Consider the following 54596-nt stretch of genomic DNA (forward strand, 5'->3'; position numbering starts at 1 on the left):
CCCCTGACCATCAGGAATTTGGCCGCATGGCCGCCATGCAAACCAAGCAAGTGCTGGCGCAGAAATTGCGAGATCAACAGCGTCGCCTCGTCCAAGAGGAATTCAAAGACCTCGAGGGCACCGTACTCATGGGGCGCGTCCTGCGGTTTGAGCGGCGATCGGTGATTATGGCTGTGCGCAGCGATGCTAGCCAACCGGAAGTGGAGGCCGAACTGCCGAAACGGGAACAACTTCCCAACGACAACTACCGCGCCAACTCCACATTCAAGGTGTATCTCAAGCGCGTCAAAGAGGGACCTCAGCGCGGCCCCCAATTGGAGGTTTCCCGTGCTGATGCTGGCTTGGTGGTCTATCTCTTTGCCAATGAGGTGCCAGAAATTGAGGATGAAGTGGTGCGGATTGTGGCCATTGCTCGCGAAGCCAATCCCCCGAATCATAAAGTCGGCCCCCGCACCAAAATTGCCGTGGATACCTTAGAGCGGGATGTCGATCCGGTGGGTGCCTGTATTGGGGCACGGGGATCCCGCATTCAAGCAGTGGTGAATGAACTGCGGGGGGAAAAAATTGATGTGATCCGCTGGTCGCCGGATCCAGCCACCTATATTGCCAATTCCCTCAGTCCCGCCCCGGTAGAGGATGTGCGGCTAATCAACCCCGAAGCCCGCATTGCCCATGTCCTTGTGGCACCGGATAAGGTCTCCCAAGCCATTGGTAAGGAAGGCCAAAATGTGCGCTTGGCAACTCGCCTAACGGGCTGGAAAATTGAGGTGCGCGATAGCTCCCAATACAACTATGAAGAGGAGGATCGCTTGGCCATGGCCGCCCTCGAAGAACAAGTTGCCAGTTAGGGATGATGGCTGTCCCCCAACGCCGCTGTGTGTCCTGTGGCCGCTTGGCCGATCGCTCGGAGTTTTGGCGAATCGTGCGCTGCTGGCCCGATCAAAAGGTGCAGTTGGATCGGGGGATGGGGCGATCGGCCTATCTGTGTCCCACTGCCGAGTGTCTCAAGGTGGCCAAACAAAAAAAACGCTTGGCGCGATCGCTCCGCTGTCCCATTCCCGAGGATATTTTTACGACCCTTGCTGCTCGCTTAGATGCCCATCGCAACTATGACTGACTCCCCCATTTGGCAGCCCTTTACACAAATGAAAACGGCGGCTCCGCCCCTGAAGGTGGTGCGTGCCCAAGGTGCTCGCCTTGAACTGAGCGATGGCCGTCAGATTATTGATGCCATTTCCAGTTGGTGGGTGACGCTCCATGGCCACAGCCATCCTGTGCTGGCTAAAGCGCTCTATGAGCAGGCACAAACCCTTGAGCACGTCATTTTTGCCGGCTTTACCCATGAGCCAGCGGAGCAGCTTGCCCAACTGCTGTGTGCCCACACGCCAGCGGGGTTACAACGGGTCTTTTTTTCCGACAATGGCTCAACCGCCGTGGAAGTGGCGCTGAAGATGGCCTACCAGTATTGGCAGCGGCGAGATCAACCCCAGCGATCGCGCTTCATTGGCTTTACCGGCGGGTACCATGGCGATACCCTTGGGGCAATGACTGTCGGCCAAAGTTCCCCGTGGTGGCAACCCTTTCAACCGCTGCTCCCCCCCTTAACAATCCTGCCCTACCCAGCAACCTATGCGGGGGATCCAGAGGTGGAGACCAAGGAAGCACAGGCGATCGCTCAACTGGAGGATACCCTGAAGGCAGACCCCGATGCCTATGCCGCTCTCTTCATTGAGCCACTCGTACAGGGGGCAGGGGGAATGCGCATGTGTCGTCCCTCGTTTTTGCAAGCCCTTTCTGCAATTGCCAAGGCCTATGGGGTGTTAGTCGTCTATGACGAGGTGATGACGGGGTTTGGCCGCACAGGTGCCCTCTTTGCCTGTGAGAAAGCGGGGACACAACCCGATCTCCTTTGTCTCTCTAAGGGGTTATCGGGAGGCTGCTTGCCCATTGCCGTCACATTGGCCACTGAGGACATTTACCAAGCCTTTTATGCCGATGATCCGGCGCGCGCCTTTTTCCACAGCCATTCCTATACCGGCAATCCCTTGGCCTGTGCCGCGAGTGTGGCTTCATTTCAATTGCTGCTTGCCAAACCTGAAGCCTACCAAGGTCTAGAGGCGCGCCATTGGCAGTGTTACCAGCAGTATCTTGCCGATGTCAGCAATCTCAAGCAATTTCGCACCTGTGGCACGATCGCGGCCATGGAATTGGCGACGGCGGCCTCCTACTTTAGTGACTTTGTGCCCCAACTGCGCCGCCGCTTTATTGAGTTAGGTGTGCTGCTGCGACCTTTGGGCAATACGCTCTATATCCTGCCCCCCTACTGCATTAGTGATCAAGAACTGGCCGCAGTCTATCGCGCCATCCGCCAAGTGGCGATCGAGGTGGCCGCAGGTTATTTCACCGCAGTCTCTGCTTGAGTGGCCATATAACTCAGGAGCCAATTGACCGCAGTGGCACGGCGCGTACGGCGGGGGTTGAGTTCCTTGATTTCATAGCCAGCAAAGCCCAACTGTTCCTTGAGAAGTTGCTTGTGGGCAGGGGGAATAGAGCGGGTGAGCTTGACGATGGCGGGGCGGCTGCCAATGAAGTCTGGCGGTTGGGGATAGTCTTGTCGCCATTCTGGAGGCACGCGATCGCTCTGCCAAGTTTGGCTGTGGGCGTCATAGCGATAGCCCAAGCAGTGCCACAGGAGCTGATTGACCGTAGCATCATCCAATTCATCATTGAGAATTTGCCACAACGTGGCTTCTGTGAGAGGGGGGAGTGGCGAATCAGAGCTATCCATTCACACTCTTTGTAATCAGTCGGTCTACTGAAACCGGTACCATAAAAAGGGTGGTTTCTCTAAATCTGCCCTTATATGTCTGCTTCGGCAACGAATTCCCCTTCCCGCTGGCGATCGCTACGCAATAATGCCCTCCTGATTGGGGTGGCTGTGCTGATCACGCTACTGATTCGTATTTTTGTGGCGGAGTCGCGCTTTATTCCCTCAGAGTCTATGGAGCCAACGCTTTGGCCGGGCGATCGCATTGTGGTGGAAAAGATCACCTATCGCCAGCGATCGCCTCAACCGGGGGATATTGTTGTCTTCTATACCCCACCCCTCTTGCAGACCCTTGGTTATCGCGCCGATCAAGCCCTCATTAAACGAGTGATTGCCACCGCCGGGGACACGGTTGCCGTGCATGATGGTCAAGTTTGGGTCAACGATCGCCCCCTTGCAGAACCCTACATTGCTGAGCCACCCGTTTATACCCTCTCCCCAGTGACAGTGCCAGAGAATATGCTCTTTGTTATGGGAGATAACCGCAACCACAGCAATGACTCCCATATCTGGGGATTTTTGCCCCTTGAGAATGTCATTGGTCGGGCGATCGCCTGCTATTGGCCCCTCAACCATGCGGGTAAAATTTCGTCCCCGGCTGCCTAATAGGTGACTAGCCGCATCAGTGTGGGGTTAGCATCCTCCACCAGTCCCCATTCAACTGGTAACGGTACCACTTGTCCCACAGGAGTTGTTTGCGTTGCTTGGAGACAATCAGTCTGCAAACTGTAGTTGCCATTGCGCAGGCTTGACGGTTGGGCAGGGCGGCTGACTTGACAGGTTTTAATGACCGTCGCTCCCACCTGTAGCGTGCTATGGGTTTGGCTGTGAGCCAAAGGTGTCCAAGAAAACACGGCTAACACACTCAAGGCGATCGTGGCGACAAGAGACTGCCGCCAAAACTGCATGCTGAACATAATTCCCCCGCCTTCTCTTTATCGAGAAGTCATTGATGAAATCACTTGTAACAGTTCCTTAGATTCCTTCCCCCGCTTTTAGAAACGTGAGGCTTTGAGTCTTGAACAGTGAATACTAAGGTATTAACTGCAAAAAAGTAATAAGAAAATGTGAGGAGCTGTTTAGAGTTGTAGGGGACTCAGTCGCCTTCCCTACACTTCTATTGTAGTCTTTATAGCCAAACCTAGTTACGATCCTGTACAAAAGTTCATGATTGAGTCTTATACCAATTCAATTTGAAGATATAGTCATTTCGAAAGAGAGTGAGATATTTTCAAGAGGGATAGGCTATACTCAAAGCGTCATGAATGTTACTCAAGAATATGAGCTATAGCTTGAACTGACGAGAGCGGGTTGTCTCCTATATCCAGCAAGGTGGCAAAATCAGTGAAGCAACTCAAATCTTTCAGGTGAGCCGCGCCACCATCCATCGCTGGCTGAAGCGAGAGGACTTAGCCCCTACGGTTGTCCCCCGTCGTCCTTGGAAACTGGATTGGGCGGCCTTAGAGACGGGGTTTGACTCTCGAGTGGAGTGTGAGTATGGGTGGTCAGCGCGAGGCCAACGAATTGATGGAGAGTGAGCTTTGTGGGCAGCTGTGGACAAGTCCTTGCTTCAGCCAGTAGAGCATCTGCAAGCGTTCCTGCTGTCGGGCATCGGTTTCATGGTTGCAAAGAGCTGGTATAGGATATCGCTTCTTGTCGCTTGAACTCTGTTCATCCAGCGAACTCAAACAATCTGCCATCTTCTACTGCTCAGCAAATAATGGTATAAACTCCCTTCCCTTCAAGGCAGTGGACTAAATGGGAACGCTAGCAAGGACTATCCTCTTTAGGGGTCAATTTGTGCCTGTGCCACTACTGGCATAGTTCCAACGAAAAACGGCTATTCACCTGTCAGGATCAAAGTATCAGCGTAACGACACCGCCCTTCGCTACGGTTGACGCTTCAAAACGCTGGTTTAGGCCACTTCGCGTTTCAGGTAGGGAAATAGAATGATTTCGTTGGCACGTTTGGGTTGGTCACTTTCAGTTGTATTGGGAGTTGTTACCCTTGGGTTCACCAATGGGCTGGCGATCGCTCAACCGCTCTTGGCACGACAAAATCAATCTCCATTGGTCAATGGCCTGTATCTCCTTGGCGAGTCGCCCCAACCCCAACAGGTGGGTCATAGCTATATTGTCTTTGAAGTCAAAGATCAGAAGGTCTATGGGGCGTTTTACATGCCCAATTCCTCCTTTGATTGTTTTCGGGGTACCGTGGGCGATCGCCAGTTGCAGGTGACGGTTCTACCCACCTATGAGGAGGAACCCTACCAAGCAGAAATTGATTTACCCAGTTTCTATAGTTTGCGTCGTATTAGTGCTAGCGATCGCGCCATTTTGGCCGCCTGCAAAGCCGAGCCGCTGCCCATTGCCACCCAAACCGGAAGCTAGGCAGAGGTGATATCATCAGACGGTACCTTTTGCCGTTAACTTTTGGTTAAGTCTGAATGGTTAAGCTGACCCCGACGCCTGCCTACAGTCTGACGCTGCGATTGAAGACTTCCTTAGATCCAACGGAATTGGGAACCGTTCTCCAGATCATTGGTGGGCAACAGGGGCAAGTGGGTTCCATCACCCTGATCGAGAAAACCGCTAATAAAATCCTACGGGAACTGGTGGTGGTGGCTGCCAGCCGCGATCATGCTGCGGCCATTGTCAATGCTGTGAAATCTGACACCCAAGCCACGGTGCTAGAGGTGAGCGATCGCACCTTTCGGCTCCATGAGGGGGGCAAAATCACCGTTAGAAGCAAGCATCCCCTTCAGGAATACGACGATCTGGCGATGGCCTATACGCCGGGCGTCGGTCGGGTATCCCAAGCGATCGCTGACGATCCTCAATTGGTGCACAAACTGACGATCAAAAGCCATACGGTGGCCATTGTCAGTGATGGCAGTGCGGTCTTGGGATTGGGCAATATCGGCCCAGAGGCTGCTCTACCGGTGATGGAGGGCAAGGCCATGCTCTTTCAGGAATTTGCCGGTCTGGACGCCTTTCCCATCTGCTTGAGCACACAGGAGGTGGATGAAATCGTCGCCACCGTCAAGCGCATCGCCCCCGTCTTTGGTGGCATCAATCTAGAGGATATTAGCGCCCCCCGCTGCTTTGAAATCGAAGCCCGTCTGCAAGCGGAATTGGATATCCCTGTGTTTCACGATGACCAGCACGGCACGGCCATTGTCACCCTTGCCGCCCTTAAAAATGCCCTGCAACTAGTGGCTAAATCCTTAGATACGGTGCGCATTGTCATTAACGGGGCGGGGGCAGCCGGCATCGCCGTGGCCAAGCTCCTGCGCAAAGCCGGCGCCCACCATCTAACCCTCTGCAACCGCCAAGGCATCCTCTCAAAAGACAAAGCACAAACACCAGCACAGCAGGAATTTGCCGTCGCTGAAACAGGAACGCTGGCTGATGCTCTAGAGGGTGCCGATGTCTTTATTGGCTTGAGTGCCCCCGGCGTCCTGACATTGGAAATGGTGCAGCGCATGGCCCCAAAAGCGATTGTTTTTGCAATGGCCAATCCCGTGCCGGAAATCCAACCCGAACTCATTTATGACCATGTGGCGGTGGTGGCCACTGGCCGCAGTGACTATCCCAATCAAATCAACAATGTGCTCGCTTTTCCGGGGGTGTTTAAGGGTACCCTTGCCTGTCGGGCACCCCGCATGACGGAGGAGATGTTCCTCGCGGCAGCAGCAGCGATCGCGGCCTTGGTCAGTCCCTCGGAACTGCACTCAGCCTATATTATCCCCTCAGTGTTTGATCCACGGGTGGCACCGGCAGTGGCCAAGGCTGTCGAGGACTGCGCGCGATCGCTGGGGTTAGCGCGTGCCTAGTCTCTATTGCGAGACAGTAAAGGGTTGAGTCAGGGTCAAGCCCAAATCCGTATTGGCATCAATCACCACTAGTCGCTGCACGGCTGGATCAATCGCACCACCAATGGTGGCACCGGCGGCTGCACCGGTAATCACTTTTTCGGGCGTAATCTTGCGATCGCCAATCACTGCAGAAGCACCCGTGGCCAAAGCAGCACCAATCAGCGTATCGCGAATAATGGAGGTGGCAGGCCGTCCTTGGTTGGTTTCAATCGCTGCCCCCGTCACTGTCCCCGTGAGCACTTTTAGGGGCGTAATCCTGCGGTCTCCCGCCAAGCCAGAAATCCCCGCAGCCACCGCCGAACCAATGGCCGCATTGCGGAAGACATTGCCAATGTTGGGATCACGGGCATCGCGAATCGTACGAATTACTTGGGAATTAGCAGCGATCGGGAGTTGGCGATTATTGATCACCACCGTATTGGCCACAAATTGAGACCCCCCTTGGGCGGGCTGGATCTGGCCAAAAATTTCACTGCCCACGGGAATCACAACACGACCTTGGCTATCGCGGACATCGGCAGCCGTCACCAAGCGGATCGCAACACTTTCATTGGGGCTAAGGACAATCCGCTCTGCATCGGGGAAACGAGCCGGAATTTGCTGACCGGCTGGGAGCGCAATAGGCGAGGTGGTAGCCATACCCGCAATGTACTGCGTCGGCACAAGGGCTTGGGCACCGGGGGCACGGGTCGCCTGACAGAGGAATGCGGCAATATCGGCACGGGTGGCCAGTTGATTTGGCGCAAAGAACTGCACATTGGGATAGTTCACCACCACTTGTTTAGCGGTGGCAGCGGCCACACCCGCACGTCCATAAGCGGGAATTGCTGCCGCATCATTGAACTGGCCTAAGACCCCCTCCACAGAAGGCGGTGTGGGATATTGCAAGCCACTGGCTAGAGCCACGATCGCCTGAACACGCGGAATATTTTGATTGGGCTGAAACACATTGCCGGGGTAGCCACTCAAGAAGCCAGTACGGGTGGCATTTTGAATCGCACTCGCTGCCCAAAATGTGCTGGGGACATCGTTAAACATACTGGGGGCACGCACCACAGGCGCATTGGGAAACGCCTTCCCCAGCATGGCTGCATATTCAGCACGGGTGACGGGGGCAAAGGGGCGAAAGGTGCCATCGGGATAGCCGCTGATAATGTTGCGACTGGCCAAGTGGTCAATACAGGCCTGTGCCCAAATGCCTTGGGTATCGGTAAAACGGGATTGGGCTTGCACCGGAACAGCCGCTAGAAGGGCAAGGGTACCAGAACTCATTAAACCGCAGCTCAAAACGGCCAAGCTGCGCTGTGCGAGGCTCTGCATAGCAAATCTCTCCAAGTAAGAGGGTATTCAAGTTATCTGAGAGGGTTTTGGATTCCCCTCAGCAATTTTGATTGGGAAAACACGTCAATCGTTGACTCTGCTGATGCCTATGGACGCAGTGCCGGAGATTAGGTTCCCTTGGGGGTAGGGGCTTCACTGGGGACAAGAACCGATTCCACTTGGGTATTCATTTGCCAGCCCGAAATTAAGGCCGCCGGTAGGGTGTGGGGTTTGGGGCTGTGGAGCAGGTAAATCAGGCGATCGCCCACTTGCCACTCTTCATTGGCTCGCACCACCCGCAATCCCTCTGGCCGTTCCACAAGCAGGGGAAGCACTTTCCCAGAGCGGATCAAGGCGTCAAGGTGCTGGCGTTGCAATTGCGATCGCTCCTCCTCAATCACCAGTTCCCCTAGACGAACCGCCTCAGTATTGATATATTGATTCCATTTTTTGATCGACAGTTGTGGGGTAAAGGCTGGACTCAACCCCAAGGGACAATCCTCTACCTCAAGGGCGGCCAAGACCCGTGGCGGATGAAATTCTTCGAGGACGCGCTGTGCCAGCACCGCATTCACCTCAGTATTACTAGTCACAGCCAGATAGGTGCCCAATTGAGTAATACCAGCCTCCTGCAAAATATTCAGGTCAAGGGCACTACTGAGATAGACGGGCAGATGTTCACGGCGGGCTTGTTCAACGGCCTCAGGATCGGTGTCAATCATCACCACCTCTTCGCCGCGATCGCGCAAGATCCGCGCCAACAAACGACCCAAGGGCGTACAGCCAGCAATCATCACCCCTGAAGCCCCTTGGGCACGCACATTCAGTTGGGTTGCCACCCAGCGCGCCGTTAGGCCTTGGCCGAAAACCGTCATCAAAATCGTCAGGAACACTTGTCCTTTAATGGCATCCCCCCCACTAATTCCCGCATTGGTGAGGGTAATCGAAAATAGCGAAGCCACTGAAGCCGCAACAATTCCCCGCGGCGCAATCCAACTGAGGAAGGCTTTTTGTTGCCAACTGAGATCACTGCCCCACGTACATAGGACAACGCCGAGGGGACGAATCAGGAACATTAAGCACAACACCGTGAACACCCCCGACCAACCTAGCTCCAATAGACCAGCGATCGAGAGATCCGCAGCCAGCAGGACAAACAAGACCGAGATCGAGAGCGTACTCAGTTGACCCTTGAAACGCCGCAGTAGCCGCCCCCCCGGTACATCCGACCAACGCAGTACCAGCCCCAGAACCACCGCCATCATCAAGCCGGATTCGCTCACCAGTTGATCCGAGAGCCAAAATAGCCCCCACAGCGCTGCCAGCACCAACAGGTTCCGCAAATCTTCCGCCAAAAACCAAGCGCGGTGCAGGAAGCGATTGAGACACCAGCCACCAATACCACCAATCAAGACCCCCACCGCCAAGCGTTGAATAATCCCGAGGGCGATCGCCCCCATGCCGAGGTCTTGATTGAGAACTACGTTCAGCACCATCACCGCCAAAATGGCACCAATGGGGTCAATGAGCACGCCTTCCCCTTCGAGAATGACCGCCAATTTGTGCTCTACACCCACCTGACGCAGCAGCGGCCCTACCACCGTAGGCCCGGTCACCACCACCACAGACGCATAGAGAAAGGCCAGTTGCCACGGAAACTCGCCAATCCAATGGGCGGCCATGGCGCCAGCCACAAACGTCACCAATCCCCCCAGCGTCACTAACTTCCAGAGGCTACCCGTAATATCTTGGTCAGCGCGGCTCAGGTCTAAGCTCAAGCCCCCCTCAAAGAGAATCAAGGCCACACACAGGGGCACTAACACTTCTAGGCCTTCGCCTAAAACTTCCGGATGGACTAGCCCCAAGCCGCTCGGCCCTGAAAGAATACCCGCCAGTAACAACAGGACAATACTCGGCAGCCGTAGCCAATGGGCAGTCACTTGGGCACCAATGCCTAGGACAACGGTGATGACGAACAAGGCGGTGAGTTCGGCACTACTTTCCATCGCAGCCTCCACAGAGGTTTAGGCGTTTAGGGCTAGACTGACGGGCAAGCGTTCCTCCTTGTTCTACGTCAAAGTTCAGTATTGGACTGTTGCATTTGTCACACCCTATTGCGGGGGAACCTGATTACAGGATACTGGAAGTCCTTGAGCACTGCCAATTTCAATCAATCTTGTTAAGCTTTACTTCAAGAGGGCAGCTACAGTGCGCTTTGCGATCGCCACCACAGCCATGCTGCTGCACCACAGAGGGTACAGTTGCCAATGAACGTGAGCAGCGCTTGCAGATCCACCAACCAAGCCAGTGTCACTGCATTATCGAAGTAATGCCACGTACAGGCACACATGGCACTCACCAACGCTGGTAGCATTGCCCACGCCAACCACCGCCATCCCTGCTCCGGACAGCGGCGATCCAGTTGTGCCACAAACCAAATGGCGGCCATCCACTCCAGCACACTGGAAATGTGCACTATCCATGTGGAAATTGACAGGGCGTGCATTCGGCCTCCGGATAGATGAGGATTTTGTAAGTCTCAGGCGTGGGATGTACTGCCTGTTCCACCGCCTCGGCAAGTTTGACCAAGGGATAGCGATCGCTGATCAGGGCTTTGACATCAATGCGGCGGTTAAAGATAATGTCGCAGGCTAAGGACTGTAAGCGGTAGGAGGAACTGTAGCTGCCCATGAGATCAATCTCACGGCGATAGAGAATGTTGGGATTGAGGGGAATCTCCACCTCATCGGGAAACTCGGCAAAGAAGAGAATTTTGCCCCCCTTGCGAGTACACTCTAGGGCTTGGAAAAAGGCCTTCTCACTGGGAACCGCCAAGAGACTGACATCCACCCCCAAGCCATGGGTCAGGGCTTGCACCTTGGCACTGAGATCGGGATCGCGGGCATCAAAGGCGGCAGCAGCGCCCACTTCTTTGGCTTTGGCAATTCGCGAGGGCAGTAAATCGGTGGCGATCGCCCGTGCCCCAAAGAGATTCACCAACATAATAAACATTAGGCCAATAGGCCCTGCCCCAGTGATCAGCACCGTTTGGCCGGGAGCAACACCTGCTTTCTTCACCGCCTTGAGGCAACAGTTGGTGGGTTCAACAAAGCTGGCTTCTTCATCACTAATGTGATCGGGAATGGGAATCAGACCGCCATGCTGCACAATGTGCCCCGGTACTTTCACATACTCAGCAAAACCACCGCCACTGGGAATAAAGCCCGCCGTGGTTGTAACGGTTTTATACACATGGCACATTGAATAGTTTTCATTCAAGCAGTAGGCGCAGTGCATACAGGGAATATGGTGCATGACCACCACCCGCTGACCCACCTGCCAACCCGTCACGGCCTCACCCACCGCCGCAATTTCACCCGCCGTTTCATGGCCAAAAATACGAGGCGGCTCATAGAGGGGATAGCGAATTTTTTTGATGTCCGATTGGCACAAGCCAACGACCTTAACGCGCACAAGGACTTCATCGGCAGCAATCTCAGGGATGGGAATGTCCTCGTAGCTGAGTTGGTTCACCCCTCGGAACACTTGGGCTTTCATTGAGACCTTTGCAAACTCGCCACCCCTAAGATAATTGTCCCTTGCACCGAGAGCAAGTCTGGATGATACCCCTTTGCAACTCAAGCAAAGGAAAACTCTAGTTGTTTTGCTGCTGACAGGCAAATCGTGGGCTGAGGTGATTGGATTTCAAGGGCATTCAATAGATTCACGAGCGATCGCCCCACCGCTGCCGCCAAATTCACGGGCACTGCATTGCCAATCTGCCGATACTGGCTTGAAAGAGAACCACAAAACTGCCAATCATCGGGGAACGTTTGGATACGCGCATATTCGCGCACGGTCAACGGTCGTGTTTCGGTGGGGTGGCAGCGTTCTGTTTGCTTTTGGGCAGGGGAGCAAGTCAATGTCAACGCAGGTTCATCCCATGCCAAGTGCCGTGCCATCCCCGTTTTGCCACCATCAAGACGAAAACTTCCCATCAGATAAGCCTGCTGCAGGTCTGGGGGCAAGTCGCGCCAACACCCCCCTTCGGGAACCTGTTGCAAAATCGCCGCTTTCTGCTCAGGGTAACGCTGACCCGCAGAGGGAGGCACATCGCTTGATTTCTCTTTCAATAAATTCCTCATCACTGAGATGATAAACAGCAATATCGAAAGTTGCTTTTATTGGATCAATTTTGAGCTTCTTAAATTCTGTGAAATCAATTGATGAGCGATAGTTTAGAATTGTTTCTTTAACATGAGCACGAATATCTTCGTCGCTAATAAATCCCAGCTGACAGTAGGCACTGGAACAGGAGCATAACTCATACTCTAGAAAAGAAAAGAGTTATATTAAGATTTTTACTGCTTTTGACATCTTACGTAACAAAGTGGTGGTGAAAGAGACTCCCCTGAAATACTAGAGGAAGAGTCCTGAGTACTGGGGGCAAGTTTGTTGTGGCGTATCCCTTGCACGTTGCCTTCATTTGGCACCAGCACCAACCCCTCTACAAAAGTTGTCGCACCGGTCAATACCTGCTCCCTTGGGTACGGCTCCACGGCACGAAGGACTACTTAGATCTGATCTTAGTCCTCGCCAAATATCCCCGCCTCAAGCAAACCGTCAACCTTGTCCCCTCCCTGTTGCTGCAAATTCAGGATTATGTCAACGGTACGGCCCTTGATCCCTACCTCACAGCCACACTGACGCCGGTCGAGCAACTCACGGATCAACAGCGCTGGTTTATCATTGAGCATTTCTTTGATGCCCACCACCGCACAATGATTGACCCCCATCCCCGCTATCGCGAACTCTACGAGCAGCGGCAAACCCAAGGGAAAACTTGGTGTTGGCAACACTGGCAGCCGCAAGATTATGGGGATTTGTTAGCGTGGCACAATTTAGCGTGGATTGATCCTCTCTACTGGGAGGAGCCAGAGATTGCCCAATGGCTATCCCAAGGGCGGGATTTTAGCCTCAGCGATCGCCAGCGGATCATTGCCAAACAGCGGGAAATTCTTGGCCAAATCATTCCCCAGCACCGCGCCCTTCAAGAGGCGGGTCAAATTGAAGTCACCACAACCCCCTATACCCACCCGATTTTGCCCCTCTTGGTGGATACCGATGCCGCCAAAGTAGCGGTTCCCAACATTGCCCTGCCCCAACAGCGGTTTCAATATCCCGAAGATGTTCCTCGGCATTTGCGGCGGGCGCGAGTTCTTTATGAACAATTCTTTGGGCGATCGCCCCGCGGACTGTGGCCGTCAGAGCAATCCGTGAGTCCAGCCATTCTTGAACCCATTGTCGAGCAGGGCTTTGAGTGGATTTGCTCCGATGAAGCCATCTTGGGCTGGACAACGGGAACCTATTTTTACCGCAACGAAGCAGGGGTTGTCCAACAGGCCAATGTTCTTTACCAACCCTACCGCCTGACCACGGCCAAAGGGGATCTCAACATTGTCTTTCGCGATCATCGCCTCTCGGATCTGATTGGTTTTACCTACAGTGCCATGGCTCCCGAAGCAGCGGCAGCGGATCTGCTCAAGCAGCTGGAGGGCATTCGCCAGCAACTCATTGCCCATGAAGGGACTGGTCAATCCAGTTTGGCGCAACCATGGCTTGTGACCATTGCCCTCGATGGTGAAAACTGCTGGGAGTACTATCCCCGCGACGGCCTGCCCTTCTTAGAAAGGCTTTACCAAGGCCTGAGCGAGAACGAGCACTTTGCCTGTGTTTCTGTGGCGGAGTATCTGCAACAATATCCCCCACGTGCGGTGATTTCGGGTTCTGCTCTTCACAGCGGCTCTTGGATTGATGGCAATTTCTGTACATGGATTGGCGATCCGGTAAAAAACAAAGCTTGGGACTATTTAGGGGCTGCCCGCCAAACCCTTGAACGCCACCCCGAAGCCACTGAAACGAAGAATCCGGCAGCATGGCAAGCTCTTTTGGCGGCTGAAGGCTCTGACTGGTTTTGGTGGTTTGGTGAAGGCCACTCCTCGAACCACGATGCCATGTTTGATCAGCTTTTCCGTGAGCATTTGATGGCGCTCTACACAGCATTGGGGGAGCCAATTCCTGAGGTTCTCAATGATCCCTTAGAAGTCCACGAAGCCAAGGATACCTACCCGCCCCAAGGCTTTATTCACCCTGAGATTGATGGGCGCGGTGATGAGCAGGACTGGAACTTTGCTGGCCGGATTCAAATCGGTGGCAGCCGCGGGACGATGCACCGCCAAACGCTGATCAGTCGCCTCTGGTATGGGGTGGATCACCTAAATATCTATCTGCGTCTTGATACTCCGAACCAGAAACAGCCCTTTGGGAATGACATCAGCACCCTGCACTTTTGCTGGTACTACCCCAACAGGGTGACGTACAATAGCCCCCTCTCTGATCTGCGAGATTGCCCCGACGCAGCCCCCCTCAACTACCTGTACCACCATCAATTGGTGATTGACTTTGAAAAGCAACAGATTGCTTTCAAAGAGGCGATCGCCAACTACCAGTGGGAAGAGCGACCCAACCATGCCCGCTATGCCTTGGGCATCTGCCTAGAAGTGGCCATTCCTTGGGCAGATCTGCACCTGCATCCCGATTGTGGCCTGCATTTATTGATTGTGTTGGCACAGGATGGCTATTACTTGGATCATCTGCCCACAGAGCAACTGCTCTTTTTGACCACACCTTAGACCTTGAGGCGAAGCGTTAACAACAAGCGATCGCTCAGGCTTCGCAATGCAGCTACGGTTGAGGGCAAATAATTTGCAGCGAGAAATTATTTTCTGCGTACCAAAGTTCTGTAAGCTCAGATAGGAAACCTCTGCGGGATCAACTTGTGCAGTTAGGAGGGTTGTGTGGATAACGTCATCGGCTTAGAGATTATAGAAGTTGTCGAGCAAGCGGCGATCGCCTCAGCGCGGTGGATGGGCAAAGGTGACAAACACATGGCGGATCAGGTCGCCGTGGATGCCATGCGCAACCGCATGAATCAAATCCATATGCGCGGTCGTATTGTGATTGGCGAAGGGGAACGGGATGAAGCCCCAATGCTCTACATTGGCGAAGAAGTGGGCATTTGTACCCGTCCCGATGCTGCCCAATACTGTAACCCCGAAGAACTCATTGAAATTGACATTGCCGTTGACCCCTGTGAAGGGACAAACCTCTGCGCCTATGGCCAACCTGGATCAATGGCAGTACTGGCTATTTCTGAAAAAGGGGGGCTGTTTGCGGCTCCCGACTTTTATATGAAGAAATTGGCGGCGCCCCCTGCTGCTAAGGGCAAAGTGGATATTCGCAACTCGGCGACAGAAAACCTGAAAATTCTCTCGGAATGCCTTGACCGCGCCATTGATGAGTTAGTGGTGGTGGTGATGAAGCGCGATCGCCACAATGACTTGATTCAAGAAATTCGCAATGCGGGTGCCCGTGTTCAACTGATCTCCGATGGCGATGTCTCCGCTGCTCTCTCCTGTGCTTTCTCTGGTACCAACATTCATGCCCTGATGGGTATTGGTGCTGCGCCTGAAGGAGTGATTTCCGCTGCTGCCATGCGTGCCTTGGGTGGGCACTTCCAGGGGCAACTGGTCTATGATCCCGCTGTGGTCATGACCAAGGAATGGGCGAATCGCACCCGCGAAGGCAACCTCGAAGAACTCAAAAAAGCTGGCATCACTGATCCCGACAAGGTCTATGAAGCAGAGGAATTGGCCTCTGGGGAAACGGTTCTCTTTGCCGCCTGTGGTATTACGCCCGGTATGCTCATGAAAGGGGTGCGCTTCTTCAAAGGTGGCGCCCGTACCCAATCTTTGGTCATTTCCACGCAGTCGAAAACGGCTCGCTTTGTCGATACCATTCACATGTTCGATAAACAGTTGAAGTCGCTGCAGTTGTACTAAGCGCTGCTCGGTGAAAGAAAATTAGCTCCCTCCCGGTGAGGGGGTTTTCTTTTTATCTTCGGGAATAGCGATGCCCTTGACTCTACCCACAGCAATTACCCTTGCGCGCCTGTTGATCGTGCCCGTGATAGTGGGTCTGCTCTCGTTGAATCACAGTGCCGTGTACCGTTGGTGGGGGGTGGGTTTATTTTTGGTGGCAGCCCTCACGGATTGGCTGGATGGCTACATTGCTCGCCGTCTCAATCAGGTGACGGATTTGGGCAAGGTGCTGGATCCGCTCGTGGATAAGTTGCTAATCTTGGTGCCCCTGTTGCTGTGCATTGAATGGGGAGAGGTGCCCGCATGGTCTGTGGCGTTGATCCTCTTTCGGGAACTAGGCATTGCTAGTTGGCGGGTTCAGCAATCTCAAATTCAGGGCGCCAATCTCTGGGGTAAAGCAAAAACCCTTAGCCAGATTATGGCCGTGGCGTTGCTTCTCGCTCCCTTACCACCCAGTTGGCAGGGGGGAATCCTCATTGTTTATGGGGGGGCGATCGCCCTCACACTGATTTCTGGGGCACTTTATCTTCGTGGTTGAGTGCCAATGCGCCCCGCGAGCACCTCCTGCAACTGCTGGGGATTGATGCGATCCACCCAATAGGCTTGAAAAGTGGGCTGGGTCACCTGATTGACAAAGGTTTGACTCAGGAATGGACGCAAGGACTCGTTTTTTTGATTAAAGACGCCAAAGAAAGCCCCCGCCAGTCCCTTGAAAAAGGGCTGTGCCAACTGTGGGTTCGGGCCAATGAGATCATTGGGAACCGGTAATACTCCCGCTTCACTGACCCCCACTGCCGAGAAGTGGGTACCGGGCACGAGCATGGCAAGGTACTTGGGCTGCGCCTGTAACCATGTAAAAGGCCAGATCTGCTCCTCTAAGGGTGGCGCAAAGACATCCCGACTACTGGAAACAATGAGTGTGGGCACCTTGATATTGGCCATGCCCCGTTCGCCAATGAGGATACTACTCACTGGATTGACGGCAATCACAGACCTGACCCGTGGATCCGCCGGTGTAGAGGGCACAGCGGCAAGACCGAGACTACGACATTGCAGGGGCACTGAGATATTAAAGATAAAGAGATCACGAGCGGCTGCTAGACAGCGTTGTTTGACGGCATTCCAGTCAACAGTCCCCCCTGCTGCCGCCAACACGGTAAAGCCCCCCATCGAGTGGCCAAATAGCCCCACATTATTGGTGTCAATTTTTAGGGCTGGATTTTTCTGAACTAACGCCGCGACAGCATCCACACCAAATTTCAAATCCAAGGGGCGCTGTGCCCAATCCTTTGGCAAGTTCTCGTAGTCGAGGGGTGCCCCGGAGAGAAAACTATTAATTCGGCTGGCATCCGAACCGGGGTGAGTGACTGCCAAAACTGCCAATCCATGACTGGCCAAGTGCTCTGCTAAGTAGGCAAACGTCGTGCGGTCTGAGGCTAAACCGTGGGAAATGACGATGAGGGGGGCTGGTGCGATCATCCCTATGGGGACATAGAGATCTGCGGGAATGGGGCCTGTGGTGCGATTGGGATTGGTGAATTCAAGTTTTTGCTTTTGCCACTGGAAGGGTCCTTTTTGGGCAGGATTAAGGCCACTGGCAGGCAGTGGCGTTCTTGGTTGGAGTTGCGCCAAGCGTTCGATAAAGTCTTGCGCCCGCTGTTCTTGATTCACTGCACGGGTAAAGGCACCCACTGCCTTCAGACCGAGTTCACCATTGACTTTAACACTCTTGCCGGGAAAGGCTTGTAGTACTGAGAGCAGGGTAATGCCTGCGGGGGAACTGGCGGCGGTTTTCAGGGCTTCCCCAAGGGCTGGGCCTCCATTGACATCATTATCTGCCCGAATAACTTGGCCAATGCGCTCTAAAAAGCTTTGACCAATGGGACTTTTGACAAACTGGCTAACGGTTGTTGGTTCTAAGTCCATGCGTGTGGTCAAGCCTTCGCGCAAGTTGGATTCTTGAGCGTTGGGAAGTAGCCGAATTAAAAATCTTAGCTCCGAACTCGCATTCCCCGTTTTGGCAAATGTGGCAAGGTCACTCACTTGGATGTTGAATGTGCCGAAGGGCGGATAAACAAGGCTAATTTGCTCGGCAGCCAGTCCCGCCTGTGCCCAAACGGTTGCTGCTGCGCCCAACAGAGAGAACCACTGCCATTTTTTCCGCGTGCGCGCGATCGCCATCCCTGAGATACCCTCACTTAATCACTAGCATTATCGTTGTTTGCAACGTCACCTGCAACTCCAAGGACTGGCAGCCTGAGGGCTAGGTTCCGACTCTCTGAAAAGGGCTGTAAAGGGCGGCCGCTATGGTATTGTGCTTTTGGAAAAAATGAGGGAATTTGCCCATGAGTGAGGATGCAGTCAAGCAAATGAAGCAGGCCGTTGCCAAAGCTGCTGCCGATCGCGTGCAGTCTGGAATGATTGTTGGCTTGGGCACTGGGTCAACCACGGCCTTTGTCATTCAATTTTTGGGCGATCGCCTGCGCAATGGGGAACTGAGCAACATCGCTGGTGTGCCCACCTCGTTTCAAGCCTCTGTCCTCGCCAAAAAGTATGGCATTCCCCTAGTCACCCTTGATGATGTGGAGAAATTAGACATCGCCATTGACGGTGCCGATGAAGTTGATCCCGCCAAAAACTTGATCAAAGGGGGTGGGGCGGCTCATACCCGTGAAAAAATTGTTGATTCCCTTGCGGATCAGTTCTTGGTGGTGGTGGACAGCAGTAAACTGGTGCAGAAATTGGGTTCTACCTTCCCTGTGCCCGTGGAAGTGTTACCCTTTGCCGTGGCTCCGGTGACTCGTGCCCTGAAAGCTCTTGGGGGGCAGCCTGAACTGCGCATGGGGGTGAAAAAAGATGGCCCAGTGGTGACGGATCAAGGCAACCTTGTCCTTGATGTCAAATTTGATGACATTTCTAACCCCGCCGAACTAGAGAAAACGATGAACAACATCCCCGGCGTTGTCGAAAATGGCCTGTTTGTCAACGTGGCCGATGTCATCCTCATTGGTGAGATTGTGGATGGCCAGCCCCGTGTGCGTGAAATGGCCTAGCAGTTTTTCCATGTTTCCACGGTTTCCATTTTCCATTCGATCTACTTCCGTTTCCATTCGATCTACTTCCCCGAAGGGAAGCAAGCCGGTGCGCCAAGGCGATGCCAACTGTCTCATCCACCCACACTCCCGCATCGTCAGGACCGCGGTGAATCAGAGTGTCGGCCATGCGGCGGGCGGTGGTTTCCGCATCGCCCACGGCCATACCCCCAGCGTGCCAGAAGCCCGTGATACCACACATGCTCTACACCACTAACATTCCCTTCAAGACCCTCTCGATTTCGCAATAATGGCAATCGTAAAGCCAAAAAAGGCCGGCAAAAAGGTAAACGGAAGTCCAAATACTCCTATCACATCGAAATATTTTTCAATCTGATTAATCAGTAAACGATAGTCAAAACCTTTGTGTTGATTTCGCTCCACAAAATTTAGCCGCCCGAGAGTGGAATTTATTACGTCAGAAAAAGAGTAATCTTCACAGTCTTTGCTATTCAACAAGAATTTCTTTGTGAGAAATTTTGCTAAAAAAACAATTCCTTTTTCATTAGGAACTGTAATGAAGAAAAATCCATTAAGGTGCAGTTTTATCTTCTGGAGATACGCATCAACCATTGATTCCGGAATATGCTCAAAGATTTCCATTGCCACAGCCATATTGAATCTATCCTCGCTACTAAGCGACATTTGCTCCGGAGATTTACATTCGAAAAAGGAAAATTGATGACAATTATGGTATTTTTTCTTTGCTAGATCTAGGCCTCCTTCCCAATTTGCATCAAATCCCACATATCGAGAGGGTTGAACTGGCAAGAAATCTATCAACTTGCCATCATAACAGCCAAGTTCAAGGATAGAATAATCTGATTGAGTAACCTTTAAATCCAATAAAACAGATGAAACCCATCGAAAGCGAGCAAGATGCAAGTGTTTACGAATTCCTTTGGAAAATAATCTTTCATTGTAGCTGAGTAAATCATTGTTCTTACGTAAATACATTTTTACTTTTCCTTTTGTTTCCATTCGACCTACTTCCCCGAAGGGAAGCAAGAGCATCTTTAATATAGCCTCTCCCTGAGCGGATTGCAGCCCCCTGTTCCGAGGGATCCCCTGCGAGGGGTGTCAAATTATTTTCTACAAAGCTACTAAAAATACTCAAAGCCTCCTATAGAGAGACTCCGAGGGATTCAACGCCAAAATCAGACTTTAGGAAATTTGAATAGATCCGTCGGCAGAGAAAACTTAATTGAACTCTTGGGGGCGATCGCTCGTCAAATTATTGGGAAACTTTCTACTTGAGGATTTGTACCATGCGATTGCGTTGGTTGGTATTGGCATTAGGAGTGGCAGGAATGTTGAGCACAGGAGCGATCGCCAGCCGTGCTGGTAAGGAGGTGCCCGCCACGCTTACGGGTCGAATTACGGCGGTTGTTGATGATGATGAAGTCTTACTTGAGGCCAATAACCAACGCTACAAGCTCAATCTACCGGATGCCTGCAAACCTGCCCTGCGCAATGGCGTTCTTAGGGTGGGCGGCGTTGTTACTGCCAGTGGCAAACTTGAACTTGATGATCGCGAGCTAGATGTTTCCGTTGTTCAGATGAATGGGCGTCGGGTCTGCCCATAATAAATGCCGCCAGCGTACTGCACTGCCAATAGCACTGCTTGGTGGTACGGGGAATTGCGGTCAAGTTCTGATAGCAATATTGGAAGCCTTCACGATACCCTTGGGTTAGGGAGGGAGAATGTCACAATTGCGCACACCAAAGGGGACATGCACTGAGGGAATCGAACCCGCTGCTGATTCTAGATGGGTCAGTTGATCATCAAAGAAGATATGCGGTTTGAGTTGCTTGAGAACCCGTATTTTCTCCATACCGCCAAGGAAAAAGGTTTCATCCGGCATGACGCCCCAACTGTTGAGGGTGGTCACCACCCGTTCACTAGCAAGGATATTGCGTGCGGTCACAATCGCAATCCGTAACAGCCGCTGATAGCTGGCATCCTGCTGCTCTTTTGCCATTTCCAATTGTTGAAAGGCTGCCAGTTTCTTAAAAAGATCACTCAAGGGTCCCGGATTATGGGGAATGTTGGCCTTTTGCAGTTCATGGGCTTGAAATTGCTCGAGATCCCCTTGGCGAAAGACGGCTTCCGCTTCATCATCCGCTAGCACACCATCAAAGTCAAAGGCAATCCGTAACTCAGCATCGTCTTCGTGATCGGTGATGGGCGATCGAATCACCATGCCCGCTGGATACCCAGCCGCGATCGCCTGCTGCACGTCCTTGGCATTTGCCGAGAGAAACAGAGACACATTAAAGGCAGGAATGTAGGGATGGGGGGATTTGCCGCCCAAAAATGCGGCGCGGGTAATGTTCAGACCGTAGTGCTGAATTGAATAGAAGACCCGCTGACCAGTATCGGGATCGTTTCTGGAAAGGAGCACGACCTCCACGGGTTCTTGTTCGGGATAGGCACGGTTGAGATTCAAGAAGCGGCGAATAAAGGGAAATGCCACCCCCTTCGGCAAGACATCGTATTTCCTTTCCCGCTGAAATTGGCGGTACTTTTCGGTCCCCTCATTGCGAAAGACATCATCCGCCTCCCCCAAATCAAAGAGGGCACTGGAGGCCACCGCAATCACTAATTTCTTCTCAATTGGATACCCCATTGCTGAGCATCCGATAGTGGGATTCAAGAGCAGTCCGCAATTGGGCGATCGCCCCTTGCCAATCTCCCCGCTGGGGCTGACGAATTAACTGCGCCGAAGGATACCAAGGCGATCGCGATCGCTGCCAGAGCCACCGCCAATCCGCCACAAAGGGCAACAGGATCCACAGGGGCTTCCCTAGGGCACCCGCCAAGTGTGCCACAGCCGTATCAATTGTTACCACAGCATCCAACTGCTGGATCAACAGCGCCGTATCCAGAAAATCCCCCATGTAGGGCTGGCAGTCAATCACTCCCGCCTGCTGCAATTGTTCACCCTCGAGGCGCGATCGCTCCTTTTGCAGGCTATACCATTGGACATCAAATTCCCGCAGGAGAGGCAGGAAGTACTCAAGGGGACAAGACCGCTGCGCCGTGGTGCGCGTTTGACTATGGCTAGCCCAGACCAAACCAATCCGCGGTTTGGACACATGAAAAATACTGCGGGGCAGGGGGGTGGGTAACTGAAAATAGGGACTGAACTTGGGAAAGTGGTCTTTATCAATACCTAGGTAGCGCGGCAGACTCAGCAGGGGGGTATGGTAATCAAAGGGGGGAGGCGTCTCCTCGGTGCTTATCACTTCAATCCCCGGCAGTGTTTGACAAAGACGCACCAAGGGCGGGTAAGCAGCAAAAATCACCCGTTGGGCACGCCGCGCCATCAAGGGCAGTAAGCGCACAAACTGAATGCAATCCCCTAGCCCCTGCTCACTATAGACAAAGAGGGTTTTCCCCTCTAGGGATTGACCTTGCCAACGGGGTTGCGGATAGGTGCGTAATCCTCCAGTGGGTTGCTGCCAGCGCCATTCATATTCTTCCCATCCTTCTGGGAAATGTCCCAGCAGCAGCAGCACAAGGGCAAAGTTGAGGCGCACATCCACTGCATCGGGGTCTAAGGCAACGGCCTGGCGAAAGTGATGGAGAGCTGCTTGCGGATCCCCCGTTTCCAAGAGCGCTGTGGCCAACCCGGCATGAGCCGCACCATTGAGGGAGTCAAGACTCAGACAGCGTTGGTAGTAGCTGATTGCTCCCGTAAAATCCGCTTCGCTGAGGCAAATTTGACCCAGTTGCAATAGCGCCTGTTGGTGCTTGTTATCCCGCAGGAGCACTTCTTGGTAGCGATCGCGCGCCGCCGCGAGGTTACCCTGTAGATGCAAAGCGTACCCCAGATTGTAGTGGGCTGCCAACAGTTCTGGATTAGCACTCAAGGCGGCCTGAAACTGGCGAATCGCTGCCTCATAATTTTTCAGTTCAAGATAGACACTGCCCAGATTGTTGTGGACATCGGCTTGACCCGGTTCAAGGTACAGTGACTGTTCGTAGCAAGCACTCGCTTCTGTGAGCTTGCCTTGGGCGTGTAGGCAGAGTCCTAAGTTATACAGCGTTGTGGGCAAGTCGGGATTCAAGGATAGGGCTTTTTGGTAGCAGGCGATCGCCCGTTCAGTGTCCCCCAAGTCCAGATAGGCATTTCCTAAGTTGCTATGGGCTTCCACCCACTCCGGCTTCACCTCAAGGGCGCGTTGGTAGTGGGGTAGCGCAGCCGCCGGTTGGTGCAGCAAATCATGGAGAACAACTGCCAAGCGATAATGGGAAGGGGCATGCCACGGCTCAAGGGCAATCGCCTGCTCATAGGCTGCCTGTGCCTCAAGGGGCTGTGCCAGTTGTTCAGCAATTAACCCCAATAGGTAATAGGCCTCTGGCTGCGGGGTCTCTTCAATAACTTGACGTGCGCACTGTTGTGCTCCGCTCCAGTGCTGTTGTTGATACAGTTGCCAAGCCTTTTTTAGCAGCGAGGCGGTTCGCCATCTAAAGATACCCACGGCTATTGTGATGAGCAGTTATTCAAATAATAGGCAACAGCGGTGGCGATCATAGAATTGCCATTGAGATCCAAGGGGGTGGGGTCTTGGGGCGGCTGGGGTTCTGCGTGCAAAAAGTGCCAGTGACCACCAAAAAATTCTTCATGGGTGAGAATTTGATGGAAATGATGTGCCTGCAATCCCGCCACCAAAACAGGCCCTTCAGCAAAATCATCACGACGAATCGTTGCCACCGGTACCCCCAAGCGACAGGCCTCCGCGTAGGTGCCATAGCCGGGCTTGGACACGACTCGACCACAGAGAGGCATCACATCCACCGGGCGCAATTGGCGGCCACAGAGCTTCCGTAGGTTCGGTAAGTCCTCAGGGGCACTGGTATCAAAGGTAAGGAACTGCCAATCGGGAAACCCCTTGAGGGTCTCATAGGGAATCGCTTGCAAGCTCAGGCCGCCAAAGGTTAAAAGAACTGTGCGATCGCGGGGAGTGGTGAGGCCAAGGCGCCGCCGCAACTCCTCTGGCTCAAAACGCGGTTCGGCTCCCGTCAGTCCCACGGATTCCTTGTGGGGAAAGGCATTGAGGGGTTCCGCAAAGGGCAGTTGAAACAAGCGATCGCACCCGCTATAAAGATTACTCACCCAATCCGCAATCTCGCTAAAGTCATCGCCAAAGGAGCGATAGATAAAATCCCAGCCAAAGTTACTAACCATCCAACAGGGCACCCCCGCTGCATGGGCGATCGCCACCGCCAAAGGGGGAATATCCGCTAGCACCAACTGTGCCCGATTTTGCTGAATAAACTCTGCCTCGGCGCGGATCAACTCAGGGGCTGCCGCCTGAAGTTCCAAGAGCTTGGCACGGGTTGCAGGCAAATCCATTTGCAAACTATCGGCTTGTACGACCCCCAGATCAAGGGCACGGGGACGATGAATAAACTCCCCCTCCAGATTCGCCTGCAACAACCAATAGGGAGCTGCCGTCACGATCAGTGGCAAGAGATCCGGCACTTGGCGGCGAATGGCATTCACCAGCGCCGTTGTCCGCGCCACATGACCAAAGCCATGGTTTGTGATTGCCACGTAGAGGGTCGGTCGAGCCACAGGTGTGTTCTTGCCAAAACCGATGCAATCTTAACATTTGTAACAACTCTCGATTGGTGTGCCAAACCGCTTTTTTCTGAAGAAGTGCGAACAGGCGGGGAACAGATGGCTCAAATCAGACCCGTCTCGCTCTGGGTGGCTATAATAGATTTATTTCATTCTATTCAAATGAAGCATAAGATAGATTTATTACTGGTATTTATAAACTTGTGTTGCTTTTTATGAAGATATGTAACATACTGTTGACTAGGAGGCAGAGATAAGCATAGCAACACGCTAGACGTTCAACATCTCTGAAGCTGTATGACCTATACCACCGATACTCGTTTCACTCCCTCGACACTGGCCACAGCCGTTCAAGAGGTTACCACTCTTTTCAACTGCCTGAGTGTGGATGACAAACTAGGACTTCTGTGGTTCATCTACACCGAAACGGGTCGTTCGATTACAGCCGCCGCTCCCGGTACGGCTCGCCTACAACTGGCGGAAGGGCTGCTCAATCAGGTCAAAGCACTCAGTTTCGATGATCAACTTCAATTCATGCGCGACTTGGTGGCCAATGTGGACACCCCTCTCACCCGTGCCTACGGTGTCTTTAGCCCCAACACCAAGCTCGCCTTCTGGTATCAACTGGCAGAACTGATGAAACAGGGGTTTGTGGTACCTGTGCCCCCCGGTTATACCCTCAGCCGCGATGCCGATCGCGTGTTTGCAGCCATCAAAGCCCTTGACTTTGGTCAACAGATTACTGTCCTGCGGAATGCAGTGGTCGCCATGGGGGTGGATCCACTTGCCGTCTAATTAAGATGCCATGGGTTACGCAAGGGGGCAATGTGCTCCCTTTTTTTGTCCAGATACAAACCACTGAGGAACTGAAACCATGACCCATCCTGTTCAAGGAAGTCCCATTCTCGGCATTGATGAGCCAACTATAACTGCCTATTTTGCTGCCCTCAATGAGGAACGCTACGAGGCTGTGGCCGCTCTGTTTGCTGAAGAAGGAGTTCTCTATCCGCCCTTTGAGGATGCTGTGGTGGGTCGGGGGGCGATCGCCCATTATCTCCACCTTGAAGCCGTGGGTATGCGGGCAGAACCCCTTAAAGGAGAACTACTAAGCACAGAGGGCACAGAACGTCGCTACCGCCTTGTGGGTAAAGTTACACTCCGCCTTTTTAGCGTCAATGTGGCTTGGCAATTTGGCCTCAATGCTGAGGATCAAATCACATTTGTGAAAGTGGATTTGCTGGCAACCTTGGAGGAACTCCTCAACTATCAGCCTCTACGTCAGCAGCGCTAGGGCGACCGGAAAACACCTCGGACTCTAAGGCCTCCACGCGATCGCGCAAATTGTGGAGAATGCCCGAATGACTCAGACGCACCGCTGCCAACTGTTCCCGTAGGCGATCGTAGTTTTCGGGCAGTTGTTGGCGCAGATGAATCACTTCACGGCTAAGGGCATTCACCCGTCGCTCTAGATCCGCCAGCCGTTCAGGCAAATGCTCCGCTTGAATATAAAACTTGCAGACAATGTCAACAATTGCCGCTTCAAGGCTAGTAAATTGATGCTCCCGCTGATAGGCATACAGCCAACTGAGAACATCGGGCGGTAAATGCTCCGTAATTTCCGACTCAGAATTCACGATTCTATCCTGTGGCAGGCTGTACTTCTATTGTGTCGCTTTAGGGAGAGCAGTGGCGAGAGGGTCGAAGCATCGGAATGGACACCTGTAGTCAGGCAAGGCCACTGCCATTGAGTAAAAACTTGGGAGGCGTCAGCCAAAAGAGTTGACTATTACCAAGGGGATCGGTTTCTGGAATCTGCAGGCCAATAATGCCGGCTTTCTTGAGCTGGAGGTGTCCCAAGGCTTTGCCACAGATGAGCAGTTCTGCCCAGTGACTAAGATTGGGTTCATGACCCACGGCAATCAGGGCTCCCTCATGGTCTTGACGCCAGTGGTTCAGCCACTGCAGCCAATCTGGCAAACGACCGCTTGGCGCCAACAGGTCAGAAATCATCAGATCGGGGGCAACCCCCACTTCAAGGAGAATTTCTGCGGTTTGCCGTGCCCGCACTAGTGGGGAGGAGAGAATCAGTTCTGCTTCAATGCCTAGATCCAATAACCGCCGCGCAATCTGCTGGGTTTTCTTTTCGCCTTTGGCCGTCAGGGGGCGATCGCTATCACTGCCTTCAAACACTTCCCGTTCGACCGCGATTCCGTGGCGGAAAAAAAAGACTGTTAGCTCCGTCATAAAGACCTAAAACTTGATTACTACAAACAGTGCCTTACTCCGTACCGTGGAGGACATTGTTCTTCGGATTGACGAGGTGGAGGAGCTTCTGCTTAATCTGCGTATCGTAAACGCTCCACTTGAGTTTAGCGTATTCTGGATTTTCATTGAGACCCGACAAGAAGCCCACGGGAATTTCAAAACCGCCGGCCTGGGAGCGACCGCCACCAAAGAAGCGTCCTTGGCGATCCTTACCAAAGGCCTCTTTGATAAATTCGTCGGGGTCAAGGGTAATTTTTGTTGTGCGCAGCGAACCGATAATCAGTTCCACTTCTTCATCTTCGTCGTGGACGAGGCCATAGACAACGGCAGTGTGGACGTTCTCTTCAGTCACAAGGAAATCCGCCGCTTGGGGAATGGCATCGCGGTCTTCGTAGCGGATATAGCCCACGCCAGAAATTGAGAAATTGTTGTGAATGGAGCGGTTTTTCAGCGATCGCTCGATCACATCCATCACCTGCTTCGAGCGGTGGGACTGCAAAATGGTGTTCAGCAGTTGATAATCAATAAAACGACTCAGGAAGGCGGCTGCGAGAAAGTCCTCTTCTTTGGCTTGTTTGAGGCAATCGGTGTCAGAGCGCAGGCCATGCATCAGAGCCGTGGCACATTTCACGTGAACTGGGTTACTACTGTCGAGGGTGAGTAGCCCCGCTTGCAGGTATTGGGTAAAGATGGTAGCCGTGGCGCGGGTCGTGGGTCGAATGTCTGTAAACTCGGCTTGAATGACTTCTTGGAGACTGTGGTGATCAATGATGGCGATCGCGGGCAGGCCTGCCTCCTGTACCATGGGCAGCAATTGACTGGTGGTGCCTTGGTTGTCAATGAGAACGTAGCCTTGGTAACAGGTACAATCCCGCTGATCTTTATTTTTCGTACCTTGCACCGCCCAGCGCACAAGGGGCATCCCCGTCAGCCGCACTAGGGTGATATTCTCCTGATGGCTCAGGGCACCGGCGTAGGCAATATCGCACTGAATCTCAAACTGCTCAGCAATAAGCTTATAGGTCCATGCCGAAGAGAGGGCATCGGGGTCAGGAAAATCTTGGAGAATAATCAACTGCCGCGTACCGCGATGGCGTTCCAACATTTGCCGCAGCGCTTCGGCACGAGGGTCACTCAAGCGAACTTCCGCCTTGGCCAATTCTGTAGAGGTCGTCTCCGATTTCACCAGTGCGTTACCATTCAGTTCAGGATGAGTAGAACCGACGTCACTGGCAGCAGGGTCACTGAGTTCAAGTGGATAGGGAGATTGCATAGTTGTTTCAGCGTTGGATAACAGGGTTGAACCCAATGGGGAACGCGCAGAAGATAATTGTCGTCACCATACCGTCAACGACTCTATCTCGATCTTGGCAGATATTTTATCGTTTGGCATCCCCCCTTGGACAGCGGTTGCGCCAGTGGCGATCGTCCCATGCTTGGCAGCCTTTAGCTTTTACTTTAGCGATCGCGCTGTTTTTGGCGGGAACCCACAGTGTGAAAGCGCAGCAGGTGTGGCGAGGCAGTGAATTGGTATCCTTGCAGCGAGCCTACGATGAGTGGCAGCAGAAACACATCCTCTATTTGGGTGAAACCCATGACAGCGCTGCTGACCATCAGGCGCAACTGTTGATTTTGCAGGAATTGCAACGGCGGGGTCGCCCCCTAGCGATCGCCCTAGAAATGATGCAGCGCCCCTTTCAAAGCGCCCTTGATGCCTACATTGGCGGTGAAATTACGGAAATGGAACTGCTGGAGCAAACCCAATATGCTCAGCGCTGGGGCTTCCCTTGGTCGCTCTATGCACCGATTTTTCGCTTTGCCAAGGAGCAGCAGATTCCCCTAATTGCCCTAAATACGCCCACCGAAGTCACCCGCCAAGTGGCACGCCAAGGTCTCGAGAGCTTAGGGGAAGATGATTTTCGCTATATTCCACCCCTATCAGATATTGACTTGAGCAACACTGCCTATCGCGATCGCCTGCAGGAGATTTTTGTTGCTGCCCATCAAGGGATGAGCCACAGTATGAATTTTGACTTCTTTTACCAAGCTCAAGTCCTTTGGGATGAAACCATGGCCAAAGTCATTGCTAAACAGCATCAGCGGCATCCCGATCGCCTGATTGTGGTGCTGACAGGGCGGGGTCATGTTTATTTTGGCGATGGCATTCCCCAACGGGTACAGCGACGGCTCTCCCCCAACCTCCGCCAAGCAATTATCCTCCTCAACCCGACAGCAACGGAAAAAGCCAAACCCCGCATTGCCGACTGGTTCTGGCAAAATGATCCCTCTCTCTAACCTAATCAGCCAAGCCATGTTCAAGGGCAAAGCGCACGAGTTCTGTGCGGCTACTGGTACCGGTTTTCACAAAGAGGCGACTGACATACTTTTCAATATTGCGAACACTGGTATTCAGTTGGCTGGCAATTTCCTTATTCATCAGACCCTTGACCACCAGTTGCAGCACACTGGCTTCGCGGGGGGTGAGATCCAGTTGAATTGGGGGAGCCGTGGGATTGCGTTTGCCCTGTTGGACGAGCATTGCCCGCAGTTCGGCAATTTGTTGGGCTAGATTGGCCAGATTGGGTTCGGCCTCATCGCGAGCAGCCGCTTGCCGCCGCAGCAGATTTTTAATGATGGCCACCAGTTCATCGGGGTCAAAGGGTTTGGCTAGGTAGGCATCACAGCCAGCATCATACCCTTGGATGCGATCGCGCTTCATGCCCCGCGCTGTGAGGAAGATAACGGGAATATGGTTGAGATGGGGCTGTTGGCGCACTGTTTCCAAAAAAGCATAGCCATCCATCTGCGGCATCATAATATCCGTAATAATCAGGTCGGGCACATTGGTTTCTAGGTACTCCAGAGCCGCTTGACCATTGGCCACTGCTGTTACTTCAAAGCCACTGTCCTCTAAATAGGCCGTTACCGCCTCGCGCACTCCCGGCTCATCATCCACCAGCAATAATTTTGCTGTCATTGGCTGTCTCCTATGCCCGTAGGACTTAATTTACAGCCCTTTTCACACGGATGGAATACGCTCAGCCAGTGCTCATCTGTGTACCCCAGAAAAGGACTGTATTTATGCTCTAACATAATTGGCAATACCTAGGTGGAATAATTGAATGGCGATTATTGCGCTGCGGGCATGGTACCTACCGCAGTATGAACCCCTCGAACACATCGAGCAACGCCCCCACGATCTACGGCTCAACAAAAGTAGCTTGCTGAAAACGGCATTGCGGGCAGATTTTCTCGATGACTTAGAAACGGTGCAGCGTTCGGAGTGGTTTCAACGCTATCGCCTTGGGGAAACGGTGGAATTTTATATTGAGGGCAGTGGCAGCTATACAATTGCCAACATTGATGTTCTCAGTCATGAAATCTATTTCATCAAGAGCGATCGCCTGAGTTACTTGGAACCAACCCTCTTTTTCAGTGCCGCCGATAGCCCCAGTAGTGACGAGATTCGCACCGCCCTCAAAGCATTTGTGACCAATACCCCTAGTCGCTTCCCCTTGGAACTGGTCGAAAGCCCACGCTCAGCCACGGCTCCTCTGCGTCTGGATAGTCCCGTGATCACCCAATTGCGTCGCTCACTGCTCTTTATTGCAGATGGGAGTGGGAATGAACAGTTGCATGCAATGGTTGCCCTCGAACTGGGCTATGCCCTAGCCAGTAAACGCCGCAATCAACTCCTTGTTATTCAGCAGGAGCACCCCAGCCAGCGGGCGCCTCTTCCCATTGAAGTTCCCAGTCGCCAGCGCCTCATCTATAGCCATTCCCAAGAGCTAGCCGAGAAGTTGCCCACCGTACTGCAAACGCTCCTAGAACCTTTTGATTTCCATTGATATTTGCATAGGGAAGCCCGTTTCGGGAATAACCTGACCGTTAACGAACGAGATCGTAGAGCAGGTGGGAAGGAACTCCTGCCGCCAAGAGAAGGCGCGGTAGAGTGGGCAGGACACGACAGCAATGCCGAATGAAATCATGGATCCACCGTTGCAAGGTTTCGACTTCATAGTTGGTTAAAAGTTGATCGTGGGGCGTGAAGTTACGGTTGTGGAACTGCTCCACTTGAATTTGCGCCAACCAGCTTTCACGGGGTCGTGTCAATAACCAATAGTTAGTGACAATCATTTTGCCAAGGTAGCGTACCGTTACTTCTGTAATTTGCCGACAGTATTCATAGTAATCAGCAAGGTTTGTCGATTCATGGTTTACCCTAGGCACAGGAATCTGCTCTTGAGTTTCCGCAACCTGACTAAAGAAAGACATCAAATCTATTAAGGCACTGTGGGAGACAGGAAGTTGAATACCAATGAGGTCAAAAATTTTCTGCTCAATCTGTTGAAGCTGGTGAGTGTGATGTGGTTCGTTAACTTTTATTTTTTGATGTAACTCAATGAGAAATTCTAATTGATTCAGTTGTGGATAGGTTAAATGATCTAGATTAATGTAACGCTCTAGGTATTCTTCCTCAATGCCCAGTGGGTGTGTGTCACGGGCAACATAGGATTGAATGGCGGGATGCTCTGCCAGTAAGCGCCGCATATAATAGCGAGTGACTGGAGAAATATTCATAGGGGGAACCCTCACAGTTAGGACAGGACATAGCTGCAAAAGGGAGAGAGGCACGTGACATGCACGTACTTTCAGGTGTGTAAGAAGTTAAGTCAATGATGAATACTTAATACTTGTTTAACAAACGCAGGGACTAGGGAAGCAAGTTAACATAACCAAATAGTTATTCAAAAAACTAATCATCGTCATCAGGGAAACACCAATCACTTCAGGTTTACAAGTAAATTTACGGTATTTAAGTTAAAAGAGAACTCTAACTGTGTTGGATGAAACATGTTTCTGTTATAAATGCTCAGATCTGAGATCGTCAAGTATTGATTGATACAAATAGTGTCAAGTATTAATTGATACAAATAGTTTTGCGTCACCATTCTGTAACATAGCCGCTACGTGACACTGCAAAATTTAAGAAATCGTTTACATTAGTTCATATTGAGCCTAAATTTGGTAGCCAAGGCTACAAATGTTGTCAATAAATGATTTGATTTTTTTATATTCTGATTACAACTCTTTACATTAATTTTTATTAATTGCAGCAGCTCCATTTCTATCCACAGACGGGGATCATTCATCCCCTTGGTTGTAGGGTTGATCGGCAAAGATACAGTCAGAAAATTTCTGGGGCGATCGCGAGTGATCTGCCAATGCAGCAATGGTATCCGCTGTTCCGAGAAATCAGCGATGATTGTCTTACCCTTGATGCTGTTTAACCTCTCATCTCGTTATTGAGCCGCCTATGCTTGCTGTTTATCCTGGAAGCTTTGATCCCATTACCCTAGGGCACTTGGACATTATTGAGCGGGGTGCTCGTCTCTTTAGTGAAGTGATTGTGGCGATCGCCCATAACCCTCAGAAAAAAGCCCTCTTTAGCGTGGCGCAGCGGATCAAACAAGTGCAGGCGGCAACTGTCCACTTAAAAAATGTGCGGGTGGATACCTTTGATGGCCTCACCGTTGAGTACGCGCGATCGCAACAGGCAACAGTTCTTCTGCGGGGGCTACGGGTTCTGTCGGACTTTGAATACGAGCTGCAGATGTCCCACACCAATAAAAGCCTCTGGCCAGAGATTGAGACCGTGTTCCTCACCACGTCCAATGAGTATAGTTTCTTAAGTAGTAGCTTAGTAAAAGAAATTGCCCGATTTGGCGGTAATGTTCGTCATCTAGTACCAGCCACTGTTGCAAAGGATTTAGAAGCATGCTTTACTCAAACGCCGATCGCATCTCAACGACCACTGGAGTAAATGAAGCGCTTGATGTCCCTTCCGTACCGCTGCAACTCCTGCAACAATTGGAAAAGCTGGAAGAACTCCTGATTCTCGAAGGGACGAAGATCCCGCTGACCGGCCGCAAACTCATTGATGAAGAGCAGATCCTAAACCAACTTGCCCACATTGAACAGGCGATCCCCGAATCAGTGAAGACAGCGCAGCGGATTCTCAATCAGCGGGATGAGATCATTAAACAGGCCCAGCACCGCGCCCAAGAAATTATCCGTGCCGCAGAGCAACGCGCTGCCCAAATTGCCGATGAACTGCGGATTCGCCAGCAGGCAGAACTCGAAGCCCAAAAAATTCGCCAGCAGGTGCAGCAAGAGGTGGAGTTTATGCGCCAGCGCGCGATCGAGGAAATCAATCTGCTACGGCAAAACACAGAAAAAGAACTAGCCCATCTGCGCCAAGTGACCCGCCATGAATGTCAAGAGCGGCAACAGGAAGCGGATGCCTATGCCGATCGCACCCTTGCGGAAATGGAACGCCAATTCAAGGAAATGCTAGCGGTGATTCAAAATGGGCGCCAATACCTCAAGCAGCACCAAGCCCACCGTCAACCCTAGGCAATACCCCAATTCAATTGTCACGCTAGCGGGCTTTCACAGGCTCTAGGGTAAAAAACGTTTGAAAAATTTGCGTATCCACCTCATTCATTTGCTGCTGCAAGTGATCGAGGAACTCGTGCATGCCTTGACCAATAATTTCATCAATCGTCAAATAGTCCAGTTGCGATCGCAGGCGTCCCAGTTGGCGTTCCACGGGCTGGTGCCAGCTCCCTAGGGGCGTCCCTGTAATTTTGTAGAGGGATTTTTCCACCTGCAACAGACAAAAGCGGATCGCGCGGGGAAACTCGGCATCGAGAATCAAAAACTCTGCGACCCCTGCGGGTGTAATCCGATGCGAACCCCGTTTACGATACATCTCATAGGCACTGGCGGACTTGAGGAGCGCAATCCAACCCAATTCATCAATGGGCGTGCCCACATCTTCCACTGAGGGCAACAGCAGATAGTATTTCACATCGAGAATCCGCGAGGTCTTATCGGCTCGCTCCAGTAGCCGCCCCATTTGACCAAAGTGCCACGCTTCATTGTGGCTCATCGTACTATCCATCACGCCGGCAAAAAGGTGACTGGCCTGTTTCACTTGCTCCAAAAAGCTGGCAATCTCCAATTGATCCGGGGCTTTAGCCGCCTCCCGCACCATTGTGTAGAAGGCATTCACCTGCTGCCACATTTCTGAGGAAATCACCTCGCGAATGGATGTGGCATTCTCCCGTGCCGCCCGCAAACAGGAGATGATCGAGTTGGGATAGGTGGTGTCAAAGGTGAGGAACTGAATCACATTTTCAGCCGTGGCCGTGCCATAGTGTTCCTGAAAAAAGGGCAAATCCCCCGTTGTTAGCACTAGGGGATCCCATTGACTTGAAAGACTCGTGGGCAGATCCAGCAGCATGTTCAAGTTGACATCAACAAAACGAGCAATATTCTCTGCCCGCTCAATGTAGCGATTTAACCAATAGACCGCATCGGCAACACGACTTAACATATACTGGCAAGCATTCACTCTCTGCCCACTCTAGCAACCTTTTCCCGTCCTGAGTATATGCAGCAAACCCGTCTTAATACCCTGCTTGATCGTTTAGGCGCCGGAATTCAGGAGCAGTTAAAAAATCCGTGGCGACGGCTAGCAACACTGAGTATTGCCTTTCTCTTTGGGGTGTTCTTGGGCTTAGCCATTTCCTCGAGTGCAGGTCAATTGGGCTATTTAGATATTGTGGCCTCGAGCATCGTAGCAATTATTGCTGAAGTGATTAGTGCTATGTTCTATAGCGATCGCTGGAAACTGCGGCAAACTCTCTTTGGCGAAATTCTCAATGCCTTGAAGTTCGGTCTCCTCTATGGTTTGTTCCTCGTTGCCTTCCTTCTGGGAAGTTAGTTGCTAATTCAATTGGAAACCTCATGAATGAGTATTGCGGCAATTTTAATCGCCATTCCCGACAATGAACCGCCAGCAGACCTTGAAGCACTCATCGCCGCCGCAGAGGAAGGAGACTTACCCAGTTGCATCCTAGAAACTGCATGGCACGGTCTGCAAACGACCCTAGCAAAACGTTTTGACCAGAGGCAATGACTGCTGCCCACATCTATCCTGCTTCTCTTTTTAGCAAACCAGCAAGGGGCAGGAATACTCATTTACTGTGATTAGCCGAGGCTGGCATTCCCTTGTCACTCCCATATTTAAGAAAAGGGCTGTAATTTGAGTACAATAGTGTGATGCCAACGGCGGCTTGCCCTGTTGGTACGGCGTTTACCCTAAGTTGATCACTGCCTGCTATGGTTCAAGAGCGTAGTCTGCCCTCTTTGTCCATTCCCCAAACCACGATTACTCGTGAGCAGGGGTTAATGCTCTATGAAGATATGGTACTGGGGCGCACCTTTGAAGATAAGTGTGCCGAAATGTACTACCGGGGGCGGATGTTTGGCTTTGTCCACCTCTACAACGGTCAAGAGGCAGTCTCTACAGGTGTGATCAAGGCGATGCGTCCCGATGATTACGTGTGCAGTACCTATCGCGATCACGTTCATGCCCTGAGCGCCGGTGTTCCTGCCCGTGAAGTGATGGCTGAACTCTTTGGCAAGGCGACGGGGTGTAGCAAAGGCCGGGGCGGCTCAATGCACCTCTTTTCTGCTAAGCATAATCTCTTGGGGGGCTTTGCCTTTGTCGCTGAGGGGATTCCAGTCGCAACGGGGGCAGCATTTCAGACGATGTACCGCCGTCAGGTGATGGGCGATGCCAAGGCCGATCAGGTCACCGCTTGCTTCTTTGGTGATGGTGCCAGCAATAATGGCCAGTTCTTTGAGTGCTTGAATATGGCAGCCCTCTGGAAATTACCCATTCTTTTCGTGGTGGAAAATAACAAGTGGGCGATCGGTATGGCCCATGAGCGTGCCAGTTCCGAAACAGAAATCTACAAGAAGGCCAAGGTCTTTGGCATGGTGGGTGAGGAAGTGGATGGCATGGATGTGCTGGCGGTGCGTACAGTGGCTGAAGCAGCGATCGCCCGCGCCCGTGCCGGTGAAGGCCCCACCCTGATTGAAGCTTTGACCTACCGTTTCCGAGGGCACTCCCTTGCCGATCCCGATGAACTGCGCTCCAAAGAAGAGAAAGAATTTTGGCTGAAGCGCGATCCGATCAAAAAGCTGGGCGCCTACCTCGTGGAGCAGGAACTGGCCACTAGCGAAGACCTGCGTGCCATTGAGCAAAAAGTACAAGCGATTGTGGATGATGCTGTGGCCTTTGCCGAGGAAAGTCCTGAGCCTAAGCCCGAAGAACTCTACGACTACATCTTTGCGGATGAATAGGTTGGGCCGCTGCCAGCAACGGGGGCATTGCCCGAAAAATAGGACAATTTTGCAACAGGAGCAAACTCACGCGGTAAAACGGTTCGGACAATCTCGGACAAAGCAATATCCCACTGTTGGCCAAGTCCACCGAACACTAGGAAACAATGCCTAAGAAGCAACCGCAAACACAAATAAGTGGAATTTGGCATGTTGCAGGGGGCTGGGGTGTTGTCTTTTGGTAAACACTCGTCTGGCGAAATGCGCTGAGGGGCATAGCTCACAACGACAGTTCTAGGGGAAACTCGTGTTTAAGAGAACATTATTTACAGATTAAGGGATTGTAACCTAGCCCCACCTCCCTACAGCCCTTGGCTGATCCCAGTCTCAGCAACGTCAAGAATATATTTTTATCAATGAATAAACCATTGCTGGGTCTGTTGACTAGGATAGTCACTAGAATAAAAGGAGCTTTCCCTAGAACATTGGCATGTTGTTGACTCCTCCTTTGTTTGCCTGGCTGGATGGTCTCTGGGATGGGGTATTCTCCACCCAGGGGATCATGATCATGCTGCTGATGGGCTACGCAGGGGCGATGTGGCTCTTTTTGTCCAGTGCCCCCAAGGTCTATACGATCATGGTCTCGGATTTGGAGCACGCGCGGCAGTTCTACGAGCAGGAGTTGCATTTGCCGATCGCTGATGTACCGCTGCACTACTACTACAACTATGAGCAAACCCTTGGCGTGGCTTCGATGGATCCGCTCTATGTGCCCTCGGCCTTGAGCTACAGCAGCCCCAAGCGCCCCAGCCCTAGTGATGGGTTGTGGTACCAACTCAAGAAAAATACGCAACTGCATGTCATTAGTGGTGCCAGCAAGGGGGAACGCCACCGTCAGCGCCATGTCTGCTTTGACCGTGAGTGCCTCGAACTCCTATTGCTGCGGATTCAACGGCGGCAGTTGCGCTACAAAATGCGCAGCGATCGCCCCCTCAATTTCCTTGTCAAGGACTACGACGGCACCGTGATTGAAATGGCAGAAATTTCGGCGCGGCCATGACAGACCTCCAAGAACTCCCTAGTCGTGGTCATCTCTTGACGGAGCAGATCAATCCCGCCAGCCAGAATCTGGATCAGCTCACTCCCTTGGAACTAGTTGATCTGTTTAATCAGGAAGATGCCCAAACGCTGCGGGCGATCGCCCAAGCCCGCGAGGTCTTAGCCCAAACCATTACCGCCACAGCAGCCCGCCTCCGCCAAGGGGGACGCCTCTTCTACGTTGGTGCCGGCACCAGTGGTCGCTTGGGGGTTTTGGATGCTGCGGAATGTCCACCCACCTTTTGTACACCGCCCCATTTGGTTCAAGGCATTCTGGCCGGCGGTGAGGCTGCCCTTGTGCGCAGTTCCGAAGGCCTTGAGGATCGCTACGAAGATGGCGCCGCCGTGGTGGGCGATTGCCAGATTACTGCCCAAGATGTGGTGATGGGTATTACCGCTGGCGGAACCACTCCCTATGTTCATGGGGCACTGGATGCAGCGCAAGCAGTAGGGGCACTTACGGTCTTTATGGCCTGTGTTCCCTCGGATCAGGTACAGCGGGCTGCCGACATTGACATTCGCCTACTGGTGGGGCCTGAACTCCTTGCTGGATCCACCCGTTTGAAAGCCGGTACTGCCACAAAAATGGCACTGAATATCATTTCCACGGGGGTGATGGTGCAGTTGGGCAAAGTCTATGGCAACCGCATGGTGGATGTGGCGGTCACCAATCGTAAGCTCTTGGATCGTGCCCTGCGGATTCTCACGGATCTCACGGGGATTGATCGCGCAGCAGCAGCAGCTCTCCTCGAACGCAGTGGCTACCAAGTGAAGCGTGCCCTGCTCATGTACTGGACAGAACTGGATGCCCTTGCCGCTCAAGCTCTACTCGATCAACACAATGGCCAACTGCACGCGGCCAAAAGTGCTGCCCTGAACCCCTAAATGCCCACTTTGAAGCCAAGACCGCGATTATTGCGGGGTTCCTCAAACTGCCTGTACACCTTTGGATCGGGGCGAGTAGGCACAGGCGAAATCTCTAGGCTGTTTTCAATCTCTGCCATATTACTCGCAGGTGGGACAGCATTGGGGTTTGCCGCAGGATCGGGGGCTGATTGCAGTGCCGATCGCAACTCGGGGCTAACTTGAATCGTGCCAATGGCAGCGGAATTAGCAAAGACAGGTACAGCAGGCAGCATACTGGCAATTACTATCCAAGGGATTGAGGAGAAACGCATAGTAAAGAATCCTCAAGGGGGTTAGAAATTAAGCACTTAAGAACCCCTAACTGCGTTGGGAGTATTCTCTATGTTTTCTATTTTAGGGCAGCCACCTCTCCCTTGGTTGCAGCAAGGGATACCCCCTGTAGTGGCAAGATAACAATAGGACGGAGAGAGAGGGATTCGAACCCTCGGTGAGTTGCCCCACACAGCATTTCCAGTGCTGCGCCTTCGACCACTCGGCCATCTCTCCACGTTTAGGCAGTTCTACTATCCTATCAGAAGTCCTGTGTCTCTGCTGCATCCCATTGCCCAAGCCAGTTTTGCCATCATTGATCGCGAGATCGGTCCTCACCCCTTTGATGCCCCAAGCTATGCGATTTTGCGGCGAATTATCCACAGCACGGCAGATTTTGAGTTTAAGAACCTGCTGGAGATTTCGCCGGGGGCGATCGCCCACATGACACAAGCCCTGCGCTCAGGTGTGCCGATTATTACCGATGTGGCCATGGTCAGGGTCGGCATTCAAACCATGGTCAGCCGTACCTTTCAGAATCCAATTATTACCGCCCTTGACGATGGCAGCCACACCGCTCCCGATCAAACCCGCAGCGAAGCAGGGATGATCCGCGCTTGGCAACAGTGGCCCGATGCCCTGTTTGTGGTTGGGAATGCGCCAACGGCGCTCCTTGCCCTGTGCGATCGCCTGCAACAAACCCGTGTACCGCCGGCGGGCGTCATTGGTGTCCCGGTTGGCTTTGTCAATGTTGTAGAGTCAAAAGCAGCCCTTGCCCAACTGCCCGTGCCTCAAATTCGTGTTGCCGGTCGCAAGGGGGGATCGCCTGTGGCGGCAGCGATTGTGAATGCCCTGCTGGAGTTGGCCGATAGCAAGGAGTCAGTGTGACCCCGATTCATGTGGTGGGCATTGGCCTAGAGGGGCTGGCAGGGTTGGGGGAAACAGTTCAGGAAATTATTCGCACAGCGACGCTTTTGGTGGGGAGCGATCGCCATCTTCAGTTGATTCCCCATGGAGACGCCCGCCGCTTGTCTCTACGGGACTTTAACGCCAGTTTCAAGGCGATTCAAACCCACTTGGCAACAACCCCGAACCCCCAAGTGGTCATTCTCACCAGTGGCGATCCCCTGTTTTACGGGCTGGGACGCTGGCTGCTCGAAGTCTTTACTCCCGATCAGTTGACGTTTCATCCCCACCTCAGTGCGGTGCAGTTGGCCTTTAGTCGGCTCAAGCTCCCTTGGCAGGATGCCGTGATCTACAGTGCCCATGGTCGCGATTTAGCGGGGTTGGTGCCGCTGTTGCAGCGGGGGGTGGAGAAAATTGCCATCTATACCGATGGTGAGGCTAATATTGCTGCCATTAGCCGCTTATACCAAGCATTGCACCTGCCGGTGTCCTATCGGGCGTGGGTGTGTCAGGCCTTGGGTAGTGCAGACGAAGCCATTCTGCCGTGGGACTTAGCCCAACCAGTGACAATGCTTCCGCCGGTACATCCGCTGAATTTGGTGGTGCTCCTGCGTCAACCCCAGCACCTACCCCCTCGGGAACAGCCCGTTTTTGGCCTAGGGGATGATCAATTTTTCACCTTTGGCGATCGCCCCAGCTTGATGACAAAGCGGGAAGTGCGGGTATTGGCCTTGGCGGAACTTGCCCTCACCGGCACTATCGAAACCGTTTGGGATGTGGGCGCCGGCACCGGCAGTGTTGCTGTGGAAATCGCCCGCCTTGCCCCCCAAGCCACCATCTATGCGATCGAGAAAACGGCGATTGGCTTTCAACTGATTGAGCGCAACCGCAAGGCTTTTGGTTTGACCAATCTGATCCCAATCCAAGGAGCAGCACCCCAGAGCCTCAGTGGCTTGCCGCAACCGGATCGCGTGTTTATTGGCGGCAGTGGTGCCCAATTACTGGCCAATCTCGACTATTGTTGGTCACACTTGAAAGCTGGCGGCCGGTTGGTGCTGGCGATCGCCACCCTCGAACACCAAGGCCAAGTTCTCCACTGGTGTCAAACCCAGCAAATCAGCCCGCAAGTGCTACACGTGCAACTCAGCCGCTCCGTTCCCTTGGGTCAAGGCCACCGCCTCCATCCCCTCAATCCAGTCACCCTCATCACCCTGAGTCAGGGGTAAAAATAGCCATCGGGATAAACCGTGGTGCGATCGCACACCGCAGCCGACAGATCAACACCCGTTGCCCGAAAAAAATTACACCGCTGTACCTGGGCTGCCGTTAAATCTGCCTGCTCTAAATTGGCCTGTTGCAGGTTGGCTCCTTGGAGATTCGCTTGTCGCAAATTGGCATAGCGCAGATCCGCCCCCTGAAGATTAGCGCCTTGCAGGTTTGCCCGTTCCAAATTGGCCGATCGCAGGTTGGTGCGGACAAGGTTGGCTCCTTCAAGATCCGCTGCCGCAAGGTTCGCTTGATACAACTGAGCATCCCCTAATTCACTGTGGCGTAGATTGGTGGCAATCGCTTGAATTCGATTCAACTGGCAATAGGGCAAATAGGCATTTTCCAAATTACTCTCACTGAAATCGGCATCACTGAGGTTGGTGTCAAAAAGGCTCAGACCCGTCAGATCGCTGCCCCGAAAATCTCGTTCCCCCGCTGCATAGGCTGCCAATAGTTCCTCATTGCTGAATTTGGCCATAATGGTATAAAGAGCGTTGTACTGTGACTAAGTATTTCTACCTAAACCTTTTTGACTGTAGGGGGATTTATTGAAGAAGTTCATATTACTTAATGGTTTCTTAACTTGGTGAGGCACCACAATGGGGTTTCAACCGCTTTCCTTGGCACAGCATTACCACGAACGCACCAAGTACGCCCCTGAGACCTTAGCCCAACAGGCAGCACCGCTCGATTTTAGTCGCCAGCCCAGTCCCTGCAAAACCTATCCTCTTGGTCAGTCCTTCTCCCTCAAGCCGTTTTTAGAACTTGAGCAGGGGGCAACCCACCCCCACTGGCAGCGACTCTCACGGTTGTTGTACTGTACCTATGGCATTACTGGGGTGGTTCCCTATGCCGATCAGCCCTTTTATATGCGGGCAGCACCTTCTGCCGGGGGGCTATATCCAGCGGAAATCTATCTCCTCACTCGCAACGACACCGCCATTCCCGCTGGCATTTATAACTACCAAGTGAAAGACCATGCCCTTGTGCAGGTGTGGCAAAGCTATTCTTGGTCAGCCCTACAGGCCGCTTGTCTTTGGCATCCAGCGCTAGAAAGGACGCACATTGCGCTGATCGTGACAGCCGTCTTTTACCGTTCCGCTTGGCGTTATGGCGATCGCGCCTATCGCCGCATTTGCCTCGACATTGGGCACCTCTTGGGGAATGTGGAACTGGCCGCCAATATCAATGACTTTCGCGCTCACTTCATTGGTGGTTTTGTGGATGCCCAAATGAATGAACTGCTTTACCTTGATCCAGAACAGGAGGGGGTGTTGGCGGTGGTTGCCCTTGCCAATTTACTCGAAGTGGGCGAAAACTTGTCCACGTTCCCCGCAGTGTTGGCCTCTGCCACCTGCTATGACTATGGGGCGATCGCCAGTGGCGAGCTACTGAAAGCTTACCATTGTGCCAGTGCCCTCACCAATAGTGACATGATCTACGGCATGGCCAAAGAGACTCCCAGCCCCCCTGCCAAGGAGCCTACTGAACCCCCTGCTAGTAAATACAACTTTCCCTTTGGTCTGCGGGTGAGTCTCAGCAAAACCATCATTGACTGGGAAACCAATCTAGCCGCTCTCCAGCAAACCATTCTGCAGCGGCGCTCGACTCGTCAGTACAGTGGCCAAGGGATTGAAGTGGATCAACTGGCTGCCCTGCTCACCTTTGCCTACCATCCTCAGGACTACCGCGATCAAGGCCTAGATGAAGCCCCTAGTTTCTTTGACCCGACATTGGTGGAAACCTTTATTGCCGTGACGCGGGTCAAGGATCTAGAGGAGGGCTGCTACTACTATGCTGTGGCCGAGCATGAGTTACGCCAAATTCGCTTCAAGAACTTTCAAGAGCAGTTGCATTTCCTCTGCCTCAATCAAGACCTCGGTCGCGATGCCGCTGTGGTGATTTTCCATACCGCCAATCTGGAGCGGGCGATCGCTCGCTATGGGGAACGGGCTTATCGCTACCTCCACATGGATGCTGGCCACCTTGGACAGCGGATCAATTTGGCTGCCACCGCTTTGGGGCTAGGGGTCAGTGGCATTGGCGGTTTCTTTGATGATCAGGTCAACGATCTCTTGGGCATTCCCCCGCAAGAAGCGGTTCTGTACATTACCACCGTTGGCAAAGCAGCGTGACCCTCACCACCCGTGGCCACTACAGTATCAAGGCTCTATTGGACTTGAGTTTGTTACCCAACTATGGGCCTGCCTCCGTGCGCGCCATTGCTGAGCGGCAAAAGATTCCTGCCCCCTATCTGGAAAAACTCTTGATTGAATTGCGGCGGGCTGGCTTGGTGCGATCGCTGCGAGGCGTCTATGGGGGCTATCAACTGGCCCGTCCCCCGGCCGCCATTTCCCTGCGGGATATCCTTACTGCCGTTGGTGAATCGCCGACCCCCCTGTTTTTGCATCCTCCCCAACCGGAAGATGGCACAGCGGATTGGGTGACCTTGAGTCTCTGGCAACGACTCCACCAAAAACTTCAGGATGCCTTGGCCAGTATCTCCCTTGAGGATTTATACTTTGATGCCCGTAGTTGGCAAGCGGCTCAAGGGGATGGGGCAACGTTTGTCATCTAGGCGATCTAGGCTAAGGGCATCCCAGAGTGGGGGGAGACACCCATGTCAGCACCAACCTACCCCAAAGCATGGCTGATCATTCGCGAACGTGGTTTGCCGAAACGGGAAGTTATTCTCAGTCCCGATCGCCAGTGGACGATTGGTCGCCAACTGGATTGCAATATTCTCCTCAAAGATACCTACGTCTCGCGAGTGCATGCCGTCATCAACGCCTTTCTCTTTAAGGGGCAGCCCCTCTATTTCATTAGTGATTACCACAGTCGCAATGGCACGCTCCTCAATGGCCTGCCAATTCAGCACAGCACCCTCCTCCACCATGAAGATGTCATTTGTGTGGGTACCACCCTCATTGTTTTTTACTATCCAGACATGTTTAAGGAGATTTCCCTCGATGAGCGCCCCAAACTGAGCAAACGTTCAACCGGCAGTCTGCCTTGGGTTGGCTAGGGGTTTGACAGCCACAGGGGATAAATTTTATGATGGAAAATTGTTGAGTTTGCACGGAACAGGTTTTCCAAGAGGCACGCATCCCCTCACCTGCACGGCAAGGAGTTTTTTAGTTTCTATGGCATACGCAATCATTGAGACCGGTGGCAAGCAACTGCGCGTTGAAGCCGGGCGCTTTTACGATGTGGAGCGGCTCCCCGTCGAGCCAGAGGGCACAATTGATCTAGAACGGGTGTTGCTGGTGCAAACCGATAGCCAAGTCCACGTGGGTCAACCCTACGTTAGTGGTGCGGTTGTCTCTGGTACGGTGATGGGGCACCGTCGCGGCCCCAAGGTGATTGTCTATAAGATGCGCCCGAAAAAGAAAACCCGCAAAAAACAAGGCCACCGCCAAGAACTGACCCGCATCATGATCAACGAGATTCGTCTTAACGGTGAATCCCTAGGAGGTTAACATGGCACACAAGAAAGGAACAGGTAGTACCCGCAACGGTCGTGACTCCAATGCCCAGCGTCTGGGTGTCAAGCGCTTTGGTGGTGAAGTGGTTAAGGCCGGTCACATTCTTGTACGGCAGCGGGGGACAAAGTTTCACCCCGGCGCCAATGTCGGTCGCGGCAGTGACGATACTCTTTTTGCAACGATCGCGGGTGTGGTCACCTTTGAGCGCTATGGCAAAAATCGCAAGCGCGTGAGTGTCTATCCCCTAGCCGAGGGCTAAAACCACTCCCCGATCAACATTCAAAAATCATCTAATTGGGTCAATCCTCGGGGTTGGCCTTTTTTGTTGTCTTAGTCAATGACTCTCCTAAGGAAGTGTTGACCCGATTATTGTAAATTTCTATGAACAGCTTGCTTTAAGGTCGAGAAATTGTTAAATTAGATACAGAAATAAATCGTTCATCTCTCGCAGGACATCAGTAAACGCTTTTCAGACCGAGTTTAATTGTCAGCGTTGTACCTTCGCGAGGGACGGAAGTAGGGAAACAGATCCCGAAGGAACGCGCCTCAGCCAGTCCACCTTGTAATAAAAATGGGGCGAAAATTATGACGACTCTTACTTATCGCGGCGTTCAATACAACTACGTTCCTCCAGCGATCAACACCCAAGCAACGGATGTCGTGGCCAAGTATCGCGGTAGCACCTATCGTGTGGCTGCTCCGACAAATCCACCGGAAGACTCCTTAAAAATCATGACCTATCGGGGTGTCAAGTATCAAAAAGGTAAACAGCCCGCTGGTGTTCCCGCTGCGCGCTTGGCCGATAATGTGGCTTCTGTGCCCATGACAGCAACGGTTAACGAAATGGCTCGCTCCTTGGCGATGGCACATCATGTGATGATTAAAAGCCGTGAACAAACCCTCCTTGCCCGGATGGCAGAAGCAATCGGCATGCCGGTGACGGCAGCCCACTACTGGAACCAAATCCAAGGGAAAATTAACCCCGTCTTTGGTGCCACCTACGATCGCTCCCCTGTGGCGCTGAGCTAAGGCAGCAATGACACTGGGTTGAAGTGTTGAGTTGAGTCAGTAGGAAAATAACGAGGGAGTCAGGTCATTCTTGGCTCCCTTTTGCTGTGGGCATTAACCCCGCCGATCCCAGGGCCCCCAAATGGCAAAGGTCATCCCCGGATGGTAGAGATTGACAAACATGGTTTGGCCGTCGGGTGAGAAGCAAACCCCCGCCAGTTCTTGATCATTGAGGGCATTGCGCGCAAAGGTGTATAGCTCTCCTTGGGGGGTGATACCAATGAGGCGATTAATGGCATCGTCGCCATCTTCGCAGCAAATGAGGTCTCCCCAAGGGGCCATCGTCAAGTTATCGGGATAATCAAGAACCTCTTTGCCGGGGGACTCGACAAACAGCTCAATCGTGCCACCATCTGCTGCGGTGCGACCGGGGCGGTATCGCCAGATTTGGCCTAGCCGCTTTTCACCACCACTGGTGGCTGTAAAGTAAAATTCGCCATTGTGGTAGCAGAGGCCTTCACCGCGTACAAATTGGGCTGCCCCTTTGTCGTAGCCCTCATAGCGCACGGTGTCGAGGGGGGGGTCAGGCTGGGTGATATTTACCCATTCCACTTCAAAGGGTTTGCGCAGGGGAAAATCCTGACCGGTGTTAATTTTCGGGTAGCGTTTGATTTTCAAGGCTTGGAGTTGGCCGCCAGCAGCAAGGTTGGTGGGTTCCTTGGGAATAAAGCGATAAAAGAGACTATCGCCGCGATCCTCTGTTTGATAGACGATATGCGTTTGCGGGTCGATGGCGATCGCCTCATGTTGAAAGCGCCCCATTGCCTTGAGGGGAACTGGCGTCACGGGGCCTTGGGCACTGATCGGTACTTCAAAGTTGTAGCCGTGGCGTTTTTGCACCGGACCGCGGTTGGCAGGATGTTCGGGCGTGGAAATGGTTTCCTCGCAGCTAATCCAACTGCCCCAAAGGGTTTTGCCGCCACCACAATTGCGCGAGGTACCGGCCAAAGAAACGTAATGCTTGAGGAGTTGCCGATCTTTGCTCACCACGAGTGTAGTGGTGCCGCCGGGGGCAATGGGGTCATACATCCGCTCCTTGGGAGCCACCACCCCCTGAAAGGCACGGGGTAGCCCCGGATACATCTCATGGTTGCGCACAAGGATGGTCGTGCCATCGGGGCCGGGGAAGGCGGCCATGCCATCATGGAGCGTCGGGACGGGGGTACCATCACTCAGGCGATCGCCCAGCTTGGAAAATACCCGATACTGAAAGCCTGCCGGCAAATCCAACAGGCCATTGGGATCCTGCACCAAGGGGCCAAATCCGCGTGTGGTCAGCAGTTCACCTTGGGCGGCCCGTTGATAGAGAAGCTGTAATCCTTGGGGAAACAGTGCTGCCCCCATACCGGCGGCGGCAAGGGTGAGGAAGCGACGACGTTGCAAACCCATAAAAAACCCATGTAAACTGCACAACCAACGGCTAAAAGCCGACCCCTATTGTCTTACTGCAAACTTAGGAAGTTATTCAAGGGCATTTTGTGGCCGATTGCAGATCGCTTGCTAAAATAAAGTCATAATGAGTTTGGATAAGTCAATGCGAGTGATCGATTTGCCCCTCAATGCCATTCGTCGTCCCCTGATTCGGCAAACGGATCCTGCAAAAGTCGCAGCGTTGATGGCCTCCATTGCGGAAATTGGCCAGCAGGAACCCATTGATGTCCTTGAAGTCGAAGGGCAGTACTATGGCTTTTCGGGGTGTCATCGCTACGAAGCCTGTCAACGGCTCGGACTGCCGACGATTCGGGCACGAGTCCGCCGGGCGCCCCGTTCGGTACTGAAGCTGCACCTTGCCTAGGCATCTTGTCAGATTCGCCTCAGTGTGGGATTCTAGCCAATTAGCCCCTCTAGGATAGCGATCGTGACCGGTGTACGCCTTGAACAACTGACCAAGGTCTATCGCGACCCCCAGCGCGGGCATGATGTCACGGTGCTGCAAGGGATTGATCTGAGGGTCGGTGCGGGCGAGTTTTTGGTGCTGGTGGGGCCTTCGGGGTGTGGCAAAAGTACCCTGCTGCGGCTCATTGCGGGTTTGGATGAACCAACCACGGGCACAATTTGGGTGGGCGATCGCGTGGTCAATGGTTTACCGCCCAAAGCGCGGGACATTGCCATGGTTTTTCAAAGCTATGCTCTTTATCCCCACTTGACGGTCTATGACAACTTGGCCTTTGGCTTGCGCCGTAACGCCCAGATGAATGGCCTCCTCCCCGCCCCCATTGAAGCAACTTTGACGCGCTGGACGCGATCGCTCCCCAAGGGGATGCAACTGTCTTTTCCCCGCGAACGCATGATTCACCAGCGGGTGATGCAGATTGCGGCGATGTTGCAAATTGGTCACTTGCTCTATCGCTATCCCAAACAACTGTCCGGTGGTCAGAAGCAGCGGGTGGCCCTCGGACGAGCCATGGCCCGCAATCCCCAAGTGTTTTTGATGGATGAACCGCTTTCAAACCTTGATGCCAAGCTGCGCACCGAAACCCGCGCTCAAATTGTCCAACTGCAGCAGCAATTGGGCATCACAACCATTTATGTGACCCATGATCAAACGGAAGCAATGACGATGGGCGATCGCATTGTGGTGCTGCACCAAGGTCAAATCCAACAAATTGCCAGCCCCCTCGACCTGTATCAACGCCCTGCCAATCGCTTTGTCGCTGAGTTTATTGGCTCACCGCCAATGAATTTCTTAGCCGTGACCCTCAACCAAGGGAAGATTCAGTACCACCATTGGCAGTTGTCCTTGAACCCGCCCTTCCCCTCGACAGCGAAGGCATGGTTAGGGATTCGTCCAGAACATTTCGCGCTGGCCACCGCTGAAGAGACCGATGTCCTGCCCGTTCAAGTGGATCTCGTGGAAGCCCTTGGCCATGAAACGGGCTTGACGGTTCACCTCTGTGCGACAGGAGAAACGTTGCGGGTGCGCTTACCAGGACAACAGCCGATTCAGCGGGGCGATCGCCTGTATTTGCGTCCTGATCCCCAGCATTTCCACTTCTTTGATGAGCAAACGGGGCAGCGACTAGAACCATGAGCCAACGCCTGCAAGCCCGCCTCGCCATGGCCGGCATTACCCGCAAGAGTCAACTGCGCCGTAAAGGATTTACCCGCCACCAAGCCAATGCCATTTGGTCAGGGGAGCTGCGTCGCTTGCGCCTAGAGACCCTCGAACACCTTGCCCAGGTTCTGGGGGTGACGCCCTTGGAGTTTTGGCAGTGGTTTTATGGTGAAGCGTCCCCTGAGGCTGCCCTGCAACACCAAGCCCTTCAGATTCTGGAGCCGTTTCTGCGTTTCTGGCCCACTGCCGCCTACGCCGCTAGCCAAAACCCCACTGCCCCCGCCCAGAGAATTTTGCCCCTTGTGAAGCCGGTGTTTCAACTCCTCGAGCAGTGGGGGATTCGGTTGATTGGTGAGGTTGGAGCCTGTGTTCCCTTTGATCCGCACCAGCACCAAAGCGATCGCGTGCCCTTAGAGAAAGGCACCCCTGTGCGCATTAGCCATGCGGGCTATTGGTGGGGCGATCGCCTGCTCTTTCGGGCGGTGGTGACGCCAGTAGATACTCTTGGACAATCTGCCCCCTCAGCACATGCTCCTGAATCACCCGCTCAATAACTGCTGGCGTTGCCGAGTGATACCAGACGCCATCGGGATAGACCACTAAAATGGGGCCCTGTTGACACACCCGTAGGCAATTGGCCTTTGTGCGAAAAATACAGCCCTCTGGGCGCGGTTGATCCAAGCCCAATTCCTTGAGGCGTTTTTTCAAATACTCCCATGCTTCTAAACCCACTGCCTTGTCACAGCACAGGGGTTTGGTTTGATCAGCACATAGGAATAGATGCCGCTGAATGTGATCAATGCCGAGAGCTGCTACTTGCTGCGCTAACGAAGGAGATGTCATAGTTGGCTTTTTCTAATCTGCAACAAGGGTTTCTGGTGTTGGTAGCACCATTGAGGACGTGGGGGAGGGTTGACGCCGATTCCATTCAATGTCGGGCATTTCCTCAAAAGCTCGCCGCAGGGAGGCCTCCCAGAACTGCCGCACCTTCGACAAAAAAGGATCACCCAAGACAAATTCGGCGCGGTGACAGATCTGAAAGCTATCGGTGCGGTACATGATCAGGTCAAGGGGAGGGCCGACGGAGATATTGGATTTCATCGTTGAATCAAGGGAGAGCAGTGCATACTTTGCCGCCGCATCTACCGGCGTATCGAAGCGCAACGTGCGGTCTAAAATCGGCTTGCCATATTTTGTTTCACCAATTTGAAGAAAGGGAGTTTCGGGGGTCGCTTGCAGAAAGTTGCCCTGACTGTAGATCAGGTAGAGGTAGGGTTCCTCGCCACGAATTTGCCCCCCCACCAGAAAGGTGCATTGGTAGTCAATGTTATCTTTGGCCAACCAAGGGCGATGACTATCGGTGACCTCCCGCAGCTTACCACCGACATAGCGGGCTACCTCGTACATATTGGGCAGCGAGTTGAGACTGTGCTCCAACTGACCCTTGAGATCACGACGAATGAGCGTGAGCACTTCCTGAGTAATTGAAAGGTTACCAGCGGTACAAATGACAATCACCCGCTCCCCCGGCACCGAAAAATCAAAGAGTTTCTGATAGGTGGAAATGTAATCCACCCCCGCATTGGTGCGAGAGTCTGCCGCCATCACCAGACCCGACGTGGTGAGAATTCCCAAGCAATATGTCATTTTGCCTATGCTCCGCCAATAACCAAGCACTATAGAGTGTATAAGGGATTTGCAGCGATCGCTACGGACGCTGGGCATTGGAAATTGACCTGATCATCCGATAGGGTAGGGTTCGGTGTCACAGCGAAGTTTGCAGCGATGTCAGCCATTCTAGAAACCCTTGCCCTGATTCTCATGCTGGGATTCTTTGGGGGTCAGTTGGCACGGCGACTAGGGGCACCGGCCTTGATCGGCATGATTCTCGTGGGGATTGTCCTCGGGCCTGCGGCCTTGAATCTGTTGCAAACCGATGTCCTAACGGCAGCCCCCACCTTCCGTGCTGTTGCGGTGATGGTGATTTTGATGAAGGCGGGGCTGGGCTTGGATCGTCAGAAGTTGGTACAACAGGGCACGGTGGCGCTACGCCTCGGGGTATTACCCGCACTGTGTGAAATGGTCGTTGTGGCTGGGGTGGCGATGCTGCTACTGGGATTTGATTTGCGCCAAGGGCTATTGTTGGGGGCGATCGTGGCACCGGAGTCCCCGGCTGTCATTGTGCCGGGCATGCTACGGCTAAAAAGTTTGGGCTGGGGCGTGGACAAGGGGATTAGTGATGCGATTCTCTCGGGCAGTGCTATTTCCGATGTAGTCATACTGCTGCTGTTTAGTCTGCTGATGGGGTCTGAGCATGAGGGAGGATTCCTAGGGGCTTTGCCGCCCGCCTTGGGGGTGAGTGTGCAGGCACTCCTTGAAATTGGTGGTGGCTTGATCGTGGGCTATGGCTTGGCCTGGGCGCTGGTCTTTTTGTTGGTCAAGCAAAACTGGAGTCAAAATCGGGTGCAAACAACCCTCGTGGCAGCAGCAGTGGCCTTGGGAGCGGTGGGCTTGGCCGATCGCCTGCCGTTGTTTTCCGGCTACCTTGCGGTGATGAGTGCCGGCTTCTTCTTGATTGAGATGGATGCCCCCCTAGCGCGGCAATTGCGGGGCGGCTTTGATGTGCTGTGGCAGGTGGCAGAGATTTTTCTCTTCGTGCTGTTGGGTGCCAGTGTCCAGTTGGGGGTGTTGCAAAGTTCCCTCGGTGTGGGTTTGGTGATTTTGGCGGTGGGTACCTTGATTGGGCGGGGCATCGGTTGGTATCTTTCCACCCTTGGCAGTCATTGGACACTCTCCGAACGCCTCTTTTTGCTGCCGGGGAATTCCGCAAAGGCAACGGTGCAAGCGGCGATCGGTGCTTTACCCTTATCCGCTGGGGTGGCGGGGGGTGAAACGATGCTGGCGATCGCGGTTCTCTCGATCCTGATTACGGCTCCCTTGGGGGCATGGGCAATTCCCACGTTTGCACCAAAGCTCCTGCAAAAGGGCGAGGTGGATGCCACCAAAGTTCTGCTGCAACCACGGGTTGTGCTCTTAGCACCGGTGGATGTTTCGAGTGTCACCCCCTACGTTCTCCAAAAGACGGCGGAATTAGCGCGGCGTGCTGATGCGGAAGTGATTGTGCTCCATGTGCAGGATGTTCCTGATCCCAAGGCAGTGGCCACACTCCAAGCCCAAGTCAAGCAGTACCTCGCAGACATTCGCTATCGTTTCATTGTGACCGCTGGCCCAATTCCCCAAGCCATTTTGGATACGGCAACCCTCTACAACGTGACCGAAATTATCCTTGGCAAACATGGTCAAGGGGGTCTGAAGCGCGTGCTCATGGGATCTGTGTGCCAGAGTATTCTTGAGACCTCAACCCGACCCGTGCTGATTGTGGAGGAACCCCGCTCGTGATCCCTATGCATCCCCGATTGCGACCGGCCTTAGCTGTCAGTTTGGGTGCGATTCCGGGGGCCTTAAGCCGCTTTTTACTAGAGGCCTATTTGGAACCCTATCTTACGGGTAATGTGCCCTTTGCTACGCTCGTCGTCAATGTCACGGGTTGCTTTCTGCTGGGGGTGATTGCTCCCCTTGCCTTTGCCCGCACCTTTGTCCTGCATCCCGATTTGCGCTTGCTATTGACAACGGGGTTTATTGGTTCCTACACAACCTTTTCATCCTACGAGTTGGATAACGACAAGCTCTTGGGAATCACAGATGCGGCAGTCGAGGGTTTTTACTGGCTCGGCAGTACAGGGCTGGGATTATTAGCACTGGAGTTGGGCAGCCGCCTAACGCTGCGGAGTCTAGCCCATTGGGAGAAGTGGGATGATCGCACCTGAGAGTGTATTGGCCATTGCCATTGGAGCGGTGCCCGGTGCCTTGGCCAGATATTATGTGGGTCTGTGGAGCGATCGCCGCTTTGGCACCCTTGTCTTCGGTACCCTGAGCATGAATCTCATGGGTGCCTTTCTTATGGGCTTTTTGAGCCCTGTTTTAGCCCGTTGGGGGGCACCGCTGTGGCTCAGCCATGGCATCACTGTCGGTTTTTTGGGGTCTTTGACCACCTTTTCTACGTTTACCCTCGAGGTATCGAACCTGCGCCGTGAAGGCTACCCCCGCATTGCGTGGCTGTACTGGCTGAGTACGCCTATCCTCGGGTTTCTCTGTGTGGAAGCCGGCATTGGCCTCTCCCATTGGATGTAGATCAACGGCTAGCCGCCAATACTGGCCAGTAGCTTCGCTTCCTCCTCCTTGGAAATGAGGCGGCCTTGGTTTTCGTAGTCGGGAATTTGGTCAAAGTAGAGGTAGCGATAGAGATCCGCTGCAAAGGGATCAATTTTCCGCGTCACAATCTCTAGGTACTCCTCGCGGGTGGGAATGCGCCCCAGTAGGGCACAAACTGCTGCTAGCTCTGCGGATCCCAGATAGACCCGTGCCCCTTTGCCCATGCGGTTATTAAAGTTCCGTGTGGAGGTGGAGAAAACCGTGGTGTGATCAGCAACGCGGGCTTGGTTGCCCATGCACAGGGAGCAGCCCGGCATCTCCATGCGTGCCCCAGCAGCAGCAAAAATACCGTAGTAGCCCTCTTCGCGCAACTGCTGCTCATCCATACGGGTGGGGGGTGCAATCCAGAGGCGCACCTTCACCGCCCCCTCTCCTTCCAGTACCTTGGCAGCGGCACGGTAGTGGCCAATATTGGTCATACAGGAGCCAATAAAGACCTCCTGCACTGGATCGCCGGCACATTCGGAGAGGGTTTTGATATTGTCGGGGTCATTGGGGGCAGCCACAAGGGGTTCCTTGATTTGATCTAGATCCACCTCAATCACATCGGCATACTCGGCATCCGCATCCGCCGAGAGGAGACTGGGATTGGCCAGCCATGCCTCCATCTTTTTCACCCGCCGTAGAATCGTACGCGCATCGCCGTAGCCACGGGCCACCATATTTTTCAGGAGGGCTACATTCGATCGCAGGTAGGTTGCCACCGTTTCTTCACTCAGTTTAATCGTGCACCCTGCGGCCGATCGCTCCGCTGTGGCATCGGTGAGTTCAAAGGCCTGCTCCAGTTGCAAGTGCGGCAGCCCCTCCATTTCCATGATCCGTCCGGAGAAAACATTCTTTTTATTCTCCTTGGCAACGGTGAGCTTACCCTGCTGAATGGCCACATAGGGAATGGCATTGACAATGTCCCGCAGCGTCACCCCCGGTTGCAACGCACCTTTGAAGCGCACGAGCACCGACTCCGGCATATCCAAAGGCATCACCCCCAAGGCCGCTGCAAAGGCGACCAAGCCAGAACCTGCTGGGAACGAAATGCCCAAGGGAAAACGGGTATGGGAATCGCCCCCCGTGCCCACGGTATCCGGCAGCAGCATGCGGTTGAGCCAAGAGTGAATAATGCCATCTCCCGGTCGTAGCGAGACGCCCCCTCGCGAGGTCATAAAGTCCGGCAGTTCTTTGTGGGTTTTGATGTCAACGGGCTTGGGATAAGCCGCCGTATGGCAGAAACTTTGCAAGACCAAATCCGCACCAAAGCCAAGGCAGGCCAGCTCCTTGAGTTCATCGCGGGTCATTGGGCCTGTCGTATCCTGGGAGCCAACCGTTGTCATGACCGGTTCACAGTAGGTGCCGGGGCGGACGCCGGGGAGACCACAGGCTTTACCGACAATCTTTTGCGCCAAGGTATAGCCCTTACTGCTCTCAACGGGGGGCTTGGGACGAGTAAAGAGGGGACTGGGTTCTCGGCCAAGGGCAGCCCGTGCTTTGTCGGTGAGGGTACGCCCAATGAGAAGGGGAATGCGCCCCCCCGCTCGCACTTCATCCAAGAGGGTCTCGGGTTTGAGGGTAAAGGTACTGATGACCTCCCCCGCTGCATTGGTGATTTCGCCGCGGTAGGGGTAGATCGTGATCACATCCCCCATATTCATGCGGGTAACATCGCACTCAATGGGCAGGGCGCCGGAGTCCTCCATGGTGTTGAAGAAAATGGGCGCAATTTTGCCACCAAGACAGACGCCCCCTGTGCGCTTATTGGGAACGTAGGGAATGTCGCGACCAATGTGCCAAATCACAGAGTTGGTGGCGGACTTGCGGGAGGAACCGGTGCCAACCACATCCCCCACATAGGCAAGGGGGTAGCCCTTTTGCTTCAGTTCGGCAATGATTTGCAGTGCCCCCGGCAAGCGGCTTTCCAGCATCACCGTAGCGTGCAGCGGAATATCGGGGCGGGTGGTGGCATGGGGGGCAGGGGAAAGATCATCGGTATTGGTTTCACCGGCGACCTTAAAAACGGTGACAGTAATGGCCTCCGGCAGCGGATCACGGCAGGTAAACCAATCCCCATTGGCCCAAGATTCCATCACCTGACGGGCGTAGGGGTTGCCTTGGTGCATCAGGTCTTGGACATCGTGAAAGGCGTCATAGACCAAGAGGGTATG

At 53.3% G+C, this 54596-nt stretch carries 61 protein-coding genes, 1 tRNA gene, 1 pseudogene and 1 riboswitch (2 of these 64 running past the window's edge); of the genes and pseudogenes, 37 read left to right on the top strand and 26 right to left on the bottom strand.

Going from position 1 to position 54596, the window contains the following annotated elements; all coding sequences use genetic code 11:
* The 3 genes in view from nusA to bioA are tightly spaced (at most 2 nt apart) and all read left to right on the top strand, a layout consistent with a single transcriptional unit that may run on beyond the window.
* Window positions 1–848, top strand: partial view of a transcription termination factor NusA gene (gene nusA, locus RHI63_RS07195; protein WP_149818240.1) — the 3' portion only. It extends 340 nt beyond the left edge of the window; 848 of the gene's 1188 nt are visible here — the last part of the coding sequence; its start codon lies beyond the left edge, outside the window; the stop codon is at window positions 846–848.
* 2 nt (window positions 849–850) lie between these two features.
* Window positions 851–1117, top strand: a complete 267-nt coding sequence (locus tag RHI63_RS07200; RefSeq protein ID WP_149818242.1) for a YlxR family protein — start codon at window positions 851–853, stop codon at window positions 1115–1117.
* Window positions 1095–2420: an adenosylmethionine--8-amino-7-oxononanoate transaminase gene (bioA, locus tag RHI63_RS07205; RefSeq protein WP_310800081.1), complete on the top strand. Its 1326-nt coding sequence runs from the start codon at window positions 1095–1097 to the stop codon at window positions 2418–2420. The genes RHI63_RS07200 and bioA overlap by 23 nt, the downstream gene beginning before the upstream one ends.
* Here the strand turns inward: bioA and RHI63_RS07210 are convergent.
* Window positions 2396–2788, bottom strand: a complete 393-nt coding sequence (locus RHI63_RS07210) for a DUF1823 family protein (protein ID WP_206199574.1) — start codon at window positions 2786–2788, stop codon at window positions 2396–2398. The genes bioA and RHI63_RS07210 overlap by 25 nt on opposite strands.
* A gap of 75 nt (window positions 2789–2863) precedes the next feature.
* Between RHI63_RS07210 and lepB the strand changes: the two genes are divergently transcribed.
* A complete protein-coding gene (lepB, locus tag RHI63_RS07215) occupies window positions 2864–3433 on the top strand; it encodes a signal peptidase I (RefSeq protein ID WP_310743592.1) in 570 nt (189 codons plus the stop codon).
* Here the strand turns inward: lepB and RHI63_RS07220 are convergent.
* On the bottom strand, window positions 3430–3735 hold the full coding sequence (locus RHI63_RS07220) for a hypothetical protein (protein WP_310821392.1): 306 nt from the start codon (window positions 3733–3735) through the stop codon (window positions 3430–3432). The genes lepB and RHI63_RS07220 overlap by 4 nt on opposite strands.
* A 432-nt stretch (window positions 3736–4167) precedes the next feature.
* On the opposite strand from RHI63_RS07220, the gene RHI63_RS13160 reads away from it, so the two are divergent.
* From RHI63_RS13160 to RHI63_RS07235, 3 genes are all read left to right on the top strand, one after another.
* Window positions 4168–4365, top strand: a complete 198-nt coding sequence (locus RHI63_RS13160; protein ID WP_399364981.1) for an IS630 transposase-related protein — start codon at window positions 4168–4170, stop codon at window positions 4363–4365.
* A gap of 412 nt (window positions 4366–4777) precedes the next feature.
* On the top strand, window positions 4778–5218 hold the full coding sequence (locus RHI63_RS07230; protein WP_302676334.1) for a hypothetical protein: 441 nt from the start codon (window positions 4778–4780) through the stop codon (window positions 5216–5218).
* A 56-nt stretch (window positions 5219–5274) separates the two neighbouring features.
* Window positions 5275–6663 carry an NAD-dependent malic enzyme gene (locus RHI63_RS07235; protein WP_206199578.1) on the top strand — a complete coding sequence of 463 codons (1389 nt, stop codon included), beginning with the start codon at window positions 5275–5277 and terminating at the stop codon, window positions 6661–6663.
* A 3-nt stretch (window positions 6664–6666) separates the two neighbouring features.
* On the opposite strand, the gene RHI63_RS07240 is transcribed toward RHI63_RS07235, so the two are convergent.
* The 6 genes and pseudogenes from RHI63_RS07240 to RHI63_RS13075 all read right to left on the bottom strand — a co-directional run bounded on the left by RHI63_RS07240 (window position 6667) and on the right by RHI63_RS13075 (window position 12318).
* Window positions 6667–8025, bottom strand: coding sequence for an S-layer homology domain-containing protein (locus tag RHI63_RS07240; RefSeq protein ID WP_310821393.1), 1359 nt, complete (start codon window positions 8023–8025; stop codon window positions 6667–6669).
* A 128-nt stretch (window positions 8026–8153) separates the two neighbouring features.
* On the bottom strand, window positions 8154–10031 hold the full coding sequence (locus RHI63_RS07245) for a cation:proton antiporter (RefSeq protein WP_310438305.1): 1878 nt from the start codon (window positions 10029–10031) through the stop codon (window positions 8154–8156).
* 197 nt (window positions 10032–10228) lie between these two features.
* Window positions 10229–10531, bottom strand: a complete 303-nt coding sequence (locus RHI63_RS07250; protein ID WP_302677924.1) for a DUF2499 domain-containing protein — start codon at window positions 10529–10531, stop codon at window positions 10229–10231.
* Window positions 10501–11583 (bottom strand): zinc-dependent dehydrogenase, encoded by a 1083-nt coding sequence (locus RHI63_RS07255; RefSeq protein ID WP_310742823.1) that lies wholly within the window; start codon window positions 11581–11583, stop codon window positions 10501–10503. The genes RHI63_RS07250 and RHI63_RS07255 overlap by 31 nt, the downstream gene beginning before the upstream one ends.
* 80 nt (window positions 11584–11663) lie before the next feature.
* A pseudogene (locus RHI63_RS07260) lies at window positions 11664–12143 on the bottom strand (DNA cytosine methyltransferase); the annotation flags it as partial.
* A complete protein-coding gene (locus tag RHI63_RS13075) occupies window positions 12106–12318 on the bottom strand; it encodes an Eco47II family restriction endonuclease (protein ID WP_315863371.1) in 213 nt (70 codons plus the stop codon). The pseudogene RHI63_RS07260 and the gene RHI63_RS13075, both read right to left, overlap by 38 nt.
* Window positions 12319–12482: 164 nt before the next feature.
* On the opposite strand from RHI63_RS13075, the gene RHI63_RS07265 reads away from it, so the two are divergent.
* The 3 genes from RHI63_RS07265 to pgsA all read left to right on the top strand — a co-directional run bounded on the left by RHI63_RS07265 (window position 12483) and on the right by pgsA (window position 16503).
* On the top strand, window positions 12483–14717 hold the full coding sequence (locus tag RHI63_RS07265; RefSeq protein ID WP_310821394.1) for a glycoside hydrolase: 2235 nt from the start codon (window positions 12483–12485) through the stop codon (window positions 14715–14717).
* A gap of 165 nt (window positions 14718–14882) precedes the next feature.
* Window positions 14883–15926, top strand: a complete 1044-nt coding sequence (glpX, locus tag RHI63_RS07270) for a class II fructose-bisphosphatase (protein ID WP_206199585.1) — start codon at window positions 14883–14885, stop codon at window positions 15924–15926.
* A gap of 76 nt (window positions 15927–16002) precedes the next feature.
* Window positions 16003–16503, top strand: a complete 501-nt coding sequence (gene pgsA / locus RHI63_RS07275; RefSeq protein ID WP_315862926.1) for a CDP-diacylglycerol--glycerol-3-phosphate 3-phosphatidyltransferase — start codon at window positions 16003–16005, stop codon at window positions 16501–16503.
* Here pgsA and RHI63_RS07280 read toward each other — a convergent pair.
* The gene (locus RHI63_RS07280; RefSeq protein WP_310743597.1) at window positions 16488–18146 is read right to left on the bottom strand and encodes an alpha/beta fold hydrolase; all 1659 of its coding nucleotides are present in this window, start codon (window positions 18144–18146) and stop codon (window positions 16488–16490) included. The two genes, pgsA and RHI63_RS07280, sit on opposite strands and share 16 nt — an antisense overlap.
* 164 nt (window positions 18147–18310) lie before the next feature.
* On the opposite strand from RHI63_RS07280, the gene rpiA reads away from it, so the two are divergent.
* Window positions 18311–19018, top strand: coding sequence for a ribose-5-phosphate isomerase RpiA (gene rpiA / locus RHI63_RS07285; RefSeq protein WP_206199588.1), 708 nt, complete (start codon window positions 18311–18313; stop codon window positions 19016–19018).
* 264 nt (window positions 19019–19282) lie between these two features.
* Here the strand turns inward: rpiA and RHI63_RS07290 are convergent, their stop codons facing one another.
* Complete coding sequence (locus RHI63_RS07290) at window positions 19283–20071, bottom strand: methyltransferase domain-containing protein (RefSeq protein ID WP_310821395.1); 789 nt, start codon at window positions 20069–20071, stop codon at window positions 19283–19285.
* Window positions 20072–20325: 254 nt separating this feature from the next.
* Between RHI63_RS07290 and RHI63_RS07295 the strand changes: the two genes are divergently transcribed.
* Window positions 20326–20643, top strand: coding sequence for a hypothetical protein (locus RHI63_RS07295; protein ID WP_310821396.1), 318 nt, complete (start codon window positions 20326–20328; stop codon window positions 20641–20643).
* Between the two features lie 105 nt (window positions 20644–20748).
* Here RHI63_RS07295 and RHI63_RS07300 read toward each other — a convergent pair whose 3' ends face one another.
* Genes RHI63_RS07300 through RHI63_RS07310 form a run of 3 tightly spaced genes read right to left on the bottom strand, consistent with a single transcriptional unit; the run spans window position 20749 to window position 24642 of the window.
* Window positions 20749–21687, bottom strand: coding sequence for a 5'-nucleotidase (locus RHI63_RS07300; RefSeq protein WP_225901520.1), 939 nt, complete (start codon window positions 21685–21687; stop codon window positions 20749–20751).
* On the bottom strand, window positions 21671–23545 hold the full coding sequence (locus RHI63_RS07305; protein WP_310800083.1) for a tetratricopeptide repeat protein: 1875 nt from the start codon (window positions 23543–23545) through the stop codon (window positions 21671–21673). The genes RHI63_RS07300 and RHI63_RS07305 overlap by 17 nt, the downstream gene beginning before the upstream one ends.
* Window positions 23546–23547: 2 nt before the next feature.
* A complete protein-coding gene (locus RHI63_RS07310; RefSeq protein WP_206199592.1) occupies window positions 23548–24642 on the bottom strand; it encodes a glycosyl transferase in 1095 nt (364 codons plus the stop codon).
* A gap of 303 nt (window positions 24643–24945) precedes the next feature.
* Here RHI63_RS07310 and RHI63_RS07315 point away from each other — a divergent pair, with 303 nt between their 5' ends.
* Both RHI63_RS07315 and RHI63_RS07320 read left to right on the top strand, forming a co-directional pair.
* Window positions 24946–25443, top strand: a complete 498-nt coding sequence (locus tag RHI63_RS07315) for an orange carotenoid protein N-terminal domain-containing protein (RefSeq protein WP_206199593.1) — start codon at window positions 24946–24948, stop codon at window positions 25441–25443.
* Window positions 25444–25522: 79 nt separating this feature from the next.
* The gene (locus RHI63_RS07320; protein WP_206199594.1) at window positions 25523–25939 is read left to right on the top strand and encodes a nuclear transport factor 2 family protein; all 417 of its coding nucleotides are present in this window, start codon (window positions 25523–25525) and stop codon (window positions 25937–25939) included.
* On the opposite strand, the gene RHI63_RS07325 is transcribed toward RHI63_RS07320, so the two are convergent.
* From RHI63_RS07325 to RHI63_RS07335, 3 genes are all read right to left on the bottom strand, one after another.
* Window positions 25908–26282, bottom strand: coding sequence for a hypothetical protein (locus RHI63_RS07325; RefSeq protein WP_206199595.1), 375 nt, complete (start codon window positions 26280–26282; stop codon window positions 25908–25910). The genes RHI63_RS07320 and RHI63_RS07325 overlap by 32 nt on opposite strands.
* A 91-nt stretch (window positions 26283–26373) precedes the next feature.
* The gene (gene sixA, locus RHI63_RS07330) at window positions 26374–26892 is read right to left on the bottom strand and encodes a phosphohistidine phosphatase SixA (RefSeq protein WP_206199596.1); all 519 of its coding nucleotides are present in this window, start codon (window positions 26890–26892) and stop codon (window positions 26374–26376) included.
* A 34-nt stretch (window positions 26893–26926) separates the two neighbouring features.
* The gene (locus tag RHI63_RS07335) at window positions 26927–28186 is read right to left on the bottom strand and encodes a bifunctional oligoribonuclease/PAP phosphatase NrnA (RefSeq protein ID WP_206199597.1); all 1260 of its coding nucleotides are present in this window, start codon (window positions 28184–28186) and stop codon (window positions 26927–26929) included.
* Between the two features lie 113 nt (window positions 28187–28299).
* On the opposite strand from RHI63_RS07335, the gene RHI63_RS07340 reads away from it, so the two are divergent.
* Window positions 28300–29208 (top strand): ChaN family lipoprotein, encoded by a 909-nt coding sequence (locus RHI63_RS07340; protein WP_310453576.1) that lies wholly within the window; start codon window positions 28300–28302, stop codon window positions 29206–29208.
* Window position 29209: 1 nt separating this feature from the next.
* On the opposite strand, the gene RHI63_RS07345 is transcribed toward RHI63_RS07340, so the two are convergent.
* Window positions 29210–29890, bottom strand: coding sequence for a response regulator transcription factor (locus RHI63_RS07345; protein WP_206199599.1), 681 nt, complete (start codon window positions 29888–29890; stop codon window positions 29210–29212).
* A 145-nt stretch (window positions 29891–30035) separates the two neighbouring features.
* Between RHI63_RS07345 and RHI63_RS07350 the strand changes: the two genes are divergently transcribed.
* Window positions 30036–30761 carry a hypothetical protein gene (locus tag RHI63_RS07350; protein ID WP_206199600.1) on the top strand — a complete coding sequence of 242 codons (726 nt, stop codon included), beginning with the start codon at window positions 30036–30038 and terminating at the stop codon, window positions 30759–30761.
* 40 nt (window positions 30762–30801) lie between these two features.
* Here RHI63_RS07350 and RHI63_RS07355 read toward each other — a convergent pair whose 3' ends face one another.
* Complete coding sequence (locus tag RHI63_RS07355; protein WP_310821399.1) at window positions 30802–31494, bottom strand: hypothetical protein; 693 nt, start codon at window positions 31492–31494, stop codon at window positions 30802–30804.
* A 736-nt stretch (window positions 31495–32230) separates the two neighbouring features.
* Here RHI63_RS07355 and coaD point away from each other — a divergent pair.
* Window positions 32231–32737 (top strand): pantetheine-phosphate adenylyltransferase, encoded by a 507-nt coding sequence (coaD, locus tag RHI63_RS07360; protein WP_206199602.1) that lies wholly within the window; start codon window positions 32231–32233, stop codon window positions 32735–32737.
* A complete protein-coding gene (locus tag RHI63_RS07365) occupies window positions 32692–33330 on the top strand; it encodes an ATP synthase F0 subunit B (protein WP_206199603.1) in 639 nt (212 codons plus the stop codon). Before coaD ends, RHI63_RS07365 begins: the two co-directional genes overlap by 46 nt.
* Window positions 33331–33355: 25 nt before the next feature.
* Here the strand turns inward: RHI63_RS07365 and RHI63_RS07370 are convergent, their stop codons facing one another.
* Window positions 33356–34315: an alpha-E domain-containing protein gene (locus RHI63_RS07370; RefSeq protein ID WP_206199604.1), complete on the bottom strand. Its 960-nt coding sequence runs from the start codon at window positions 34313–34315 to the stop codon at window positions 33356–33358.
* Between the two features lie 57 nt (window positions 34316–34372).
* On the opposite strand from RHI63_RS07370, the gene RHI63_RS07375 reads away from it, so the two are divergent.
* From RHI63_RS07375 to murQ, 5 genes are all read left to right on the top strand, one after another.
* Complete coding sequence (locus RHI63_RS07375) at window positions 34373–34705, top strand: DUF565 domain-containing protein (RefSeq protein ID WP_206199605.1); 333 nt, start codon at window positions 34373–34375, stop codon at window positions 34703–34705.
* 27 nt (window positions 34706–34732) lie between these two features.
* Window positions 34733–34900, top strand: a complete 168-nt coding sequence (locus RHI63_RS07380; RefSeq protein ID WP_206199606.1) for a hypothetical protein — start codon at window positions 34733–34735, stop codon at window positions 34898–34900.
* Between the two features lie 203 nt (window positions 34901–35103).
* Window positions 35104–36132, top strand: coding sequence for a pyruvate dehydrogenase (acetyl-transferring) E1 component subunit alpha (pdhA, locus tag RHI63_RS07385; protein ID WP_206199607.1), 1029 nt, complete (start codon window positions 35104–35106; stop codon window positions 36130–36132).
* Window positions 36133–36601: 469 nt separating this feature from the next.
* Window positions 36602–37171: a glyoxalase-like domain protein gene (locus RHI63_RS07390; RefSeq protein ID WP_206199608.1), complete on the top strand. Its 570-nt coding sequence runs from the start codon at window positions 36602–36604 to the stop codon at window positions 37169–37171.
* Window positions 37168–38094 (top strand): N-acetylmuramic acid 6-phosphate etherase, encoded by a 927-nt coding sequence (gene murQ / locus RHI63_RS07395; RefSeq protein ID WP_206199609.1) that lies wholly within the window; start codon window positions 37168–37170, stop codon window positions 38092–38094. Before RHI63_RS07390 ends, murQ begins: the two co-directional genes overlap by 4 nt.
* Here the strand turns inward: murQ and RHI63_RS07400 are convergent.
* Both RHI63_RS07400 and RHI63_RS07405 read right to left on the bottom strand, forming a co-directional pair.
* Window positions 38091–38387, bottom strand: coding sequence for a hypothetical protein (locus RHI63_RS07400; RefSeq protein ID WP_206199610.1), 297 nt, complete (start codon window positions 38385–38387; stop codon window positions 38091–38093). The two genes, murQ and RHI63_RS07400, sit on opposite strands and share 4 nt — an antisense overlap.
* Window positions 38388–38537: 150 nt before the next feature.
* Window positions 38538–38622 (bottom strand) — tRNA-Ser (locus tag RHI63_RS07405).
* Window positions 38623–38658: 36 nt separating this feature from the next.
* Here RHI63_RS07405 and RHI63_RS07410 point away from each other — a divergent pair.
* Both RHI63_RS07410 and cbiE read left to right on the top strand, forming a co-directional pair.
* Entirely contained in the window at window positions 38659–39273 is a 615-nt protein-coding gene (locus tag RHI63_RS07410) for a cobalt-precorrin-8X methylmutase (RefSeq protein ID WP_310742831.1), read from the top strand.
* On the top strand, window positions 39270–40517 hold the full coding sequence (cbiE, locus tag RHI63_RS07415; RefSeq protein WP_206199612.1) for a precorrin-6y C5,15-methyltransferase (decarboxylating) subunit CbiE: 1248 nt from the start codon (window positions 39270–39272) through the stop codon (window positions 40515–40517). Before RHI63_RS07410 ends, cbiE begins: the two co-directional genes overlap by 4 nt.
* Here the strand turns inward: cbiE and RHI63_RS07420 are convergent.
* Window positions 40508–41038 (bottom strand): pentapeptide repeat-containing protein, encoded by a 531-nt coding sequence (locus tag RHI63_RS07420; RefSeq protein ID WP_206199613.1) that lies wholly within the window; start codon window positions 41036–41038, stop codon window positions 40508–40510. The genes cbiE and RHI63_RS07420 overlap by 10 nt on opposite strands.
* Window positions 41039–41159: 121 nt before the next feature.
* On the opposite strand from RHI63_RS07420, the gene RHI63_RS07425 reads away from it, so the two are divergent.
* The 6 genes from RHI63_RS07425 (at window position 41160) to RHI63_RS07450 (ending at window position 45074) form a co-directional block, all read left to right on the top strand.
* On the top strand, window positions 41160–42695 hold the full coding sequence (locus tag RHI63_RS07425; protein ID WP_310821401.1) for a SagB/ThcOx family dehydrogenase: 1536 nt from the start codon (window positions 41160–41162) through the stop codon (window positions 42693–42695).
* Complete coding sequence (locus tag RHI63_RS07430; protein ID WP_206199615.1) at window positions 42692–43138, top strand: Rrf2 family transcriptional regulator; 447 nt, start codon at window positions 42692–42694, stop codon at window positions 43136–43138. Before RHI63_RS07425 ends, RHI63_RS07430 begins: the two co-directional genes overlap by 4 nt.
* A gap of 42 nt (window positions 43139–43180) precedes the next feature.
* Complete coding sequence (locus RHI63_RS07435) at window positions 43181–43585, top strand: FHA domain-containing protein (RefSeq protein ID WP_302677943.1); 405 nt, start codon at window positions 43181–43183, stop codon at window positions 43583–43585.
* 118 nt (window positions 43586–43703) lie between these two features.
* Window positions 43704–44039 carry a 50S ribosomal protein L21 gene (gene rplU / locus RHI63_RS07440; protein WP_206199617.1) on the top strand — a complete coding sequence of 112 codons (336 nt, stop codon included), beginning with the start codon at window positions 43704–43706 and terminating at the stop codon, window positions 44037–44039.
* 1 nt (window position 44040) lies between these two features.
* Window positions 44041–44304, top strand: a complete 264-nt coding sequence (rpmA, locus tag RHI63_RS07445) for a 50S ribosomal protein L27 (RefSeq protein ID WP_206199618.1) — start codon at window positions 44041–44043, stop codon at window positions 44302–44304.
* Window positions 44305–44478: 174 nt separating this feature from the next.
* Window positions 44479–44591: riboswitch (Glutamine riboswitch) on the top strand.
* Window positions 44592–44630: 39 nt separating this feature from the next.
* Complete coding sequence (locus RHI63_RS07450) at window positions 44631–45074, top strand: DUF4278 domain-containing protein (RefSeq protein ID WP_206199619.1); 444 nt, start codon at window positions 44631–44633, stop codon at window positions 45072–45074.
* Window positions 45075–45167: 93 nt separating this feature from the next.
* On the opposite strand, the gene RHI63_RS07455 is transcribed toward RHI63_RS07450, so the two are convergent.
* Complete coding sequence (locus RHI63_RS07455) at window positions 45168–46502, bottom strand: alkaline phosphatase PhoX (RefSeq protein ID WP_206199620.1); 1335 nt, start codon at window positions 46500–46502, stop codon at window positions 45168–45170.
* Between the two features lie 145 nt (window positions 46503–46647).
* Between RHI63_RS07455 and RHI63_RS07460 the strand changes: the two genes are divergently transcribed.
* The 3 genes from RHI63_RS07460 (at window position 46648) to RHI63_RS07470 (ending at window position 48722) form a co-directional block, all read left to right on the top strand.
* Complete coding sequence (locus RHI63_RS07460; RefSeq protein WP_206199621.1) at window positions 46648–46908, top strand: ParB N-terminal domain-containing protein; 261 nt, start codon at window positions 46648–46650, stop codon at window positions 46906–46908.
* Between the two features lie 63 nt (window positions 46909–46971).
* A complete protein-coding gene (locus tag RHI63_RS07465) occupies window positions 46972–48144 on the top strand; it encodes an ABC transporter ATP-binding protein (protein WP_206199622.1) in 1173 nt (390 codons plus the stop codon).
* Complete coding sequence (locus RHI63_RS07470) at window positions 48141–48722, top strand: helix-turn-helix domain-containing protein (RefSeq protein WP_206199623.1); 582 nt, start codon at window positions 48141–48143, stop codon at window positions 48720–48722. The genes RHI63_RS07465 and RHI63_RS07470 overlap by 4 nt, the downstream gene beginning before the upstream one ends.
* On the opposite strand, the gene RHI63_RS07475 is transcribed toward RHI63_RS07470, so the two are convergent.
* The gene (locus tag RHI63_RS07475) at window positions 48604–49011 is read right to left on the bottom strand and encodes a ferredoxin (RefSeq protein WP_149820658.1); all 408 of its coding nucleotides are present in this window, start codon (window positions 49009–49011) and stop codon (window positions 48604–48606) included. The two genes, RHI63_RS07470 and RHI63_RS07475, sit on opposite strands and share 119 nt — an antisense overlap.
* Before the next feature lie 12 nt (window positions 49012–49023).
* A complete protein-coding gene (locus tag RHI63_RS07480; protein ID WP_190278070.1) occupies window positions 49024–49815 on the bottom strand; it encodes a proteasome-type protease in 792 nt (263 codons plus the stop codon).
* Window positions 49816–49953: 138 nt separating this feature from the next.
* Here RHI63_RS07480 and RHI63_RS07485 point away from each other — a divergent pair, with 138 nt between their 5' ends.
* From RHI63_RS07485 to RHI63_RS07495, 3 genes are read left to right on the top strand one after another with little or no spacing between them, the layout of a single operon-like run.
* Window positions 49954–51567, top strand: coding sequence for a cation:proton antiporter (locus tag RHI63_RS07485; protein ID WP_310821403.1), 1614 nt, complete (start codon window positions 49954–49956; stop codon window positions 51565–51567).
* A 5-nt stretch (window positions 51568–51572) separates the two neighbouring features.
* Window positions 51573–51995 carry a fluoride efflux transporter CrcB gene (crcB, locus tag RHI63_RS07490; RefSeq protein WP_206199624.1) on the top strand — a complete coding sequence of 141 codons (423 nt, stop codon included), beginning with the start codon at window positions 51573–51575 and terminating at the stop codon, window positions 51993–51995.
* Window positions 51982–52359 (top strand): CrcB family protein, encoded by a 378-nt coding sequence (locus tag RHI63_RS07495; RefSeq protein WP_206199625.1) that lies wholly within the window; start codon window positions 51982–51984, stop codon window positions 52357–52359. The genes crcB and RHI63_RS07495 overlap by 14 nt, the downstream gene beginning before the upstream one ends.
* Window positions 52360–52367: 8 nt before the next feature.
* Here RHI63_RS07495 and acnB read toward each other — a convergent pair whose 3' ends face one another.
* Window positions 52368–54596, bottom strand: the 3' portion of a protein-coding gene (gene acnB / locus RHI63_RS07500; protein WP_310821404.1) for a bifunctional aconitate hydratase 2/2-methylisocitrate dehydratase. The gene runs 378 nt beyond the window's last position; only the last 2229 of its 2607 coding nucleotides appear in the window; the start codon falls outside the window, past its right edge; it ends in the stop codon at window positions 52368–52370.

Origin of the sequence: Thermosynechococcus sp. GLH187 (assembly GCF_031583395.1) — a bacterium.
In the GTDB taxonomy this organism is placed as follows: Bacteria; Cyanobacteriota; Cyanobacteriia; order Thermosynechococcales; family Thermosynechococcaceae; genus Thermosynechococcus.

What these genes read in the sequence shown, in the direction of transcription:
- RHI63_RS07240 (WP_310821393.1), bottom strand. Translation starts at nt 8,025, where the DNA reads ATGCAGAGCCTCGCACAGCGCAGCTTGGCCGTTTTGAGCTGCGGTTTA.
- RHI63_RS07475 (WP_149820658.1), bottom strand. Translation starts at nt 49,011, where the DNA reads ATGACATCTCCTTCGTTAGCGCAGCAAGTAGCAGCTCTCGGCATTGAT.
- RHI63_RS07390 (WP_206199608.1), top strand. Translation starts at nt 36,602, where the DNA reads ATGTTGTTGACTCCTCCTTTGTTTGCCTGGCTGGATGGTCTCTGGGAT.
- RHI63_RS07250 (WP_302677924.1), bottom strand. Translation starts at nt 10,531, where the DNA reads ATGCACGCCCTGTCAATTTCCACATGGATAGTGCACATTTCCAGTGTG.
- crcB (WP_206199624.1), top strand. Translation starts at nt 51,573, where the DNA reads ATGCATCCCCGATTGCGACCGGCCTTAGCTGTCAGTTTGGGTGCGATT.
- RHI63_RS07320 (WP_206199594.1), top strand. Translation starts at nt 25,523, where the DNA reads ATGACCCATCCTGTTCAAGGAAGTCCCATTCTCGGCATTGATGAGCCA.
- RHI63_RS07455 (WP_206199620.1), bottom strand. Translation starts at nt 46,502, where the DNA reads ATGGGTTTGCAACGTCGTCGCTTCCTCACCCTTGCCGCCGCCGGTATG.
- bioA (WP_310800081.1), top strand. Translation starts at nt 1,095, where the DNA reads ATGCCCATCGCAACTATGACTGACTCCCCCATTTGGCAGCCCTTTACA.
- RHI63_RS07210 (WP_206199574.1), bottom strand. Translation starts at nt 2,788, where the DNA reads ATGGATAGCTCTGATTCGCCACTCCCCCCTCTCACAGAAGCCACGTTG.
- RHI63_RS07350 (WP_206199600.1), top strand. Translation starts at nt 30,036, where the DNA reads ATGGCGATTATTGCGCTGCGGGCATGGTACCTACCGCAGTATGAACCC.
- RHI63_RS07375 (WP_206199605.1), top strand. Translation starts at nt 34,373, where the DNA reads ATGCAGCAAACCCGTCTTAATACCCTGCTTGATCGTTTAGGCGCCGGA.
- RHI63_RS07300 (WP_225901520.1), bottom strand. Translation starts at nt 21,687, where the DNA reads ATGGGGTATCCAATTGAGAAGAAATTAGTGATTGCGGTGGCCTCCAGT.
- RHI63_RS07295 (WP_310821396.1), top strand. Translation starts at nt 20,326, where the DNA reads ATGCGATTGCGTTGGTTGGTATTGGCATTAGGAGTGGCAGGAATGTTG.
- RHI63_RS07245 (WP_310438305.1), bottom strand. Translation starts at nt 10,031, where the DNA reads ATGGAAAGTAGTGCCGAACTCACCGCCTTGTTCGTCATCACCGTTGTC.
- rplU (WP_206199617.1), top strand. Translation starts at nt 43,704, where the DNA reads ATGGCATACGCAATCATTGAGACCGGTGGCAAGCAACTGCGCGTTGAA.
- RHI63_RS07230 (WP_302676334.1), top strand. Translation starts at nt 4,778, where the DNA reads ATGATTTCGTTGGCACGTTTGGGTTGGTCACTTTCAGTTGTATTGGGA.
- RHI63_RS07450 (WP_206199619.1), top strand. Translation starts at nt 44,631, where the DNA reads ATGACGACTCTTACTTATCGCGGCGTTCAATACAACTACGTTCCTCCA.
- RHI63_RS07400 (WP_206199610.1), bottom strand. Translation starts at nt 38,387, where the DNA reads ATGCGTTTCTCCTCAATCCCTTGGATAGTAATTGCCAGTATGCTGCCT.
- rpmA (WP_206199618.1), top strand. Translation starts at nt 44,041, where the DNA reads ATGGCACACAAGAAAGGAACAGGTAGTACCCGCAACGGTCGTGACTCC.
- lepB (WP_310743592.1), top strand. Translation starts at nt 2,864, where the DNA reads ATGTCTGCTTCGGCAACGAATTCCCCTTCCCGCTGGCGATCGCTACGC.
- RHI63_RS07495 (WP_206199625.1), top strand. Translation starts at nt 51,982, where the DNA reads ATGATCGCACCTGAGAGTGTATTGGCCATTGCCATTGGAGCGGTGCCC.
- murQ (WP_206199609.1), top strand. Translation starts at nt 37,168, where the DNA reads ATGACAGACCTCCAAGAACTCCCTAGTCGTGGTCATCTCTTGACGGAG.
- RHI63_RS07255 (WP_310742823.1), bottom strand. Translation starts at nt 11,583, where the DNA reads ATGAAAGCCCAAGTGTTCCGAGGGGTGAACCAACTCAGCTACGAGGAC.
- RHI63_RS07370 (WP_206199604.1), bottom strand. Translation starts at nt 34,315, where the DNA reads ATGTTAAGTCGTGTTGCCGATGCGGTCTATTGGTTAAATCGCTACATT.
- RHI63_RS07235 (WP_206199578.1), top strand. Translation starts at nt 5,275, where the DNA reads ATGGTTAAGCTGACCCCGACGCCTGCCTACAGTCTGACGCTGCGATTG.
- pdhA (WP_206199607.1), top strand. Translation starts at nt 35,104, where the DNA reads ATGGTTCAAGAGCGTAGTCTGCCCTCTTTGTCCATTCCCCAAACCACG.
- RHI63_RS07480 (WP_190278070.1), bottom strand. Translation starts at nt 49,815, where the DNA reads ATGACATATTGCTTGGGAATTCTCACCACGTCGGGTCTGGTGATGGCG.
- rpiA (WP_206199588.1), top strand. Translation starts at nt 18,311, where the DNA reads ATGAGTGAGGATGCAGTCAAGCAAATGAAGCAGGCCGTTGCCAAAGCT.
- RHI63_RS07435 (WP_302677943.1), top strand. Translation starts at nt 43,181, where the DNA reads ATGTCAGCACCAACCTACCCCAAAGCATGGCTGATCATTCGCGAACGT.
- RHI63_RS07380 (WP_206199606.1), top strand. Translation starts at nt 34,733, where the DNA reads ATGAGTATTGCGGCAATTTTAATCGCCATTCCCGACAATGAACCGCCA.
- RHI63_RS07335 (WP_206199597.1), bottom strand. Translation starts at nt 28,186, where the DNA reads ATGCAATCTCCCTATCCACTTGAACTCAGTGACCCTGCTGCCAGTGAC.
- RHI63_RS07460 (WP_206199621.1), top strand. Translation starts at nt 46,648, where the DNA reads ATGCGAGTGATCGATTTGCCCCTCAATGCCATTCGTCGTCCCCTGATT.
- RHI63_RS07425 (WP_310821401.1), top strand. Translation starts at nt 41,160, where the DNA reads ATGGGGTTTCAACCGCTTTCCTTGGCACAGCATTACCACGAACGCACC.
- RHI63_RS07420 (WP_206199613.1), bottom strand. Translation starts at nt 41,038, where the DNA reads ATGGCCAAATTCAGCAATGAGGAACTATTGGCAGCCTATGCAGCGGGG.
- RHI63_RS07315 (WP_206199593.1), top strand. Translation starts at nt 24,946, where the DNA reads ATGACCTATACCACCGATACTCGTTTCACTCCCTCGACACTGGCCACA.
- RHI63_RS07485 (WP_310821403.1), top strand. Translation starts at nt 49,954, where the DNA reads ATGTCAGCCATTCTAGAAACCCTTGCCCTGATTCTCATGCTGGGATTC.
- RHI63_RS07470 (WP_206199623.1), top strand. Translation starts at nt 48,141, where the DNA reads ATGAGCCAACGCCTGCAAGCCCGCCTCGCCATGGCCGGCATTACCCGC.
- RHI63_RS07355 (WP_310821399.1), bottom strand. Translation starts at nt 31,494, where the DNA reads ATGAATATTTCTCCAGTCACTCGCTATTATATGCGGCGCTTACTGGCA.
- coaD (WP_206199602.1), top strand. Translation starts at nt 32,231, where the DNA reads ATGCTTGCTGTTTATCCTGGAAGCTTTGATCCCATTACCCTAGGGCAC.
- RHI63_RS07290 (WP_310821395.1), bottom strand. Translation starts at nt 20,071, where the DNA reads ATGCTCTTGCTTCCCTTCGGGGAAGTAGGTCGAATGGAAACAAAAGGA.
- RHI63_RS07345 (WP_206199599.1), bottom strand. Translation starts at nt 29,890, where the DNA reads ATGACAGCAAAATTATTGCTGGTGGATGATGAGCCGGGAGTGCGCGAG.
- RHI63_RS07365 (WP_206199603.1), top strand. Translation starts at nt 32,692, where the DNA reads ATGCTTTACTCAAACGCCGATCGCATCTCAACGACCACTGGAGTAAAT.
- RHI63_RS07220 (WP_310821392.1), bottom strand. Translation starts at nt 3,735, where the DNA reads ATGCAGTTTTGGCGGCAGTCTCTTGTCGCCACGATCGCCTTGAGTGTG.
- sixA (WP_206199596.1), bottom strand. Translation starts at nt 26,892, where the DNA reads ATGACGGAGCTAACAGTCTTTTTTTTCCGCCACGGAATCGCGGTCGAA.
- RHI63_RS07280 (WP_310743597.1), bottom strand. Translation starts at nt 18,146, where the DNA reads ATGGCGATCGCGCGCACGCGGAAAAAATGGCAGTGGTTCTCTCTGTTG.
- RHI63_RS07200 (WP_149818242.1), top strand. Translation starts at nt 851, where the DNA reads ATGATGGCTGTCCCCCAACGCCGCTGTGTGTCCTGTGGCCGCTTGGCC.